This is a genomic window from Pseudomonas sp. FA-1, assembly GCF_056856075.1.
The window spans coordinates 563,928-620,139 of the sequence record NZ_JBWXTH010000002.1; the positions used below are offsets into that span (position 1 = coordinate 563,928).

53 protein-coding genes and 1 pseudogene (3 of these 54 cut by a window edge) are annotated in these 56,212 nt (G+C 64.2%); 24 read left to right on the top strand and 30 right to left on the bottom strand.

The window, feature by feature from the left end; genetic code table 11:
- A protein-coding gene (locus AC1MHZ_RS06615; protein WP_465001449.1) for a LysR substrate-binding domain-containing protein crosses the window boundary here: on the top strand, positions 1 to 44 show its 3' portion. The gene continues 874 nt to the left of window position 1, outside the view; only the last 44 of its 918 coding nucleotides appear in the window; its start codon lies beyond the left edge, outside the window; it ends in the stop codon at positions 42 to 44.
- On the opposite strand, the gene AC1MHZ_RS06620 is transcribed toward AC1MHZ_RS06615, so the two are convergent.
- The 4 genes from AC1MHZ_RS06620 to AC1MHZ_RS06635 form a co-directional block, all read right to left on the bottom strand.
- On the bottom strand, positions 1 to 556 hold the 5' portion of the coding sequence (locus AC1MHZ_RS06620; RefSeq protein WP_084858636.1) for a D-Ala-D-Ala carboxypeptidase family metallohydrolase. Its footprint begins 17 nt before the window's first position; only the first 556 of its 573 coding nucleotides appear in the window; it begins with the start codon at positions 554 to 556; its stop codon lies beyond the left edge, outside the window. The two genes, AC1MHZ_RS06615 and AC1MHZ_RS06620, sit on opposite strands and share 61 nt — an antisense overlap.
- 153 nt (positions 557 to 709) lie before the next feature.
- Positions 710 to 1,348, bottom strand: coding sequence for a carbonate dehydratase (can, locus tag AC1MHZ_RS06625; RefSeq protein WP_084858612.1), 639 nt, complete (start codon positions 1,346 to 1,348; stop codon positions 710 to 712).
- A gap of 52 nt (positions 1,349 to 1,400) precedes the next feature.
- Positions 1,401 to 1,856 carry a ribosomal protein S18-alanine N-acetyltransferase gene (gene rimI, locus AC1MHZ_RS06630; protein WP_084858613.1) on the bottom strand — a complete coding sequence of 152 codons (456 nt, stop codon included), beginning with the start codon at positions 1,854 to 1,856 and terminating at the stop codon, positions 1,401 to 1,403.
- Positions 1,853 to 2,641, bottom strand: coding sequence for an energy transducer TonB (locus tag AC1MHZ_RS06635; RefSeq protein WP_084858614.1), 789 nt, complete (start codon positions 2,639 to 2,641; stop codon positions 1,853 to 1,855). Before AC1MHZ_RS06635 ends, rimI begins: the two co-directional genes overlap by 4 nt.
- 239 nt (positions 2,642 to 2,880) lie before the next feature.
- Here AC1MHZ_RS06635 and mksB point away from each other — a divergent pair, with 239 nt between their 5' ends.
- The 3 genes from mksB to mksF are packed head-to-tail and all read left to right on the top strand — an operon-like array spanning position 2,881 to position 7,695.
- A complete protein-coding gene (gene mksB, locus AC1MHZ_RS06640) occupies positions 2,881 to 4,170 on the top strand; it encodes an Mks condensin complex protein MksB (RefSeq protein WP_084858615.1) in 1,290 nt (429 codons plus the stop codon).
- Positions 4,160 to 4,867 (top strand): Mks condensin complex protein MksE, encoded by a 708-nt coding sequence (gene mksE / locus AC1MHZ_RS06645; RefSeq protein WP_084858616.1) that lies wholly within the window; start codon positions 4,160 to 4,162, stop codon positions 4,865 to 4,867. Before mksB ends, mksE begins: the two co-directional genes overlap by 11 nt.
- Positions 4,864 to 7,695 carry an Mks condensin complex protein MksF gene (mksF, locus tag AC1MHZ_RS06650; protein ID WP_482966154.1) on the top strand — a complete coding sequence of 944 codons (2,832 nt, stop codon included), beginning with the start codon at positions 4,864 to 4,866 and terminating at the stop codon, positions 7,693 to 7,695. The genes mksE and mksF overlap by 4 nt, the downstream gene beginning before the upstream one ends.
- Before the next feature lie 125 nt (positions 7,696 to 7,820).
- Here mksF and AC1MHZ_RS06655 read toward each other — a convergent pair whose 3' ends face one another.
- The 5 genes from AC1MHZ_RS06655 to rplU all read right to left on the bottom strand — a co-directional run bounded on the left by AC1MHZ_RS06655 (position 7,821) and on the right by rplU (position 11,506).
- Positions 7,821 to 8,264: a CreA family protein gene (locus tag AC1MHZ_RS06655; protein WP_172403060.1), complete on the bottom strand. Its 444-nt coding sequence runs from the start codon at positions 8,262 to 8,264 to the stop codon at positions 7,821 to 7,823.
- Positions 8,265 to 8,286: 22 nt separating this feature from the next.
- Positions 8,287 to 9,405, bottom strand: a complete 1,119-nt coding sequence (gene proB / locus AC1MHZ_RS06660) for a glutamate 5-kinase (protein ID WP_084858619.1) — start codon at positions 9,403 to 9,405, stop codon at positions 8,287 to 8,289.
- A 78-nt stretch (positions 9,406 to 9,483) separates the two neighbouring features.
- Positions 9,484 to 10,707 (bottom strand): Obg family GTPase CgtA, encoded by a 1,224-nt coding sequence (gene cgtA / locus AC1MHZ_RS06665; protein ID WP_084858620.1) that lies wholly within the window; start codon positions 10,705 to 10,707, stop codon positions 9,484 to 9,486.
- 188 nt (positions 10,708 to 10,895) lie between these two features.
- Positions 10,896 to 11,153, bottom strand: coding sequence for a 50S ribosomal protein L27 (gene rpmA, locus AC1MHZ_RS06670; RefSeq protein ID WP_070092741.1), 258 nt, complete (start codon positions 11,151 to 11,153; stop codon positions 10,896 to 10,898).
- 38 nt (positions 11,154 to 11,191) lie between these two features.
- Entirely contained in the window at positions 11,192 to 11,506 is a 315-nt protein-coding gene (rplU, locus tag AC1MHZ_RS06675; protein ID WP_011532169.1) for a 50S ribosomal protein L21, read from the bottom strand.
- 244 nt (positions 11,507 to 11,750) lie between these two features.
- On the opposite strand from rplU, the gene AC1MHZ_RS06680 reads away from it, so the two are divergent.
- From AC1MHZ_RS06680 to AC1MHZ_RS06690, 3 genes are all read left to right on the top strand, one after another.
- Positions 11,751 to 12,719, top strand: a complete 969-nt coding sequence (locus tag AC1MHZ_RS06680) for a polyprenyl synthetase family protein (RefSeq protein WP_084858621.1) — start codon at positions 11,751 to 11,753, stop codon at positions 12,717 to 12,719.
- Between the two features lie 165 nt (positions 12,720 to 12,884).
- A complete protein-coding gene (locus tag AC1MHZ_RS06685) occupies positions 12,885 to 13,226 on the top strand; it encodes a zinc ribbon domain-containing protein YjdM (RefSeq protein WP_196143766.1) in 342 nt (113 codons plus the stop codon).
- A 151-nt stretch (positions 13,227 to 13,377) separates the two neighbouring features.
- Positions 13,378 to 13,623, top strand: coding sequence for a PA4570 family protein (locus AC1MHZ_RS06690; protein WP_084858623.1), 246 nt, complete (start codon positions 13,378 to 13,380; stop codon positions 13,621 to 13,623).
- Between the two features lie 52 nt (positions 13,624 to 13,675).
- Here the strand turns inward: AC1MHZ_RS06690 and bamJ are convergent, their stop codons facing one another.
- From bamJ to AC1MHZ_RS06715, 5 genes are all read right to left on the bottom strand, one after another.
- Positions 13,676 to 14,293 (bottom strand): BamJ family beta-barrel-assembly machinery protein, encoded by a 618-nt coding sequence (bamJ, locus tag AC1MHZ_RS06695; protein WP_084858624.1) that lies wholly within the window; start codon positions 14,291 to 14,293, stop codon positions 13,676 to 13,678.
- Positions 14,294 to 14,386: 93 nt separating this feature from the next.
- On the bottom strand, positions 14,387 to 14,692 hold the full coding sequence (locus AC1MHZ_RS06700; RefSeq protein WP_084858625.1) for a DUF6482 family protein: 306 nt from the start codon (positions 14,690 to 14,692) through the stop codon (positions 14,387 to 14,389).
- A 135-nt stretch (positions 14,693 to 14,827) separates the two neighbouring features.
- Positions 14,828 to 15,316, bottom strand: a complete 489-nt coding sequence (locus AC1MHZ_RS06705; protein ID WP_084858626.1) for a TIGR00645 family protein — start codon at positions 15,314 to 15,316, stop codon at positions 14,828 to 14,830.
- A gap of 176 nt (positions 15,317 to 15,492) precedes the next feature.
- The gene (locus tag AC1MHZ_RS06710; RefSeq protein ID WP_084858627.1) at positions 15,493 to 15,831 is read right to left on the bottom strand and encodes a PA4575 family protein; all 339 of its coding nucleotides are present in this window, start codon (positions 15,829 to 15,831) and stop codon (positions 15,493 to 15,495) included.
- Between the two features lie 162 nt (positions 15,832 to 15,993).
- Complete coding sequence (locus AC1MHZ_RS06715) at positions 15,994 to 18,432, bottom strand: Lon protease family protein (protein WP_084858628.1); 2,439 nt, start codon at positions 18,430 to 18,432, stop codon at positions 15,994 to 15,996.
- 254 nt (positions 18,433 to 18,686) lie between these two features.
- Between AC1MHZ_RS06715 and AC1MHZ_RS06720 the strand changes: the two genes are divergently transcribed.
- The 4 genes from AC1MHZ_RS06720 to AC1MHZ_RS06735 all read left to right on the top strand — a co-directional run bounded on the left by AC1MHZ_RS06720 (position 18,687) and on the right by AC1MHZ_RS06735 (position 22,155).
- The gene (locus AC1MHZ_RS06720; protein ID WP_084858629.1) at positions 18,687 to 19,175 is read left to right on the top strand and encodes a DUF3015 domain-containing protein; all 489 of its coding nucleotides are present in this window, start codon (positions 18,687 to 18,689) and stop codon (positions 19,173 to 19,175) included.
- A gap of 79 nt (positions 19,176 to 19,254) precedes the next feature.
- On the top strand, positions 19,255 to 21,108 hold the full coding sequence (locus tag AC1MHZ_RS06725) for an Lnb N-terminal periplasmic domain-containing protein (protein WP_482966155.1): 1,854 nt from the start codon (positions 19,255 to 19,257) through the stop codon (positions 21,106 to 21,108).
- Positions 21,109 to 21,233: 125 nt separating this feature from the next.
- Positions 21,234 to 21,590 (top strand): hypothetical protein, encoded by a 357-nt coding sequence (locus tag AC1MHZ_RS06730; protein WP_084858631.1) that lies wholly within the window; start codon positions 21,234 to 21,236, stop codon positions 21,588 to 21,590.
- Positions 21,591 to 21,657: 67 nt separating this feature from the next.
- On the top strand, positions 21,658 to 22,155 hold the full coding sequence (locus AC1MHZ_RS06735) for a GreA/GreB family elongation factor (protein WP_084858632.1): 498 nt from the start codon (positions 21,658 to 21,660) through the stop codon (positions 22,153 to 22,155).
- A 122-nt stretch (positions 22,156 to 22,277) separates the two neighbouring features.
- Here AC1MHZ_RS06735 and gdhA read toward each other — a convergent pair whose 3' ends face one another.
- From gdhA to AC1MHZ_RS06750, 3 genes are all read right to left on the bottom strand, one after another.
- Positions 22,278 to 23,618, bottom strand: coding sequence for an NADP-specific glutamate dehydrogenase (gdhA, locus tag AC1MHZ_RS06740; protein ID WP_084858637.1), 1,341 nt, complete (start codon positions 23,616 to 23,618; stop codon positions 22,278 to 22,280).
- Between the two features lie 235 nt (positions 23,619 to 23,853).
- On the bottom strand, positions 23,854 to 25,521 hold the full coding sequence (gene ettA / locus AC1MHZ_RS06745; protein ID WP_084858638.1) for an energy-dependent translational throttle protein EttA: 1,668 nt from the start codon (positions 25,519 to 25,521) through the stop codon (positions 23,854 to 23,856).
- A gap of 246 nt (positions 25,522 to 25,767) precedes the next feature.
- Positions 25,768 to 26,157, bottom strand: coding sequence for a hypothetical protein (locus AC1MHZ_RS06750; protein WP_084858633.1), 390 nt, complete (start codon positions 26,155 to 26,157; stop codon positions 25,768 to 25,770).
- A 248-nt stretch (positions 26,158 to 26,405) separates the two neighbouring features.
- On the opposite strand from AC1MHZ_RS06750, the gene AC1MHZ_RS06755 reads away from it, so the two are divergent.
- A complete protein-coding gene (locus AC1MHZ_RS06755; RefSeq protein WP_368830033.1) occupies positions 26,406 to 30,233 on the top strand; it encodes a sensor domain-containing protein in 3,828 nt (1,275 codons plus the stop codon).
- A 308-nt stretch (positions 30,234 to 30,541) separates the two neighbouring features.
- Entirely contained in the window at positions 30,542 to 31,795 is a 1,254-nt protein-coding gene (gene glyA / locus AC1MHZ_RS06760) for a serine hydroxymethyltransferase (RefSeq protein WP_084858448.1), read from the top strand.
- 43 nt (positions 31,796 to 31,838) lie between these two features.
- Here glyA and yjiA read toward each other — a convergent pair whose 3' ends face one another.
- The 3 genes from yjiA to AC1MHZ_RS06775 form a co-directional block, all read right to left on the bottom strand.
- A complete protein-coding gene (yjiA, locus tag AC1MHZ_RS06765) occupies positions 31,839 to 32,804 on the bottom strand; it encodes a GTPase (protein WP_224456955.1) in 966 nt (321 codons plus the stop codon).
- A 172-nt stretch (positions 32,805 to 32,976) separates the two neighbouring features.
- Positions 32,977 to 33,174 carry a YbdD/YjiX family protein gene (locus tag AC1MHZ_RS06770; protein ID WP_008094130.1) on the bottom strand — a complete coding sequence of 66 codons (198 nt, stop codon included), beginning with the start codon at positions 33,172 to 33,174 and terminating at the stop codon, positions 32,977 to 32,979.
- Positions 33,175 to 33,192: 18 nt separating this feature from the next.
- Complete coding sequence (locus tag AC1MHZ_RS06775) at positions 33,193 to 35,259, bottom strand: carbon starvation CstA family protein (protein WP_084858449.1); 2,067 nt, start codon at positions 35,257 to 35,259, stop codon at positions 33,193 to 33,195.
- A 168-nt stretch (positions 35,260 to 35,427) separates the two neighbouring features.
- Between AC1MHZ_RS06775 and AC1MHZ_RS06780 the strand changes: the two genes are divergently transcribed.
- Both AC1MHZ_RS06780 and AC1MHZ_RS06785 read left to right on the top strand, forming a co-directional pair.
- Positions 35,428 to 35,793 carry a PilZ domain-containing protein gene (locus AC1MHZ_RS06780; RefSeq protein ID WP_084858450.1) on the top strand — a complete coding sequence of 122 codons (366 nt, stop codon included), beginning with the start codon at positions 35,428 to 35,430 and terminating at the stop codon, positions 35,791 to 35,793.
- A gap of 261 nt (positions 35,794 to 36,054) precedes the next feature.
- Entirely contained in the window at positions 36,055 to 37,572 is a 1,518-nt protein-coding gene (locus AC1MHZ_RS06785) for a nucleobase:cation symporter-2 family protein (protein WP_084858451.1), read from the top strand.
- 106 nt (positions 37,573 to 37,678) lie between these two features.
- Here the strand turns inward: AC1MHZ_RS06785 and radA are convergent, their stop codons facing one another.
- Complete coding sequence (radA, locus tag AC1MHZ_RS06790) at positions 37,679 to 39,046, bottom strand: DNA repair protein RadA (RefSeq protein WP_084858452.1); 1,368 nt, start codon at positions 39,044 to 39,046, stop codon at positions 37,679 to 37,681.
- A 174-nt stretch (positions 39,047 to 39,220) separates the two neighbouring features.
- On the opposite strand from radA, the gene mscL reads away from it, so the two are divergent.
- Positions 39,221 to 39,631 (top strand): large-conductance mechanosensitive channel protein MscL, encoded by a 411-nt coding sequence (gene mscL / locus AC1MHZ_RS06795; RefSeq protein ID WP_084858453.1) that lies wholly within the window; start codon positions 39,221 to 39,223, stop codon positions 39,629 to 39,631.
- 107 nt (positions 39,632 to 39,738) lie between these two features.
- Here the strand turns inward: mscL and AC1MHZ_RS06800 are convergent, their stop codons facing one another.
- On the bottom strand, positions 39,739 to 40,515 hold the full coding sequence (locus AC1MHZ_RS06800) for a ferredoxin--NADP reductase (protein ID WP_084858454.1): 777 nt from the start codon (positions 40,513 to 40,515) through the stop codon (positions 39,739 to 39,741).
- Between the two features lie 167 nt (positions 40,516 to 40,682).
- Here AC1MHZ_RS06800 and AC1MHZ_RS06805 point away from each other — a divergent pair, with 167 nt between their 5' ends.
- The gene (locus AC1MHZ_RS06805; protein ID WP_368830042.1) at positions 40,683 to 41,807 is read left to right on the top strand and encodes a methyltransferase; all 1,125 of its coding nucleotides are present in this window, start codon (positions 40,683 to 40,685) and stop codon (positions 41,805 to 41,807) included.
- Between the two features lie 121 nt (positions 41,808 to 41,928).
- Here the strand turns inward: AC1MHZ_RS06805 and AC1MHZ_RS06810 are convergent, their stop codons facing one another.
- Genes AC1MHZ_RS06810 through AC1MHZ_RS06820 form a run of 3 tightly spaced genes read right to left on the bottom strand, consistent with a single transcriptional unit; the run spans position 41,929 to position 44,529 of the window.
- Entirely contained in the window at positions 41,929 to 42,069 is a 141-nt protein-coding gene (locus AC1MHZ_RS06810) for a DUF2474 domain-containing protein (RefSeq protein WP_084858455.1), read from the bottom strand.
- Between the two features lie 12 nt (positions 42,070 to 42,081).
- Positions 42,082 to 43,089, bottom strand: a complete 1,008-nt coding sequence (gene cydB / locus AC1MHZ_RS06815) for a cytochrome d ubiquinol oxidase subunit II (RefSeq protein ID WP_084858456.1) — start codon at positions 43,087 to 43,089, stop codon at positions 42,082 to 42,084.
- A gap of 3 nt (positions 43,090 to 43,092) precedes the next feature.
- On the bottom strand, positions 43,093 to 44,529 hold the full coding sequence (locus AC1MHZ_RS06820; protein WP_324818496.1) for a cytochrome ubiquinol oxidase subunit I: 1,437 nt from the start codon (positions 44,527 to 44,529) through the stop codon (positions 43,093 to 43,095).
- Positions 44,530 to 44,872: 343 nt separating this feature from the next.
- Between AC1MHZ_RS06820 and AC1MHZ_RS06825 the strand changes: the two genes are divergently transcribed.
- The 6 genes and pseudogenes from AC1MHZ_RS06825 (at position 44,873) to AC1MHZ_RS06850 (ending at position 51,893) form a co-directional block, all read left to right on the top strand.
- The gene (locus AC1MHZ_RS06825) at positions 44,873 to 46,093 is read left to right on the top strand and encodes an MFS transporter (protein ID WP_324818499.1); all 1,221 of its coding nucleotides are present in this window, start codon (positions 44,873 to 44,875) and stop codon (positions 46,091 to 46,093) included.
- A gap of 215 nt (positions 46,094 to 46,308) precedes the next feature.
- Positions 46,309 to 47,604, top strand: coding sequence for an NCS2 family permease (locus tag AC1MHZ_RS06830; RefSeq protein WP_084858459.1), 1,296 nt, complete (start codon positions 46,309 to 46,311; stop codon positions 47,602 to 47,604).
- Positions 47,601 to 48,686 carry a tRNA (uridine(54)-C5)-methyltransferase TrmA gene (gene trmA / locus AC1MHZ_RS06835; protein ID WP_084858460.1) on the top strand — a complete coding sequence of 362 codons (1,086 nt, stop codon included), beginning with the start codon at positions 47,601 to 47,603 and terminating at the stop codon, positions 48,684 to 48,686. The genes AC1MHZ_RS06830 and trmA overlap by 4 nt, the downstream gene beginning before the upstream one ends.
- A 124-nt stretch (positions 48,687 to 48,810) precedes the next feature.
- Entirely contained in the window at positions 48,811 to 49,701 is an 891-nt protein-coding gene (ypfJ, locus tag AC1MHZ_RS06840) for a KPN_02809 family neutral zinc metallopeptidase (protein ID WP_084858461.1), read from the top strand.
- A 407-nt stretch (positions 49,702 to 50,108) separates the two neighbouring features.
- Positions 50,109 to 50,990, top strand: a pseudogene (locus AC1MHZ_RS06845) (methyl-accepting chemotaxis protein); the annotation flags it as partial.
- A 198-nt stretch (positions 50,991 to 51,188) separates the two neighbouring features.
- On the top strand, positions 51,189 to 51,893 hold the full coding sequence (locus AC1MHZ_RS06850) for a methyl-accepting chemotaxis protein (RefSeq protein ID WP_416768274.1): 705 nt from the start codon (positions 51,189 to 51,191) through the stop codon (positions 51,891 to 51,893).
- Between the two features lie 34 nt (positions 51,894 to 51,927).
- Here the strand turns inward: AC1MHZ_RS06850 and ggt are convergent, their stop codons facing one another.
- From ggt to mdaB, 3 genes are all read right to left on the bottom strand, one after another.
- On the bottom strand, positions 51,928 to 53,595 hold the full coding sequence (ggt, locus tag AC1MHZ_RS06855) for a gamma-glutamyltransferase (RefSeq protein WP_084858463.1): 1,668 nt from the start codon (positions 53,593 to 53,595) through the stop codon (positions 51,928 to 51,930).
- Between the two features lie 108 nt (positions 53,596 to 53,703).
- Complete coding sequence (locus tag AC1MHZ_RS06860) at positions 53,704 to 54,609, bottom strand: LysR family transcriptional regulator (RefSeq protein WP_084858464.1); 906 nt, start codon at positions 54,607 to 54,609, stop codon at positions 53,704 to 53,706.
- A 163-nt stretch (positions 54,610 to 54,772) separates the two neighbouring features.
- Entirely contained in the window at positions 54,773 to 55,363 is a 591-nt protein-coding gene (mdaB, locus tag AC1MHZ_RS06865; protein WP_482966156.1) for an NADPH:quinone oxidoreductase MdaB, read from the bottom strand.
- Between the two features lie 165 nt (positions 55,364 to 55,528).
- Between mdaB and AC1MHZ_RS06870 the strand changes: the two genes are divergently transcribed.
- Complete coding sequence (locus AC1MHZ_RS06870; RefSeq protein ID WP_084858466.1) at positions 55,529 to 55,843, top strand: putative quinol monooxygenase; 315 nt, start codon at positions 55,529 to 55,531, stop codon at positions 55,841 to 55,843.
- A gap of 71 nt (positions 55,844 to 55,914) precedes the next feature.
- Here AC1MHZ_RS06870 and AC1MHZ_RS06875 read toward each other — a convergent pair whose 3' ends face one another.
- Together AC1MHZ_RS06875 and AC1MHZ_RS06880 are read right to left on the bottom strand one after the other, a co-directional pair.
- The gene (locus AC1MHZ_RS06875) at positions 55,915 to 56,184 is read right to left on the bottom strand and encodes a DUF3077 domain-containing protein (RefSeq protein WP_084858467.1); all 270 of its coding nucleotides are present in this window, start codon (positions 56,182 to 56,184) and stop codon (positions 55,915 to 55,917) included.
- A 7-nt stretch (positions 56,185 to 56,191) separates the two neighbouring features.
- Positions 56,192 to 56,212, bottom strand: partial view of a hypothetical protein gene (locus tag AC1MHZ_RS06880; RefSeq protein ID WP_324816656.1) — the 3' portion only. 198 nt of this gene lie beyond the right edge of the window; only the last 21 of its 219 coding nucleotides appear in the window; the start codon falls outside the window, past its right edge; it ends in the stop codon at positions 56,192 to 56,194.

Consider the following 56,212-nt stretch of genomic DNA (forward strand, 5'->3'; position numbering starts at 1 on the left):
AGAACGACGACCCCGAGCGGCCGTCGCCGCCCCAGGTGCGATAGCCGGCCGTATCGAGGTGGATGCGCCCGGAAGGGTAGCGCCCCAGGCCCATGTTCCAGGCCTGGCCATGCTGCTGCCAGAACCGGCACAGCGGGTTGGGGTCGGCCCAGGCAGGCAGCAGCACGTCGACCGCGAAAGCCCGGGTATGGGCGCTGCCCACCGCGCCACCGGCACAGGCATTCAGGCGCGGGTCACGGTAGGCCGACACCACCTCGAACTGGCGCAGGATGCCTTGTTCGTCGAGGGTCTTGAGCAGCATCAGGGTAGCGCGCACCTGGGGCCACTGGGTGGCCGGCGGCACGGCGAAAGGTGAGGCCCTGCACAGGCGCCAGTCGGAGGCCGAACGTAGCAGTTGATGGATCGGTACCACGCCATAGAGACGAGCATCCACCAACATCTGGCGGAAGGCACGGGTCGGGTGGTCGCCTGCCCACTGGGCGAACATCCAGACATCCCGCTCATCGGCGTGGGCGATGCCTGCCAGCAGCCCTGCCACGCAGGCCAGCAGCTTCATGCCTTTCATTCTTCACTCCTGTGTACGCCATTACAGCGAGTAAAGCACGGAGCCCGCTCCCACAGGGGCAGCATTGGCCGCTTGTTCTCTGCGCGACAGCGCAGCCCGAAGGGCTGGGTAATCTCCCACAGGGTCAAAGCGCCATTGAGCAGTCTATTCCAAAGGCCGCAGGCGATACTGCGGCGGCAACTGGGCAAACCCGCTGATGGTGGTGTCCAGGCTCTTCCAGCGGCCATCCTTGATGCCATAGATGCAACCATGGATCGACAGCTCCTGCCCCCGGTGCCAGGCGTTCTGCACGATGCTGGTGTGAGCCACGTTGGCCACCTGCTGGATCACGTTCAGCTCGCACAGGCGGTCGACCTTGGCTTCCTCGGTATCGAGCTTGGCCAGCTCGCCGCGCTTTTCGTAGTACAGGTCGCGGATCGAACGCAGCCAGCCGTCGATCAGGCCCAACTGACGGTCCTGCATCGCTGCGCGCACACCGCCGCAGCCATAGTGACCGGTGACCAGGATGTGCTTGACCTTGAGCACCTCCACGGCGTACTGGATCACCGACAGGCAGTTCAGGTCAGTGTGCAGCACCACGTTGGCCACATTGCGGTGCACGAACAGGTCGCCCGGCAGCATGCCGACGATCTCGTTGGCGGGCACGCGAGCGTCGGAGCAACCGATCCAGAGGAATTCGGGGGTCTGCTGGCGGGCCAGCTTGGCGAAGAAGTCCGGATCGCGCTGCTTGATCGCATCGGCCCAGCGTTCGTTGTTGTCGATCAGTTCCTGCAGGTCATGCATGGTCGTTGCCTCATCAGGGTATGCCTGTGTGACACGGCCAGCGCCTGCAAGGTCACTCCTCGAACAGGGTGCAGGCCATCACCAGGGCGTCTTCGCGTCCGCCGGCAACGGGATAGTAGTCGCGCCGGCGGCCGATTTCGTTGAATCCGTAGCGCTCGTACAGGCGGTAGGCCGCCTGGTTGCTGGCGCGCACTTCCAGGAAGCATTCCCGGCCATTGAGCTGGTAGGCCCGGGCCATCAGGTGCTGCAGCAGGCGCAAGCCCAGGCCACGGCCCTGGTTCTCCGGCTTGACGGTGATGTTGAGCAGGTGGGCCTCGTCGATGATCACGTTGATCACGCCATGGCCGACTTGCTGCTGGCCGTCGAACATCAGCCAGACCTCATAGGACTTGAGCGCATCCTGGAAGATTCCGCGCGTCCACGGATGGCTGAACGCGGCATATTCGATTTTAAGCACGGCATCCAGATCCGCCTCGGTCATCGGGCGGAAACTGATCGAGTCACTCATTCAACGCTCTTCCAGCGCGCCATCAGCCGGCGCATCGCTTGCCAGACGTCCACCTTGCGCTGCGGCTCGTCCATCAACAGTTCAAGGCCCGGCAGGGCCCAGGCGTCGCCCAGGCCTTCGACCTTCAGTTCTTGGTAGTAGGCCTCGCCGTCGGCCTGGCCGGCAAAGCGCACGGCCGGCAGGCCGACCAGCCACAGGCAGGTGCAAGGTGCCTCTTCCAGGCGCGCGGCGATGAAACCCTGGACGAAGTCGCGCGCCGCCTCCGGCCCCTGGTCCATGTTGCCGCGTACCAGCAACGGCCAGCGCACCGGCTCGCCGATGATCTGCGGCGCATCGGGCAGGCCGGCGGCGCGCAGCATGTCCTTGAGCAGCAGGTACGACGGGTCACGGCTCTGGAAGGGCTGGCCGGTGGCCAGCTCGACCAGCACCAGGCAGCGGCCGGCGCGCAGCAATTGCAGGGCAAAACGCGGTGGCGGCAACGGCGCCGGACGGGGCGCTGGCACCTGCTCCTGGGCTTCGACCGACGTGCTGGCGGGCTTGGGCGTGCTGCCCGGCCGGGGGATCTCGATCTTGGGGCGCTCGACTGAGCGGGCTTGTGGGGCAACAGGTGGTGCGTCAGGCGCAGGTGCGCTTGGCCGTACCTCGATGGCGGCGTCTTCGACCGGCGCCAACGGCAGCAGCAGTTCCGGGCGCGACGGTGCAGCGAACGGCAGTTCGGCGCGCGGCAGCCAGTGCACCACTTGCATGGCGGAAAGGTAGGCGCGGCGGCGGGGCTCGGTCAGCAAGGCACGGGGTCCGGGGTGGGATTTTGGGGGTATTCTAACGTGTACGTCTTGGGTTTTGCAGGTTTGTGAGACCGAGCGCTGCGCGGGCGGCGCGCGATCTCACCAACACCCCATGACCCGGGACAACCACCGCCCCCCGGAATCTCCCCTTGCCCCCTCATTACAGACCAAGGGGTGAAATCCTCCCCCCCGGATGCAGTACAATCGCCCCTTTTATTTGGCAACGAGTCGACCCGCCAATGATCGAACCCAAGCGCGTCCTGCGCGCCCTAGCCGAACACTGGGCCTTGATCGAGCCGCTGTGCGAGCGCTTCGACCAAGGCACCCTGAGCCTGGTCGAGCTGCGCCAGCAACTGGCCCGGCAGCAGGTGGAAAGCACGCCGCAGGACATCACCCAGTTGCTCGACGTGTGGATCCGCCTGGACATCCTGGTGCCGGTGGCCAAGAGCCCGAACCGCTTCGAGCTCAACGCCCAGATTCACGATTTCCTCGCCTACCTGCGCCGCGAGCACCGCCTGGGCCTGTGCCTGGAGATCGAAGCCTACCTGCGCCACCTGGAGCGTCTGGCCGGGCATATCCAGGACGCCTTCGACAACCGCGACAGCGACGACCTGGCGCGCCAGCTGCGCCTGCTCGATATGCGCGTGCGCGACGTGCTCAAGAAGCTCGACAACGACGAGCAGGCGCTGGTGGCCGTGGCCGAGCGGGCCAAGACCAGCAACCGCCAGATTCCCCTGCGCCAGCGCTACGCCGAGGTCCTGGCGACCTGGGACGAGTACGTCGAGCCGATGATCCAGCTGGTCAATGCCGACGGCGCCTTCGAGCAAGGCGTTCGCAAGGTCGAGACCGTGCTGCTGCGCCTGCTGGGCGAGCAGGCGCGCCTGGGCCACCTGGTCGACGACGACATGCTGCTGCGCACCCACGCCCGTATCCTCGAGATGCAGACCAGTGCTCAGCTCACCCTGCGCCACGCCCGAGAACTGCTGCTGCCCCTGCGCGAAGAAGCACGCCGGCACAACGCCGTGACCCGCGGCGCCGCCCTGGCCCTGTCGGTGATCCGCAAGAAAGGCATCGATGCCGTGCCGCAAGCGGCCATGCCGATGTTCACCCGCCCGCAGAGCACCTTCCTCGGCAGTGCCAGCCAGGTCGAGGCGTACGTTTATGCCCTGGCCCGCTTCGAGCCCAAGCCGGCGCGCTTCCCCAAGGCACACAAGTCGCAGAAGGGCCCGCTGCCCCGCGCCCCACGCACGGTCAAGGAAATGCTCGAGCGCTGCGAAGACGCCCTGCCCCTGCCAGACCTGATGGTCTGGCTGCTGGAGCAGGAGCCCGAAGGCGCCACCGACGAATTGCTGTACTGGTTCTCGCGCCTGTCGCGGGAGAAGCGCTTCAGCCGCGAGCGCCTCGAACGCCAGGAATACACCACCCGTGAACACCTGGTCAGCCTGCGCTCCTTCGCCCTGACGTCCAGCCGCCAAGCCACGCCAACGACCACGTCCGACTCCAACGCGAGCCCAGCCAATGCATCTTGATCTTTCCGAACTGTCCCAGCTCGCGCCGATCTTCCGCGAGCTGTTCAAGGGCTTCCACATCAGCCGCCGCGACCCTGAACTGTACGCCCAGCTGTCGAACTTCCAGGACCAGTACCGCACCCTGTTCAAGGCCCTGGGCTTCGAGCTGGTGTGCGACACCCGCGGCTTCTACTACTTCGTGCCCGAGCAGGCCGCCGCCCAGGTCAACAAGACCGCACAGCGCCTGTCGCTGTTCACCTTCATCCTGGTCGAGCACCTGGCCGACCAGGGCCGCGACCCGATGGCCGTGCTCGATGGCGGCAGCGTCGGCCGCGACGAGCTGCCGTCCTTGCTGGAAAAGTACCGCGACCTGTTCATCCAGGCCGAAGTGCAGACCGTCGACGAGCTGGAAGAAAAAATCCTGCGCCGCATGACCCAGCTGGGCTTCGCCCACGAGGAAGGCGGCATCTACCGCTTCCTGCCGCCGATGCACCGTTTCCTCGACGTGTGCCTGTCGGTCCAGCAGGACCGGGACCTGGCCGCCACCCTGCACAGCGACCTGCCGCTGCCAACGCCAGTGCTGGTCGAGGAAGAGAGTCCGGAAGAACTCAACCGCACCGACGACCCGCTCGACCTCACCCCGTTCGACGGCGAGGAGAGCGAGGAAGAAGCCCTGGCCCGGGCCATTCGCGAAGAGCAACAGGAGATTGACGCATGAGCCAGGAACGCTACGGTATTCGCCGCTTCGCACTGCTCAACACCGCCGGCTACAGCCTGGGCCTGTTCCCCCTGGAGCACCCACTGTCGGTCTACGGCGCCAACAACCTGGGCAAGTCCGCCTCGATCAATGCCCTGCAGTTCCCGATCCTGGCGCGCATGTCCGACATGAGCTTCGGCAAGTACAGCCTGGAGCAGTCGCGCCGGTTCTACTTCGCCAGCGACACCAGCTACATCCTCTGCGAGCTGAACCTGCCTCACGGCCCGCACGTGATCGGCGTGGTCGGGCGCGGCCCGGGCGGCGGCTTCGGTCACCAGTTCTTCGCCTACCAGGGCCAGCTGGACCTGGCGCACTACCAGAAGAACGACACCTGCCTGCGCCAGAAGGAGCTGTTCACCAACCTCGAACAGCACGGCCTGAAGGCCTATGAGCTCAAGCCCGACGAGCTGCGCCGGCTGCTGGTCGGCGGCCACACCTCGGTGCCGCTGGACCTGACCTTGATCCCACTGCGCTCGACCAGCGAGCAGAGCCTGAAGACCTTCCGTGCGCTGTTCATCAACTTGCTGCACATGCGCGAAATCACCGCGGCCAAGCTCAAGCAGCTGTTCCTCGATGCCTTCGAGCACAGCCTGCGCTCGGGCAGCGTCGACTACATCGCCGCCTGCGAGGAAGCCTTCCGCGACGTACGCCGCATGGAACAGGACTACAACGCCCTGGTCGCCGCCGGCCCCCTGGTCGAGGCCCTGGCCGGCGGCGTGGCCCAGCGTGACATCCTGCGCGGCAAGCTGCACCGTATCTCGCCATTGCTCGACAACCTGCTGGGCACCTGGCAGGAATACGCCATGGCCCGCAAGGAAGAGCTGGTCATCCAATCCGAGCACTACCGCAGCGAGCAGGACCGCCTGCAGAACGACCAGCGCGGCGGTACCCAGGAGCTGATGCGCCTGGAGCGCGAGATCACCGGCATCCAGCGCTGGCTGGGCGAGCTGTCGGTACTCAAGCACCGCTTTGCTCTGGTCACCGACGTGAAGACCCTGGAGCAGCAACTGCTGGCTGCCAAGGATGCCCACGACGAACTGGCCGGCGCCCTGGCCCAGTCGCGCCAGTTCTCCGCCGAGGACCTGGACGAACGCGTTCGCGACCTGGAAAAACGCCTCAAGCAGGTCAAGCAGCAACTCGATCACGCCGACAACAACAGCTACGCCCGCCTGCGCGAGGAGTTCTCGCAACAGGACGTCGATCGCCTGATGCGCCTGTTCAACGGCGCGCTGTTCAGCCTGCCGCTGGGCGACCGGGGCATCGAGCTGGACGATAGCGATGTCTGGGTGAAAACCCTCGAAACAGTGCTCGACGGCTTCAAGGGCGAGCGCTTCGAAGCTCCGGGCGTGTCCATCGACCTTTCCCACATCGACCCGCCGGCGCTCCAGGCCCTGGCTGACCGTGCCGCCCTGCGCGACCAGAAAGAGCGCCTGGAAAAAGAACTCAAGCAACTCAAGACCCAGCAGGCCGTCGCCGCCGACCGCAGCGCCTCCAAAGCGCAGACCGAAGCCCTGTACCAGCAGGTGCTCGATGCCCAGAAGGCCCTGGAAGACTATCGCCGCACCGAGACCCTGAGTGCCGAGGAGCCGGAGAAGCTGGAACAGCTCGCTCAGCTCGAAGCCGCCCAGGACGAACTCAAGCGCTCAAGCGACGCCTTCACCGAGCGCGTCCAGCAGCTTTCGGCCAAGTTGCAGCTGGTGGGTCGGCAGATCGCCGACCTGGAAGCCAAGCAGCGCACCCTGGAAGACGCCCTGCGCCGTCGCCAGCTGCTGCCGGCCGACCTGCCGTTCGGCACCCCGTTCATGGAAGCGATCGACGATTCCATGGACAACCTGCTGCCGCTGCTCAACGACTACCAGGACAGCTGGCAGGCCTTGCAGCGCGTGGACAACCAGATCGAGGCGCTGTACGCCCAGGTGCGCCTCAAGGGCGTGGCCAAGTTCGACAGCGAAGACGACATGGAGCGCCGCCTGCAACTGCTGATCAACGCCTACTCGCACCGCACCGAGGAAGCCCTGACCCTGGCCAAGGCACGCCGCGCGGCGGTCACCGACATCGCCCGGACCTTGCGCAACATCCGCAGCGACTACGACAGCCTCGAGCACCAGCTGGCCCTGTTCAACCGCGAGATCAACAAGCGCCAGGTGTCCAACCTGGAAAGCTTCCGCGTGGTCCTGGCACCGAACAAGGAAGCGCTCAAGCACATCGACCAGATCATCCACAGCGCCGGCCAGTACGAGGAAGGTGAAACCCTGTCGGTGTTCGACCTGACCCAGAGCGCCGAGCAGGACCACAAGAACGAAGAGGCCAAGGAGTACCTGGCACGGCTGGTGGCAGCCAACCACAACCAGTTGGGCCTGAAGGACCTGTTCGAGCTGGCGTTCGAGATCACCAAGATCAATGGCCAGCCGGTGATCCATGCCGACATCGACGGCGCCGCGTCCAACGGCACCACCATGACCATCAAGGCGCTGACCAACATGTATCTGTTGCTGCACCTGATGGACCGCGACCTGGCCGGGCGCATTCGCCTGCCCTACTACCTCGACGAGGCGGCGGACATCGACGAACGCAACCAGGCAGCGCTGCTGGAGACCAGCCAGCAGCTGGGCTTCGTGCCAATCCTGGCGAGCGTGAAGCCGCAGGTGTCGGCGCGGGTGGCGATCGACCTGGAAGGCGGCAGCGGGCCGAACGGTATCTACATCGACGAGGCGGACTGGAAGTACATCAGCCGGCTCGATGAGGTGAAGGCGATCGTGCGCGAAGATCAGGCCGAGGAGCTGGCCTGATGCGGTGAACAGGGGCCGCTTTGCGGCCCTTTCGCGGCACAAGGCCGCTCCTACAGGAATAGGCGTATCCCCTGTAGGAGCGGCCTCGTGCCGCGAAAGGAGGCCAAAGGCCTCCCGCTCGGGTGTTATTTAGCCCACGGCAGGATCGGAATCGCCGTCACCGCGTTCTGCGGGCTGCCTTCGATCAGCCGGTCGCTATACACCAGGTACACCAGCGTGTTGCGCTTCTTGTCGAGGAAGCGCACCACCTGCATGGTCTTGAACACCAGCGAGGTGCGCTCCTTGAACACCTCCTCGCCGTCCTTCAATTCACCCTTGAAGTGGATCGGCCCCACCTGGCGGCAGGCGATCGACGCCTCTGCACGGTCCTCGGCCAAGCCCAACCCACCCTTCACACCGCCAGTCTTGGCTCGCGACAGGTAGCAGGTCACGCCCTCGACCTTGGGGTCGTCGAATGCCTCGACCACGATGCGGTCGTTCGGCCCGAGGAACTTGAACACGGTAGAGACCTGGCCGATTTCCTCGGCCCCGGCCAGCATCGGCAGCGCCAGCGCCGCCACGGCAATCATCCTTTTCAGCACGTTCACGCCCTCAGACCAGCACCAGGTTGTCGCGGTGTACCAGTTCCGGCTCGGCGCTGTAGCCCAGCAGGTTCTCGATGGCATCGGACGGCTGGCCGATGATCTTCTGTGCTTCCAGGGCACTGTAGTTGGCCAGGCCACGGGCTACTTCAAGGCCGTCAGGGCCGACGCACACCACCATCTCGCCGCGACGGAAGCTGCCCTGGACGGTCTTCACGCCCACCGGCAACAGGCTCTTGTTGGCCTGACGCAGGGCCTGCACGGCACCTGCATCGAGCACCAGGGTGCCGCGTGTCTGGAGGTGGCCGGCCAGCCACTGCTTGCGGGCGGCGAGCATGCCGCGCTCCGGCGACAGCAACGTGCCCAGGCGTTCACCGGCCTTGAGGCGATCGAGCACGCGTTCGATGCGGCCACCGATGATGATGGTGTGGGCACCGGAACGGGCCGCCAGGCGTGCGGCACGCAACTTGGTCTGCATGCCGCCGCGACCCAGGGCACCCCCCGTGCCGCCGGCCACCGCATCCAGGGCCGGGTCGTCGGCGCGGGCTTCATAGATCAGCTGCGCTTCGGGGTTGTTGCGCGGGTCGGCATCGAACATGCCGTCGCGGTCGGTGAGGATCACCAGCAGGTCGGCTTCCACCAGGTTGGCCACCAGGGCTGCCAGGGTGTCGTTGTCGCCGAAGCGGATCTCGTCGGTGACCACGGTGTCGTTCTCGTTGATCACCGGCACCACGCCCAGGTCGACCAAGGTACGCAGCGTGCTGCGGGCGTTGAGGTAACGCTTGCGGTCGGAGAGGTCGTCATGGGTCAGGAGGATCTGCGCGGTGTGCTTGCCATGCTCGCCGAAGCTCGACTCCCAGGCCTGCACCAGGCGCATCTGACCAAGGGCGGCGGCGGCCTGCAGCTCGTTCATCGCGCTCGGTCGCGAAGCCCAGCCCAGTTGGCTCATGCCCGCGGCCACGGCCCCGGAGGAGACCAGCACCAACTCCACGCCCGCTTCCCGCAGCGCGACCATCTGCTCGACCCAGACGGCCATGGCGCCGCGATCCAGGCCTTTGCCATCCGCCGTCAGCAGGGCACTGCCAATCTTCACGACCCAGCGCTTGGCGCCCGTCACCTTGCTTCGCATCTTCTCTTCCAACCTATGTCGAATCTGTAGATACCAAAACGCCGCTCATTGGAGCGGCGTTTAGTGTACTGCAACCGATCAGTCGCGCACGTAAATGATTTCCGGGCCGTCTTCGTCGTCCTCGAAATCATCCCAGTCGTCATCGTCGCCAATGTCATGCACGCTCTTGACGCCCGTGCGACGCAGGGTGCGGGCATCGTCCAGCGCCTGCAGCTGGGCACGGGCCTCGTCTTCGATGCGCTGATCGAGTTCGGCCAGCTCGGCGGCGTAGGCCGGGTCATTGGCCAGGCGATCGGCACGGTCTTCGAGGTAGCGCATCAGGTCGTGGCTGAGCTGCTCGGTACCCTGCTTGGCGATGGCCGAGATCACGTACACCGGGCCGTCCCAGTTCAGGCGTTCGACCACTTCCTTGACGCGCTCGTCGCGCTCCTCGTCCATGATCATGTCGGCCTTGTTCAGCACCAGCCAGCGCTCGCGGTCGACCAGTGCCGGGCTGAACTGCGCCAGCTCGTTGATGATGACCTCGGCGGCATCGGCCGGGCTGCTGCCGTCCAGCGGCGCCAGGTCGACCAGGTGCAGCAGTACGCGGGTACGCGCCAGGTGCTTGAGGAAGCGGATACCCAGGCCCGCCCCTTCGGAAGCGCCTTCGATCAGGCCGGGGATGTCGGCGATGACGAAGCTCTTCCAGCGGTCGACGCTGACCACACCCAGGTTCGGCACCAGGGTGGTGAACGGGTAGTCGGCGACCTTCGGCTTGGCAGCCGAAACCGAGCGGATGAAGGTGCTCTTGCCGGCATTCGGCAAGCCCAGCAGGCCGACGTCGGCCAGCACTTTCAGCTCCATCTTCAGGTCGCGCTGCTCACCCGGCTTGCCTGGCGTGGTCTGGCGCGGCGCGCGGTTGGTGCTGGACTTGAAGCGGGTGTTGCCCAAGCCGTGCCAGCCGCCCTGGGCGACCATCAGCTTCTGGCCCGGGGTGACCAGGTCACCGATCACTTCCTGGGTCGAGGCGTCGATCACGGTGGTGCCGACCGGCACGCGCAGGAACAGGTCTTCACCCTTCTTGCCGGTGCAGTCGGTGCTGCCGCCGTTCTGGCCACGCTGGGCTTCGTGGTGGCGGGTGTAGCGGTAGTCGACCAGGGTATTGAGGTTCTCGTCGGCCACCATGTACACCGAGCCACCGTCACCACCGTCGCCACCGTTGGGGCCACCGTTCTCGATGAACTTCTCGCGGCGGAAGCTCATGCAACCATTGCCGCCGTCACCGGCTTTGACCCGGATCGATACTTCGTCAACAAACTTCATAAAAACCGCCTCTCGCCTTCCGACGAGCTGAATAGCTTGAACACCTGAGGCTCTTGCAAAAATGAGCGCGGCGGCCCCGTACGACCGTAGAAACCCACGCCGGCAGCCCATACAAACAGCTTTGCAAGAGGCTCACCACAAACGAAAAAGCCCCGTCGCATGACGGGGCTTCTGGAGCGACGTCGCGATTAGGCTGCGACGATGCTCACGTAACGGCGGTTGAACTCGCCTTTCTTCTCGAACTTGATCACGCCTTCGATCTTGGCGAACAAGGTGTGGTCCTTGCCCATGCCAACACCGTAGCCAGCGTGGAATTCGGTGCCGCGCTGACGGACGATGATGTTGCCCGGCTTGATAACCTGGCCGCCATACATCTTCACGCCAAGGCGTTTCGATTCTGAGTCGCGACCGTTACGAGTACTACCACCAGCCTTCTTGTGAGCCATGGTTCAATTCTCCAAATAAATTCAGGGGACCTAGGCGATTAAGCCTGGATACCGGTGATTTTGATCTCGGTGAACCACTGGCGGTGGCCCATGCGCTTCATGTGGTGCTTACGACGACGGAACTTGATGATGCGAACCTTGTCGTGACGACCTTGCGAAACGACTTCAGCCACAACCTTGGCACCTGCGACGACTGGAGCGCCGATGGTGACGTCGTCGCCGTTGGCGACCAGCAGAACGCGATCGAAAGTCACGGATTCGCCAGTGGCGACTTCCAGTTTCTCGATCTTGAGGAATTCACCTTCAGCGACTTTGTACTGCTTGCCGCCGGTAACGATTACTGCGTAAGACATGGTATTTCTCCGATAATCCTGCTCACCCAGCGCTTTATATGATGAGTATTGGCTGGCATGGCTGCACTGGGCTGGAACGGCCCGGTGCAATTGCGTAAGGCAGGTGCTGCCCAGGAAGTTAGGGTGCGCGATTGTACGCAACCCGATAAATGCTTGCAAGTGGCGGCCCGGGGCCACGGGCCGCGCGCCTTGACACACCGGGACCCGCGACCTAGCATGCCGCGCAACCTCAATGGAGCAGCCGATGCAACCCCAATCCTTCTACCGCGCGGTAGCTGACGATTTCAGTGCCGTCGACGAGATCATCAAGAAGCAGCTGACCTCGCGCGTGCCGCTGGTATCGAAGATCGGCGACTATATCACGTCCGCTGGCGGCAAGCGCCTGCGCCCGCTGCTGGTGCTGCTGTGCGGCAAGGCCCTGGGGCGCGAAGGCGACGACCTGCGCCTGCTGGCGGCGACCATCGAGTTCCTGCACACCGCCACCCTGCTGCACGACGATGTGGTCGACATGTCCGGCATGCGCCGTGGCCGCTCCACCGCCAACGCCCTGTGGGGCAATGCGCCGAGCGTGCTGGTGGGCGACTTCCTGTATTCGCGCTCGTTCGAAATGATGGTCGAGCTCGGCTCGATGCCAGTCATGCAGATCCTCTCCAAGGCCACCCGGGTGATCGCCGAGGGCGAAGTGCTGCAGCTGTCGCGGGTACGCGACGCCAGCACCACCGAAGAGGTGTACATGGACGTGATCCGCGGCAAGACCGCGATGCTGTTCGAGGCCTCGACCCACAGCGCCGCCGCACTGGCCGGTGCCAGCGACGAACAGCGCGAAGCCCTGCGCACCTTCGGCGACCACCTGGGCGTGGCCTTCCAGCTGGTCGACGACCTGCTGGACTACAAGGGCGACTCGCAGACCCTGGGCAAGAACGTCGGCGACGACCTGGCCGAAGGTAAACCGACCCTGCCGCTTATTTACACCATGCGCGAAGGCACCGCCGAACAGGCTGCCCTGGTGCGCCAGGCGATCCAGAAGGGTGGTCTGGAGGACCTGGAGCAGATCCGCGTCGCCGTGGAAGCCTCCGGCGCCCTGGACTACACCGCCCAGTTGGCCCGGGACTACGTCAAGCGCGCCATCGAGTGCCTGGAAGTGCTGCCCGCCAGCGAATACCGTGATGCACTGGTCGAGCTGAGCGAGTTTTCGGTAGCCCGTACCCACTGATTTCGCCTCCCCCATCGCGGGACAAGCCCGCTCCCACAGGTCCGTTACCCACAGAACCTGGTGGGAGCGGGCTTGTCCCGCGATTGCATTTGCACAGCAAGCCACATCTACCCGCCAAAACCTTATACAATGTGGGCTTTATTTCTCCTGTCCTGAGGAACCTCCGTGAGCACTTTGCCACCTTGCCCAAAATGCAACTCCGAATACACCTATGAGGATGGCACCCAACTGATTTGCCCCGAATGCGCCCATGAGTGGTCGCCCAACGCCGAAGCCGAGGCCGCCAGCGACGACGTGGTGAAAAAGGATTCGGTCGGCAATGTCCTGCAGGATGGCGACACCGTTACCGTGATCAAGGACCTCAAGGTCAAGGGCTCGTCCCTGGTGGTAAAGGTCGGCACCAAGGTCAAGAACATCCGCCTGTGCGACGGCGACCATGACATCGACTGCAAGATCGACGGCATCGGCGCCATGAAGCTGAAGTCGGAGTTCGTCCGCAAGGTCTGACGGCCTGCCGCTCGGGGTTGCCGCCCAGGCAGCCCCGACAGACCCTGAAACAAGGTCTCTGCCCCGCCTGGAAGAAAATAGCCAATAGGGCCTTGCTATTCTGATAATAAGAATTATTCTCATTGGAACCCGCTTTCCAAGGAGAACAGCCATGACCTATCTGATCGATGCCTGGCTCGACCGGCCGCACCCCTACCTGAGAATTCTCCACCGGGACACCGGCGAAGTGTGCGCCGTGCTCGAAGAAGACGCGCTCGATGAACTGCGCGACCAGGGCGACCTGGACATCAATGGCTTGAATTCAAGCGAGCCTGGGGTGCTCAAGGAGCTGGTACGCAATCTGTTCCTGTTCTGCTATGCGCGGGCGTTGCGCCCTGGGGGAACGGACTGGAATTGAGGCTGGGTTGAAAGAGAGGGGCGCGTTGCGCCCCTTTCGCGGCACAAGGGCATTACAGAACGTCGAGCAGCTCGACGTCGAACACCAGCACGCTGTGCGGCGGGATGCTACCAACGCCCTGGGCACCGTAGGCCAGTTCGCTCGGTACGTACAAGCGCCACTTGCTGCCGGCGTTCATCAGCTGCAGGGCTTCGGTCCAGCCAGCGATCACGCCACCGACCGGGAATTCAGCCGGCTGGCCACGCTCGTAGGAGCTGTCGAACACGGTGCCGTCGATCAGGGTGCCGTGGTAATGGGTACGCACGTTGTCTTCGCGGCTCGGCTTGGCGCCTTCGCCTGCGGTCAGGACTTCATACTGCAGGCCCGAGGCCAGGGTGATGATGCCTTCACGCTTGGCGTTCTCGACCAGGAAGGCCTTGCCGGCAGCAGCGGCGGCTTCGGCCTTGGCAGCAGCTTCGGCCTGCATCACTTCACGGATGACCTTGAAGCTGGCCGACAGGTCGGCCTCGCTGACGCGGCTGTCGGCGCCGTTGAAGGCGTCGGTCAGGCCGGCCAGGATGGCTTCCAGGCTCACGCCTGGCGGTGGGTTGTCGCGCAGCTGGCCGCCCAGCTGACGGCCGATGCCGTAGCTGACGCGCGATTCGTCGGTGGTCAGGTTGAGTTCGGACATTTCACTCTCCGCTTGAGGGCGAAGGTAATCCGCCCTGCATGAAAAAAGGGCGTGAAGCCTAGCACACAGCGGCGCAGTGATCAGCTATCAGAACTACCAGGCCGAACGCTGGGAAATCGGCACCTTCAGGTCTTCTTCCGGGTGCGTGCCCATTCCGCACATCTCGTCCTGGACGGACCAGTGCACCAAGTTCATGGACAACAGCGGCACGGCACTGAGCAGGCTGCGCGCATCCTCCACCGAATGCACCCGCAGCCGTTCGCCACGGACATCGGCCAGCGGATGGGCATGCCCCTTGACCCGGGCCTCGAGCAAGTAGTCGCCGCCTTCGATGGCGATCAGGTTGAGTTCATCGACATGGCCGGCCCTGGCCTCGACATTGAGCTGATGCAGGTTCATGAGAGCACCTCGCAACGGGAACCACGCATGACTGCTCATTTTTTGTACAGCCCAGGCAAAACCACAAGCCATGAACGCGACCGCCCGTCCGTTTTTGCAACGGACGGGCGGCGGGTACTGCCGACAGCAGTGCTGTCAGTGCTTGGTGACTTTATCCAGATAGCCCATGACGAAGGCCGAGATGACGAACGTCATGTGGATGATCACGTACCACATCAGGTAGTCGGTGGAGATGTTCTGGGCATCCATGAACACCCGCAGCAGATGGATGGAGGAGATCGCCACGATCGACGCCGCAACCTTCATCTTCAGCGAGGAAGAGTCCATTTTGCCCAGCCAGTTGAGCTTCTCCTTGCTGTCGTCGATGTCCAGCTGCGAGACGAAGTTCTCGTAGCCAGAGATCATCACCATGACCAGCAGGCCGCCGACCAGCGACATGTCGATCAGCGAGAGGATCACCAGGATCAGGTCGGCTTCGCTCAAGGAGAAGACGTTGGGCAGGACGTGGACGACTTCCTGGAAGAATTTCAGTGCCAGGGCCAGCAGGCCCAGGGACAGGCCGAAGTAGATCGGAGCGAGCAGCCAGCGCGAGGCATACATCGCGTTTTCGAGGAAACGTTCCATGGGAGGTAGAGACTCGTGAGATGACGAAAAAGCGAGGCGCGAGTATAGCCATCCACGTCCCGACAGCAAAAGCCTGCCAGTGTCGAGGTCGATTTACGGCCCATTCGCCGGCAAGCCGGCTCCCACCTGTCCTGTGCTGTGTTCAGAACAGAGACCGTGCCAACGCCCCCTCGGCTTCAGGTTTCGGGATGGAACTGGAAATCCCCAAGGTTGCGGCAACGCTCGCCATTGATCCTGCGCAGCTGCGCCTGCAAGTGCAGGCACCAGATCTGTGGATCATCGGCGACTTGGTAGCCGTGCAGGGTCAGGCTGTCGACAATGGCATTGAGCACCGACTCGGCCACCATCGGCCCGTGGAATGGCCCTTGGGCCTTGATGGCCGAAGGCTGCTCCCCCGCCATGCCGGCGGCGAACAGCAGGGTCCACATGCCGGTGTCGCCAGCCAGCGGGCGTATGCTGCATTCGATGCGGGTCACCAGGCCCAGGCACTGGCGGGTGAGGCTGAGGTTGCGCATGGCGGCGTCCCCTCCGTGAAGCCTTGTTCAGCCCGGAACCCAGGGCTGTTTCCATCCTGAACGCTGCTGCCGTCCTTAAGTTCCAGCATAGAAGACCCGCGGAAAAAGATGGAAAACCGGCGCTAAACGGTAGCCACTGGCCGTCAGCGCCGGTTAATTGACTCAGGCCGGGCTGGCCTGGGCCACCACCTCCTCCAGGCGCTCCTTCTCGGCTTCCTTGACGTCTTCTTCGCTGATCATCTCGGCGATCACTCGTAGGCGCTCCACCACTCGGGCGTTGACGCTGCCCTCGGGGAACTGGCCCTTCTCGTCCGGCGCACCGGCTTCCTCGCCCACCAGCAGGCTCAAGGCCTCATCGGCCTGGCTGACGGCGTAGACATGGAAGCGGCCGGCCTCGACGGCCTGCAACACACGCTCATCGAGCATCAGCGTAGCGACGTTGGCACGGGGGATGATCACCCCCTGCTCGCCGGTCAGGCCGCGCGCTTCGCAGAGCCGGAAGAAGCCCTCGATCTTCTCGTTGACCCCACCGACCGCCTGCACCTCGCCGAACTGATTGATCGACCCGGTGATGGCGAAGCACTGCTTGAGCGGGGTGCGCGACAGCGCCGAGATCAGGGTGCAGACCTCGCCGAGCGAGGCACTGTCGCCATCGACGTAGCCATAGGACTGCTCCAGGGCGATGCTCGCCGAGATCGCCAGGGGGAACTCCTGGGCATAGCGGCTGCCCAGGTAGCCGGTGAGGATCATCACGCCCTTGGAGTGGATAGGCTGGCCCAGGTTGACCTCGCGCTCGATGTCGACGATGCCGCTGCCGCCCGGGTAGACGGTGGCGGAGATACGTGCCGGCATACCGAATGCCGAATCGCCCACCTCGAGCACGGTCAGGCCGTTGCACTTGCCGATGGCCGCGCCTTCGGTGTCGATCAGGATGATCCCGGCGAGCATGTCGTCGAGCACCCGCTGGGAAACACGCCCGGTGCGGGTGGCCTTGGCCTTGAGGGCGCGCTCGATGTGCCCGGCGTCGGTCATCTCCTCGTTGGCCAACTGACGGATGAAGTCCGCTTCGCTGACCAGCTGGAACAGGTCACCGATACGTGCCGACAGGCGCGACTGGTTTTCTGCCAGGCGGGCGCTGTAGGTGGCCAGGCGCGCCACCGCATCCCCCGTCAACGGCGCCATGCCTTCCTCGTTGGTGCGCGTACGCAGCAACTGGGCGAACTGCTCGAGGTTCTCATCGACCAGCGGCATGTCCTCGTCGAAGTCCACCAGCACCCGGAACATCTCCTGGAAGTCCGGGTCGTGGTCCTGCAGGGCATAGTAGAGCTGGCGCGAACCGATGATCACCAGCTTGACGTTGAGCGGGATCATCTGCGGCGTAAGGGTTACCGTCGCGACCCGGCCCAGCTCGCCCAGGGGCGACTCCATCTTCAGCTTGCGCGATTGCAGGGCCCGCTTGAGGGCGTCCCAGACGAACGGCTCGCCGAGCATCTTTTCCGCTTCCAGGATCAGGAAGCCGCCGTTGGCACGGTGCAGCGCGCCCGGGCGCAGCTGGCGATAGGAGGTGTAGAGCGCGCCTTGGTCGGTGCTGTACTCGATGCGCCCGAACAGGTTGTCGTAGGTCGGGTGAGGTTCGAACACCATCGGCGCACCGCCGCTGGCGTGGTGGCCGACCACCAGGCTCGGCGCATACTGCTCCTCGAGCATCTTGCGCGCCACAGCGTCGGGCTTGCTGTCGTCGACCAGTTGCTCGACCACGGTGCGCAGCAGGTTCAGCTGCATGGACTGCAGGTAGGCGCAGACCGCGGCGTTCTCGGCGTATTTCTCCGACAAGGGCGCCAGCAACGGCTGCAACGCCAGGGTGATGGTTTCCTCGTTGAGTTGGCGCAGCTGGTTGTTCGACTCACGCTTCCATTGCGGCAGGCTGGCCAGCTCCTCGTTGAGGCGCTCCTCGAGTTCGGCGATGTCCTCGTGGAAGCGCTCGCGCACCTCCTCGGGCAACTGGGCGAACTCGGCTTCGTCCAGGGCCTTGCCCTCGCTCATGGGGGTGAAGGCGACATTGCTGGCGTCGCGGTACAGGGCCACGTCCTTTTCCAGCGACGCCCGCTCGATCACGTCCAGGGCACGGTCGTAGCGCTGGTTGAAGGCGCGGTCGATGGCCCCCTTCTTCTGCTGGTAGGACGGGTGTTCGAACACCGCCGGGAAGGTCGACAGCAGGTTGTCGATCAGGCCGTTCATGTCGGCGATGAATTCGCTGGCGCTCCCGGCCGGCAGCTCCAGGGCCCGGGGTTCGCGGGTTTCGTCGAAGTTGTTGACGTAGACCCAGTCGGCGGGGGTCTGCTGGCGCTTGCCCTCGGCCTTGAGGTAGCGCTTGACGAACGAGAAGCGCCCGGTGCCGGGCTCGCCCATTACATACACGTTGTAGCCGGGGCGCGGCATGGCCACGCCGAATTGCAGGGCCTCGACGGCACGCTCCTGGCCCAGGACGCCTCGAAACGGCTCCAGATCGTCGGTGGTGGCAAAGGCAAACTGTTCAGCGGAGAAACGCCGGGTCAGGGCTTCGGGCGCGAGACGCAGGCGCGAGGCGACAGGATCGGGCATTGGGTTTCCTTACTTCGGCGGGGCGGATGACAGGCATTCTGGCGCTGCCTGCGCGCAGCTTGCAAGGCTTGCCGGGACTTTATGTCGCAGGGGCACAGGTACATCCACACATGCAATTTTTCGCAATAAATAACGCAACCTTTGGATCATGCCTAAACTCCAACCTGCGCGGGTGGGCGTATTTGCTTTCCCGACCTGGCAACCGCGTTGCCAGAACCCTGACCATTGGTACGTCTACGAAAGAGAACAAAGCTATGAAACGGATTCTTCTGGGTACTCTGTTCGCCGCTGTCTCGATCAACGCCATGGCCGAAGCGCCAGGTGGCCCGAACTGCGGCTGGGGCAACATGCTCTTCGAGGGCCAGCGCGGCACACCGGCCCACTTCCTGGCCTCCACCACCAACGGCACCTCCGGCAACGCGACGTTCGGCATGACCTCGGGCACCAACGGCTGCTCGACCAAGGCCTCCCTGACCTATGGCGGCAAGTCCTGGTTCGCCATGAACGGCATGATGAACGAACTCTCCGAAGACATGGCCCAGGGCCAGGGCGAAGCCCTGACCACCTACGCCGTGGTCCTCGGCGTGGCACCTGAAGACCGCGCGCACTTCGCCGCCGTCACCCACCAGCACTTCAGCGAGATCTTCAGCAGCGCCGACGTCACCGCCGAAACCGTCCACAGCAACACCCTGGCTGTGCTCAAGAGCGACCCACGCCTGGCCAAATACGCCACCGAGGCCTGAGTCCTGCCCTTCCCGCCCCGGCTTCGGGGCGGGTTCGGTCAATTTCACCTTCGGCATCATCCAGACGTAGTTGCCCGATATGCTCAAACGCCTCGCTTGCCTGGCGCTGGTCGCCAGTGCCCCGCTTCATGCCGCGCCACAGCTCGACCCGGCCCGTGTACGACAACTGGCCTCGACGCCCTACTGGATCGCCCTCGGCCACTACGAAACGGCCAAGCTCGGTGGCTGGCGCAGCTATGTGGACGACGATGCCTTCTTCCTCGCCGAAGACGGCGCCCATCACCCCGAGCAGGAGCTCCAGGCTACGGTGCAAGCGCTGTATGCCCCGGCCAGCCTGGGTGACAAGCATGCCCAGTGCGTGTTCCCGGCGCGCACCCGCTGGCTGCGTGAGCAGCTGCAGCTCACCGATCTACCGCAACCTGACTGCCAGGAGTTCGCGACCTGGTACAAGTCCATCGACCCGCACAGTGCCGTGCTGGTGTTCCCGGCCGCCTACCTGAACAGCCCTTCGTCGATGTTCGGCCATACCCTGCTGCGCATCGACCAGTCGAAAACCCGTAGCGACGACACGGCGCTGCTGAGCTACGCGATCAATTTCGGCGCCTATATCGAAGGCAGTGACAACAGCATCCTCTATGCCTGGAAAGGCCTGATGGGCGGCTACCCCGGCCTGTTCGCACTGATGCCCTACCAAGAGAAGCTCTCCGAATACCGCAGCCTGGAAAACCGGGACCTGTGGGAGTACCAGCTGGACCTCACCCCAGAGGAAACCGGACGCATGGTCGAGCACGTGTGGGAGCTCAAGCAGATCCAGTTCGACTACTTCTTCTTCGACGAGAACTGCTCCTACCGCCTGCTGGAGCTGCTGCAGGTCGCGCGCCCGAGCCTGGACCTGACTTCGCAGTTCCCGCTGACCGCCATCCCCACCGACACGGTCAAGGCGGTCAAGCAATCGGGCCTGGTGGCCAGCGTTCACTACCGGCCTTCCCGCGAACGCGAGCTGCTGGCCCGCGCCGAGCCGCTGGACCATGAGGAAAAACAACAGGTGCTGGCCGTCAGCGCCGACACCGACCTGTTGCAGTCGCCGGCCTTCACCGCCCTGCCCCGTGACCGCCAGGCCCTGGTGCAGGACGCGGCCTACCGGCTGGAACGCTACCGCGCCAACGGTCAGCAACGCGACCCTGCCCAGGCCAGGCGCAGCTTCGAACTGTTACGGGCAATCAACCGCAACCCGCCGCCGCCCCTGCAGATCGAACGCCCGGGCCTACCCGAGGACGGCCATCAGTCGCGCACCTGGCAGCTGGGGGTCGGTACCCGGGAAGACCGCGCCTACGCCGAATATGGCCTGCGCATGGCCTACCACGACCTCAACGACAACGCCTATGGCTTCCCCCTGGGTGCGCAGATCGAGATTCTCCAGCTCAAGCTGCGCCAGTACGAAGGCAACGACTGGCAAGTGCAGCGCCTGGACTTGGCGACGATCCGCTCCCTGACCCCGCGCAACGCGTTGTTGCAGCCCTGGTCTTGGCAGGTGGCAGGCGGGCTGGAACGAGTGCCGGGCAAGCATGACGACGAGGTGCTGGTCAGCCATGTCAATGGCGGGGCCGGCGCCACCTGGCAGTTGGCCGACGGCCTGCTGGGCTTTGCCCTGGGCACGCTGCGGGTCGAGCATCACAACGACTTCGCCCAGTTCGTCGCCCCAGCTGCCGGCTTCAATGGAGGCCTGCTGTGGCGCAACGGGCTGGGCAACCTGACCTTGGAGGCCAAGGGGGACTACTTCGCCAATGGCGAGGTGCGTCGCAGCCTGAGCCTCAATCAGCAATGGGAGATCAGCCAGAACCTGGGGCTGCGCCTGAGCGCCAGTCGCGAGTTCAGCCACTTGGCTACCGCACAGAACGAGGTGATGCTCGAATTGAAGTGGTACCACTACTGACGCGAACAGGGCCGCTTTGCGGCCCAATCGCGGGGCAATCACCGCATCGAGCCTTTGACACCGTTTTGACAGCCCCCCGACAAATCGCCACCTAGACTTTCACCTGTCGGTCGGAGGTTGTGGATATGTGGCGGTACGGGTTCGGTTTGTGGATAACGTTGCTCTTGGTGGGTTGCCAGTCGGCCCATGAACAGATGATCGACCAAGGCTACCCACCGGCCTATGCCGATGGCTTCGGCGACGGTTGCAGCAGCGGCCGCCAAGCTGCAGGGCTTATGGTCGGGGATTTTCGCAAGAACGTGCCGCGCTACCTGCACGAGCGCCAGTACGCCAGCGGCTGGGACGACGGCTTCCGCCAATGCCACGCCATGCAGAGCAACGAAGACCTGCGCCAGTACCGCGAACGCTACTGGGACGAACGTGACCGGGACTGGCAGCAGGAGAAGGATCGCGGCGCCGCACGCGCCTATCGCCGCCAATGAGTCGCAAACGGACAACCGTTGAAACCCACTCCCTGCCACCATGGTCTCCTGCACAAGGAGGCCTTTCATGAGCCGAGCATTCGTCAACGAAGACCAGGCCGCCGCCCAGGCCAGCCAGCCGGTGGAGCGGCGGGTCAGCGACCAGCCCAATTATGTCACCGCCACCGGCCTTGCCCAGTTGCAGCAACGAGTGGCCGAGCTCAATGCGCTGCGCAGCGAGCTGCTGGGCCAGGGCGAACGTACCGACAAGCAGCGCCTGGCCGACACCGAGCGGGACCTGCGTTATTTCACGGCCCGGGTACAGAGTGCCCAGGTGGTGCCACCGGCCACATCCACGGAAAAGGTACAGATCGGCAGCCGGGTGCGCTTCGTCGATGACGAGGGCCAGGAGCAGCAGGTGCAGCTGGTGGGTGAGGACCAGGCCGATGCACTGCGTGGGTTGGTCAATTGGGGATCGCCCCTGGGGCGAGCGCTGCTGGGGGCTGGGCCTGGGGACGAGGTGCTGTGGCGAAGGCCGGCAGGAGATCAGATGATCGAGGTGGTGGCCATTTTGGCTGAAGATTAAGATGGCTGGAGCTGCGTTGCAGCCCTTTCGCGGCACAAGGCCGCTCCTACAGGGGGACGGAATCTTCTGTAGGAGCGGCCTTGTGCCGCGAAAGGGCCGCAAAGCGGCCCCCGGTTCTCGAATCAGACCACGCCCTGGGCCAGCATCGCATCGGCGACCTTCACGAAGCCCGCGATATTGGCGCCCTTGACGTAGTTGATGGTGCCGTCGGCCTCTTCGCCGTAGTGCACGCACGCGTGGTGGATCGATTGCATGATGTTGTGCAGCTTGCTGTCCACTTCACCGGCGGTCCACAGCAGGCGCATGGCGTTCTGCGACATCTCCAGGCCCGAGACGGCTACACCACCGGCGTTGGAGGCCTTGCCCGGGGCATACAAAATCCCGGCTTCCAGGAAGATATCCACAGCCTCGAGGGTGGTCGGCATGTTGGCGCCTTCGGCCACGCAGATGCAGCCGTTGGCCAGCAGGGCGCGGGCGTCTTCGGCGTTCAGCTCGTTCTGGGTGGCGCATGGCAGGGCGATGTCGCACGGCAGGCTCCACGGGGTCTGGCCCTTGCGGAACTCCAGACCGTACAGGCTGGCCAGCTCGCTGATACGGCCACGCTTGACGTTCTTGAGCTCCATCAGTGCATCCCACTGCTCGTCGGTCAGGCCCGCTTCACAGAACAGGGTGCCTTCGGAGTCGGACAGCGAGATCACCTTGCCGCCCAGGTCCATGACCTTGCGTGCGGCGTACTGGGCCACGTTGCCGGAGCCGGAAATCGCCACGCGGCGGCCATCGATACGCAGGTCGCGGCGCTTGAGCATCTCTTCGGCGAAGTACACGCAGCCGTAGCCGGTGGCTTCCGGACGGATCAGGCTGCCGCCATAGGTCATGCCCTTGCCGGTCAGCACCGAGGTGAACTGGTTGGCCAGGCGCTTGTATTGGCCGAACATGTAGCCAATCTCGCGGGCCCCGACACCAATATCACCGGCCGGCACGTCCAGGTCGGCGCCGATGTGGCGGTACAGCTCGCTCATGAAGGCCTGGCAGAAGCGCATGACCTCAGCGTCGCTCTTGCCCTTCGGATCGAAGTCCGAACCACCCTTGCCGCCGCCCATGGGCAGCGAGGTCAGCGAGTTCTTGAACACCTGTTCGAAGGCCAGGAATTTCAGCACACCCAGATTCACCGACGGGTGGAAGCGCAAGCCGCCCTTGTACGGGCCGATGGCGCTGCTCATCTGGATACGGTAGCCGCGATTGACCTGCACCTTGCCTTGGTCGTCGACCCATGAGACGCGGAACAATACGGCGCGCTCCGGTTCGACCATGCGCTCGAGAATGCCGGCCTTCAAGTAACGGGGGTTGGCTTCAAGGAAGGGCCAGAGGCTGCGCAGCACTTCTTCCACGGCCTGGTGGAACTCAGGCTGGGCCGGATCGCGCTGCTTGAGGCGGGCCAGGAAATCGTCGACGGATTCGAACATGGTAGACATCTCACCAAGAGGATTGGGACTTGTTGGTTTTTTTCCGGACTTTACCAAGAACCAATCGCACCGGAACAGGGCGACATGTCGTTTTTCTGAAAATTTTTAGTGCATTTTCTATAACTGTATACAAATCCTGTAGCAGCGGCCTTGTGCCGCTCCTACATGGGGGCGGACACGGCGCGCACGAAAATGGGGCCCCGAAGGGCCCCATTGTTGTGCGACGTGTGCCGGCTTACTGGGCCAGCTTCTTGTGCCGTACCCGGTGTGGCTGGGCAGCGGCATCACCCAGGCGCTTCTTGCGGTCGGCTTCGTACTCGGTGTAGTTGCCTTCGAAGAACACCACGTTCGAGTCGTCCTCGTAGGCCAGGATGTGAGTGGCCACGCGGTCCAGGAACCAACGGTCGTGGGAAATCACGATCGCGGCGCCTGGGAAGTCCAGCAGGGCTTCTTCCAGCGAACGCAGGGTTTCCACGTCAAGGTCGTTGGACGGTTCGTCGAGCAGCAGGACGTTACCGCCCTCCTTCAGGGTCAGGGCCAGGTGCAAGCGACCACGCTCACCACCGGAGAGGTCCTTGACGAACTTCTGCTGGTCGCCGCCCTTGAAGTTGAAGCGACCGACGTAGGTGCGCGACGGGATCTCGTAGTTGCCGATGCGGATCATGTCCGAACCGTCGGAGATCTGCTGGAACACGGTCTTGGCACCGTCCAGGTCCTCGCGGCTCTGGTCGACGCAGGCCAGCTGCACGGTTTCACCGATTTCGATGCTGCCCGAGTCCGGCTGCTCCTTGCCCATCAGCATACGGAACAGGGTCGACTTACCGGCACCGTTGCCGCCGATCACGCCGACGATGGCGCCCTTGGGCATGGAGAACGACAGGTTGTCGATCAGCACGCGATCGCCATAGCCCTTGGTGACGTTCTTGAACTCGATGACCTTGTCACCCAGGCGCGGGCCTGCCGGGATGTAGATCTCGTTGGTCTCGCTGCGCTTCTGGAATTCCTGCGACTGCATTTCCTCGAAGCGCGCCAGACGGGCCTTGGACTTGGACTGGCGGGCCTTGGCGCCTTTGCGCACCCACTCCAGTTCCTCTTTCATGGCCTTCTCGTGGGCGCTCTGCTGCTTGGATTCCTGCTCCAGACGCGCCGACTTGGCCTCCAGCCAGCCCGAGTAGTTGCCTTCGTACGGGATACCGGCGCCGCGGTCCAGTTCCAGGATCCAGCCAGCGACGTTGTCCAGGAAGTAACGGTCGTGGGTAATCGCCACCACGGTGCCGGGGAAGTCGTGCAGGAAACGCTCGAGCCAGGCCACCGAGTCGGCGTCCAGGTGGTTGGTCGGCTCGTCCAGCAGCAGCATGTCGGGCGCCGACAGCAGCAGGCGGCACAAGGCCACGCGACGCTTTTCACCACCGGAGAGGTGCTCGATCTTCGCCTCCCATGGCGGCAGGCGCAGGGCGTCGGCGGCGACGTCCAGCTGGCGCTCCAGGTTATGGCCGTCGGCGGCCTGCAGGATGGCTTCGAGCTTGGCCTGTTCGGCCGCCAGCTTGTCGAAGTCGGCATCAGGCTCGGCGTAGGCGGCGTAGACCTCGTCCAGACGCGCCTGGGCATCCTTGATCACGCTGACCGCTTCCTCGACCACTTCGCGAACGGTCTTGCTCGGGTCCAGTTGCGGCTCCTGGGGCAGATAGCCGACATTGATGTCGGGCATCGGACGGGCTTCGCCGTCGAACTCCTTGTCGACGCCGGCCATGATCCGCAGCAGGGTCGATTTACCCGCACCGTTCAGGCCGAGCACGCCGATCTTGGCGCCTGGGAAGAACGACAGGGAAATGTTCTTGAGAATTTCCCGCTTCGGCGGCACGACCTTGCTCAGCCGATGCATGGTGTAGACGTATTGAGCCAAAACCAAGCCCTCTATCAGATAGGTAAAGACATCGACCCCGGCAATGGCCAGGGGACGCATGTGTTTACGGGGTGACGTTGAACAAAGTGGGCCATTCTACGCCAACTGGTGGCGATTCACAGGTGGCAGGGCCGCTTTGCAGCCCGATCACGGGACAAGCCCGCTCCCACAGGCTCTACGCGGTCTTCGAAGCACCTGTGGGAGCGGGCTTGTCCCGCGATTGGGTCGTTACTGCCGGCGCAGCGCTCAGACGTGCGACTGCTTCGCCTTGCCGCGCGGCAGGCGGCAACGGTCGTTCTGCTCGGCCAGGCGTGCAGCCCAGGCGGCCTTGACGCTGAAGCCGCCGGACCGGGCCGGCGTGCTCGCTACCGGCTTGGCGGCAGGCTTGGCAGCAGGTTTCGCCGCTACGGCCGCCGGTGCGACAGTTGCAGCAGCCGGCTCGGCGACGGCCTTGGCCGACTTGCGCAGCTCAGCCAGCGACGGGCTCTTGCGCACGGCAGCGGCGGCGTCCGGCTTGGCCAGGGAGCGCTGGCAGGACTTGCAGGATACGTCATCGGCCACGACAGTGCTGACCAGGGTCTGACTGCTGCGCCCGCAGGCGGAATCGAGGCCATTGGTGGAATAGTGGGTAACCAAAACCGTACATCTCCAAAAAGCGTTGACTATGAAGCGGCCGGTATTCTCGCACAGCTTACAGGGTCTTGCCGAATGGCCGTCGCCCGCCACGACCATCGGCAGCGGACAGACGAGTGGCACTTTGCCATAATTGCGCGCATGCTAGTCGGCTTCATGCGTCACCTTATATAGTGCGCCCGGCCCTGTGCCCGGGCACGGCCCATGCATAGTCCGCCCTGCCATCGCCAGCCAAATCGCAGGTCCAACGCTTGACCAATCTCACCCAACCACCGTCGCTGTGCCCTGCTCCAGCCGCTCCGGCCAGTGCCTTGCGTGGCTCGCTCAAGGCGGCGCTGGCTTTGCTGGCCCTGGTCCTGCTAGGGCTGTTGTTGTGGCAGTTGTTCGCCCAATACCGCCATACCCAGGCGGACCTGTACCAGCAGAGCCTGAAGGCGAGCGCGGAGCTGGCCGACCACCTGAACCTGAACATGGCGCTCAAGGCCCAGCAGGCGGCGAACCTGGTCCAGCCTTATACCGACGCACTGCCAGCAAAGGCGCTGCCACCTGTGCTCGGCACCCTGCGCGCACGCCTGCCCGGGCTGCGCCACCTGGCCTGGCTGGACAGCGCCGGACGAGTCCTGGGCGACAGCCTCTCCGGTAGCCCCGACCGCCAATTGCTTGACGAGCTGGTGCGGCTCAACCAGGGGGGCGCCTATTTCTTCGGTAACTCGGCCGACAACCGCTTCATCTACCTGCTGCTGCGCCAGCCGGCCGACCCGGATCGCGGCTACTGGCTGCTGCGCCTGTCCAGCGACTACTACCGGCAGCTCACCGAACACCTCACCGGCAAGGGCCGCCTCTGGCTGTTGGAAAACAGCCGCAGCGGCCAGGTGCTCCAGGGGCAAGGCGCGCCTGACCGCGACAAGGACAACCTGCAAAGCGTGATGCTGGCCTTCATCGACAACAGTACTTGGCAGCTGCGCGGCCTGTTCGATGCCGGGCAAGCCCGGGCCGAGCTGCTTCCGGCCTTGATCGGCAAATGTCTGCTGGTTTTGTTCTGTGCCCTGTTGCCGGTCTTGGCCCTGATCAACATGCGTCGCCGGCAGCGGGCCTTGCAGGAAGACCGCCGGCGCTACCACGAGATCTTCGAAGGCACGGGCGTGGCGCTGTGCGTGCTCGACCTCTCCAGCCTGCCTGGCCAACTCGACCGCTACCACCTGCGCAACCGCGCCGCACTCCGGCACAGCCTGGCCCTGGACGCCAGCCTGCGCCGTACGCTGTTGCAGGAACTGAAGATCACCGAAATCAACCAGGTCGCCCGCCAGTTGCTCAATGTGCACTGCCATGAAGGTGCCTGGCAGCGCCTGATCGACGGCAGTGGCGACAGCCGTGAAAGCGTCGGCATGCAATTGATCGACGCGCTGATAGAACAGCGCAGTTTGCTGGAACTCGAAGTGCGCCTGCCCGCCCCCCTGGGCGGCGAACTGCACCTGTGGCTGATGGCGCGCCTGCCATTACAACGGCGCGACTACCAGGCCGTTATCTTGAGCATCAGCGATATCACCAGCCGCAAGCAGGTGGAACTGTCGCTGCTCGAGCGCGAAAGCTTCTGGTCGGACGTGGTCCGCACCGTTCCCGACCAGCTCTATGTGCAGGACGTGCACAGCCAGCGGATCATCTTCAGCAACCGCCACCTGGGCCAGACGCTGGGCTACGACCGGGTGGAGCTGGCGCAGATGGGCGACCGTTTCTGGGAACTGCTGCTGCACCCCGAGGATGCCGACCATTATCGTCAACTGCGCCGGCAACAGCGCGACACCAGCCATGATCAGTCGCTGCACTGCCAGTTGCGTTTCCGTCACCGCGATGGGGGTTGGCGCTGGTACGAGATCCGCGAACAGGTGCTGACCCGTGACACCGACGGCTTGGTCACCCGTATCATCGGTGTGGGCAAGGACGTGACGGTGCAGATCGAAGCCAGCGAGTCGCTGCGCGACAGCGAGCAGCGCTACCGCATGCTGGCCGAGAGCATCAGCGACGTGATCTTCTCCACCGACAGCCAGCTGCAGCTCAATTACGTCAGCCCCTCGGTACAGGCCGTGCTGGGCTACCCGGCCGACTGGATCTTCGAGCACGGCTGGCAGTCGATCATCGCCAACCCGGCCCAGCTCACTGGCATCTACAGCCTGCTGGAGCGGGTCAGCAAGGCCCTGGGCGACTCCGAGCAACTGGCACAGCTGCGCAGCCAGCTGCCCACCCAGATCTTCCTGTTCGACTGCCTGCGCGCCGATGGCCGCAAGATCCCCATCGAACTGCGCCTGGTGCTGGTGTGGGACGACCACGAGCACTTCGAGGGTGTGCTCGGCGTGGGCCGCGACATCAGCCAGCAACGCCGCGCAGAAAAAGACCTGCGCATGGCCGCGACCGTCTTCGAGCATTCCACCTCGGCCATCCTCATCACCGACCCGGCCGGCTACATCGTGCAGGCCAACGAAGCGTTCAGCCGGGTCAGCGGCTACGACGTCAGCGAAGTGCTCGATCAACTGCCGAGTCTGCTCACCGTCGACGAGCAGCAAGAGGCGCACCTGCGCTACGTGGTCAAGCAACTGCACCAGCATGGCAGCTGGGAAGGCGAGGTCTGGCTCAAGCGTCGCGACGGTGAACACTACCCGGCCTGGGTCGGCATCACCGCGGTGCTCGACGACGAGGGCGACCTGGCCAGCTACGTATGCTTCTTCACCGACATCAGCGAGCGCAAGGCCAGCGAGCAGCGCATCCATCGCCTGGCCTACTACGATGCCCTGACCCACCTGCCCAACCGCACCCTGTTCCAGGACCGCCTGTATACGGCGCTGCAACAGGCCGAGCGGCACAAGGCGTGGGTGGTGCTGATGTTCCTGGACCTGGACCGCTTCAAGCCGATCAACGACTCCCTCGGCCATGCCGCAGGCGACCGCATGCTCAAGGACATGGCCCAGCGCCTGCTGGCCTGCGTCGATGACGATGACACCGTGGCGCGCATGGGCGGCGATGAATTCACTCTGCTGCTGCAGCCCAGGGCCAGCCGCGAGATGGCCCTGAATCGCGCCATCCATGTGGCTGAGAACATTCTCGGCAGCCTGGTGCGGCCGTTCGTGCTGGAAAACCGCGAATTCTTCGTCACCGCCAGCATCGGCATCGCCCTGAGCCCGCAGGACGGCAGCGAACTGAGCCAGTTGATGAAGAACGCCGACACCGCCATGTACCACGCCAAGGAACGCGGCAAGAACAACTTCCAGTTCTACCAGGCCGATATGAACGCCAGCGCCCTGGAGCGCCTGGAGCTGGAGAGCGACCTGCGCCATGCGTTGGAGCAGAACGAATTCATTCTCTACTACCAGCCGCAGTTCAGCGGCGATGGCAAGCGGCTGACCGGGGCCGAGGCCCTGCTGCGCTGGCGCCACCCGCGCCGGGGGCTGGTACCGCCGGGCGACTTCATCCCGGTGATCGAGGAGCTGGGCCTGGTGGTCGATGTCGGCGACTGGGTGCTGCGCGAAGCCAGCCGCCAGCTCAAGGCCTGGCACAAGGCCAAGGTGCGGGTGCCCAAGGTCTCGGTGAACATCTCGGCACGGCAGTTCTCAGACGGCCAGCTGGGCACGCGCATCGCCACCATTCTCGAGGAAATCGGCTTGCCGCCGGCCTGCCTCGAGCTGGAACTGACCGAAAGCATCCTGATGCGCGACGTCGACGAGGCCATGCAGATCCTCGACGGTTTGAAGGTCCTGGGCCTGAGCATCGCGGTCGACGACTTCGGCACCGGCTATTCGTCGCTGAACTACCTCAAGCAATTCCCCATCGACGTGTTGAAGATCGACCGCACCTTCGTCGATGGCCTGCCCGAAGGCGAGCAGGATGCGCAGATCGCTCGCGCGATCATCGCCATGGCCCACAGCCTGAACCTGGCGGTGATCGCCGAGGGTGTGGAAACCCACGAGCAGCTGGAATTCCTGCGCGAACACGGCTGCGACGAAGTGCAGGGCTATCTGTTCGGGCGGCCAATGCCAGCCGGCCAGTTCGAGGCGCAGTTCAGCAACGAGACCCTGTTCATGTTCCAGTGACCGTGGTGCCATATGGCCTCCTGTAGGAGCGGCCTTGTGCCGCGAAAGGGGTGCGAAGCGCCCCAGGATCTGCGTCCTGACAGAAATTGCCGGGGCTGCCTTGCAGCCCTTTCGCGGCACAAGGCCGCTCCTACAAGGGCCCAGCGCAGCAGGCAAAAAACCGGACCTGAAAGTCAACTGAAGCCCAGTCGCCACGCGGCCTGTAACATGAGCCCCATCGGTCCGCAACTTGATGCCACTTCATATGCCAGGCGCCGATCAATCGGTTAGAATGCCCCCCCAATTCAGCCCGATCCTTGAGGACCGCCATGTTCAGCCGTGATTTGACCATTGCCAAGTACGACGCCGAGCTCTTCGAAGCCATGCAGCAAGAAGCTCTGCGCCAGGAAGAGCACATCGAGCTGATCGCTTCTGAAAACTACACCAGCCCCGCGGTCATGGAGGCCCAGGGCTCGGTACTGACCAACAAGTACGCCGAAGGCTACCCAGGCAAGCGCTACTACGGTGGTTGCGAGTACGTCGATGTCGTCGAGCAACTGGCCATCGACCGCGCCAAGCAACTGTTCGGCGCCGACTACGCCAACGTCCAGCCGCACGCCGGCTCCCAGGCCAACGCTGCGGTCTACTTGGCCCTGCTGTCGGCTGGCGATACCATCCTGGGCATGAGCCTGGCCCACGGCGGCCACCTGACCCACGGCGCCAGCGTCAGCTCCTCGGGCAAGCTGTACAACGCCATCCAGTACGGCATCGATGCCAACGGCCTGATCGACTACGACGAAGTCGAGCGCCTGGCAGTCGAGCACAAGCCGAAGATGATCGTCGCCGGCTTCTCGGCCTACTCCCAGGTCCTGGACTTCGCCCGCTTCCGCGCCATCGCCGACAAGGTCGGTGCCTACCTGTTCGTCGACATGGCCCACGTGGCCGGCCTGGTCGCCGCTGGCGTCTACCCGAACCCGGTGCCGTTCGCCGACGTGGTCACCACCACCACCCACAAGACCCTGCGCGGCCCACGTGGCGGCCTGATCCTCGCTCGCAAGAACGAAGAGATCGAGAAGAAGCTCAACGCAGCCGTCTTCCCGGGCGCCCAGGGCGGCCCACTGGAGCACGTCATCGCTGCCAAGGCCATCTGCTTCAAGGAAGCCCTGCAGCCTGAGTTCAAGGCCTATCAGCAGCAAGTGGTGAAGAACGCCCAGGCCATGGCCAGCGTGTTCATCGAGCGTGGCTTCGACGTCGTATCCGGCGGCACCCAGAACCACCTGTTCCTGCTGTCGCTGATCAAGCAGGATATCTCCGGCAAAGACGCTGACGCGGCCTTGGGCAAGGCGTTCATCACCGTCAACAAGAACTCGGTGCCGAACGATCCACGCTCCCCGTTCGTCACCTCGGGCCTGCGTTTCGGCACCCCGGCGGTGACCACCCGCGGCTTCAAGGAAGCTGAGTGCCGTGAGCTGGCTGGCTGGATCTGCGACATCCTGGCTGACCTGAACAACGAAGCGGTGATCGATGCCGTTCGCGAGAAGGTCAAGGCGATCTGCAAGAAGCTGCCGGTGTACGGCAACTGATTGACCATTGGGGCCGCTTTGCGGCCCCAATCGTTTTCAAACCTTAACCCAGCGCCTCGAACCCCGCCCGGATCTTCTCTTCCGGCAATTCGTCGGCGATGAACACCATCACGCTCTCCCGTGCTTCCCCTTCCCCCCACTCGGCATCCCAGTCGAAGCCATACAGCTTGAGCACGCCCTGGAACACCAGGCGGCGATCCTCACCGGCGATGTTCAGCACGCCTTTGTAGCGCAGCAACTGTTTGCCATGATTTTCCAGCAACTCGTTCATGAAGTCGCTGAGCCGGTCGATGTCCAGTGGGGTATCGGTGCGCAGCACCAATGTCGAGATGCGGTCCGTGTGCTTGAGCACCGGGCGCAAGGCCGGCTTGAGGTTGGCGCCCAAGTCAGTATTGAGGTTGAAGCCACGCACGTCGAGCAATTCGGCCAGCTCGATACGGCCGTGCTCGACCACACGGATCGCAGCGCGGCCATTGATGCGCGCCAAACGCGCCTGCAAGGCCTCGACCGTTGCGGGCTCGACCAGGTCGGTCTTGCTCAGCAGCAGGCGGTCGGCGAAACCCACCTGGGCCTGGGCGATGGCCTGGGCGAGGTGCACGTCGGCATGGGCGGCGTCCACCAGGGTGATGATGCCGTCGAGGAGGTAGCGTTCACGCAGGTCTTCGTCGATGAAGAAGGTTTGCGCCACAGGCGCAGGATCGGCCAGGCCCGTGCATTCGATCACCAGGCGGTCGAAGGCGATCTCGCCGGCATCCAGGCGCTCGAGCAGCAGGTACAAGGCCTTGGTCAGGTCGGTGTGGATGGTGCAGCACACGCAGCCATTGGCCAGGGTCATGACCTGCACCGGCTCGTCACCCAGCAGCTGGCTGTCGATACCGGCTTCGCTGAACTCGTTTTCGATCACGGCAATCTTCAGGCCGTGTTCGGCCTTGAGCATGTGCTTGAGCAATGTGGTCTTGCCAGCACCGAGAAAGCCTGTGAGTACGGTTACGGGAATAGGCGTCTGCACGCAGTACGTCTCCTGTGCAGTGGATAAAAGAAAAGGCCGCATCCCTGTAGGAGCGGCCTTGTGCCGCGAAAGGGCCGCAAAGCGGCCCCAGGGACAGTGGCGATGATGCTGAAGACAAGGGGCGCTGCGCGCCCCCTTTCGCGGCACAAAGGCCGCTCCTACAACCTCAGGTTCAACAACACTTGGGCCCGGACTTGCCACCGTAACGCGCTTCCTGGCGTTCCCGGAAGAACGCCTCGTAGCTCATCACCGGCTTGTCCGGATGCTTGGTCTGCATGTGCTCGACATAGTTGTCGTAGTCGGGCATGCCGACCATCAGCCGGGCGGCCTGCCCCAAGTACTTACCCAGTCGCCCCAGGTCGTTGAACATCACGGCTTTCCTCTTGTGTCACGCGTCAGGCAGCGCCTGGAACGGGGTTTCCTTGTCGCTGCGTTCCTTGCGCCCCAGGGCGGCGATGCCGACCTTGATGGCGAAGAACAGCACGCTGAACACCACCAACAGGAACAGCACGGTCAGGCCCGCGTTGGTGTACGCGTTGTAGATCACGTGTTGCATCTGGTCGATGTTCTTGGCCGGTGCCAGCACCTGGCCTGCGTCCAGGGCCACGCTGTACTTGTTGGCCAGGGCCAGGAAGCCCACGGCCGGGTTCGGGTCGAACAGCTTGATCAGGCCCGCAGCGGTGGTGCAGATCAGCAGCCAGACAGCCGGCAGCAAGGTGACCCAGACGTACTGCTGGCGCTTCATCTTGATCAGCACCACGGTGCCGAGCATCAGGGCGATACCGGCCAGCATCTGGTTGGAGATACCGAACAGCGGCCACAGGGTATTGATGCCGCCCAGCGGGTCGATTACACCTTGGTACAGCAGGTAGCCCCACAGCGCCACGCAACCGGCGGTGCCGATCAGGTTGGCGCCCCACGAGTCGGTACGCTTGAGCGCCGGGACGAAGCTGCCCAGCAGATCCTGCAGCATGAAGCGACCGGCACGGGTACCGGCGTCCACCGCGGTGAGGATGAACAGCGCTTCGAACAGGATCGCGAAGTGGTACCAGAACGCCATGGTGTTCTCACCCGGCAGCACCTGGTGAAGGATCTGTGCGATCCCCACCGCCAGGGTCGGTGCGCCACCGGCACGGGCCAGCACAGTGTGCTCGCCGATGTCGCGGGCGGTCGCCTCGAGCTGTTCGGGGGTGATCATGAAGCCCCAACTGCTGACGGTCTGGGCCACCGACGCAACATCGGCGCCGACCACCGCGGCCGGGCTGTTCATGGCGAAGTACACGCCCGGCTCGATGACCGAGGCAGCGACCATGGCCATGATGGCGACGAACGACTCCATCAGCATGCCGCCGTAGCCGATGTAGCGGGCGTTGACCTCGTTGTCCAGCAGCTTGGGCGTGGTCCCCGAGGAGATCAGCGCGTGGAAGCCGGACACCGCACCACAGGCGATGGTGATGAACAAGAACGGGAACAAGGTGCCCTTCCACACCGGGCCGGTACCGTCGGTGAACTGGGTCAGGGCCGGCATTTTCAGCTCAGGTGCGATGATCAGGATACCGATGGCCAAGCCCACGATGGTGCCGATCTTGAGGAAGGTCGACAGGTAGTCACGCGGCGCCAGTACCAGCCATACCGGTAGTACAGCGGCGACGAAACCATAGCCCACCAGCATCCAGGTGATCTGCACGCCGGTGAAGGTGAACGCCGGGCCCCAGGTGGGATCTGCCGCCACCTGGCCCCCCAGCCAGATCGACAGCAGCAGCAGGACCACGCCGATGACCGAGATCTCGCCGATGCGGCCCGGGCGGATGTAGCGCATGTAGACGCCCATGAACATCGCGATCGGGATGGTTGCCATCACCGTGAACATGCCCCATGGGCTCTCGGCCAGTGCCTTGACCACGATCAGCGCCAGCACCGCGAGGATGATGATCATGATCAGGAAGCAGCCGAACAGGGCGATGGTGCCCGGAATACGGCCCATCTCCTCGCGGACCATGTCCCCCAGGGACCGGCCGTTGCGACGGGTGGAGAGGAACAGGACCATGAAGTCCTGCACCGCACCGGCCAGGACCACGCCGGCGATGAGCCAGAGCGTGCCGGGCAGGTAGCCCATCTGCGCCGCGAGCACCGGGCCCACCAGGGGGCCGGCGCCGGCAATGGCGGCGAAGTGATGGCCGAACAGAATGTGTTTGTTGGTCGGGACGTAGTCCAGGCCATCGTTGTTGAGTACCGCCGGGGTGGCCCGACGAGGATCGAGCTGCATCACCTTGGTGGCGATGAACAGGCTGTAGTAGCGATAGGCGACCAGGTAGAGGGCCACTGCCGCGACCACGATCCACAAGGCGTTGATCGCCTCGCCGCGACGCAGGGCGACCACGCCCAGCGCACAGGCGCCTATGACTGCCAGCGCCAGCCACGGAATGTGGCGTAGCAGGCTATTATTGTTGTTCATGGTTTGCTTCCAGCTGGTGGATTGGAAAAGACCGCCCATCGAGTCTAGGGCCACTCATCGCGCATTGCCATACTTGCTTTGGTCTAGAGCCTTCGCGGCCTGATTGCGGTACCTGAACGACACACACCATCAACTATAGTCAGGAAGTACCCTCAGGAGGGCCGCCCCATGAGCGAACATGATGAACGCCGCCGTTTCCTGCGCATCGACTTCGATGCGCCCACCGAGCTGCGCCAAGGCCTCAAGCGATGGCCGGTCAAGCTCCTGGACCTGTCGCTCAAGGGCCTGCTGATCGAGCGCCCCTCCCCATGGGACGCCGACCTCACCCAGGATTTCGATGCCATCGTCCACCTCGACACGGACACCCAAGTGCGCATGCAAGTGGAGCTGCGCCACGAAGAACCTACGCGGCTGGGCTTCGTCTGCCTCTACATCGATATCGATTCGATGAGCCATTTGCACCGTCTTGTTGAGCTGAACGTGGCCGACAGCACTGAAATGATGCGTGAACTGCGCGAACTCATCGAATATTGATATCTCTTAGCTTGCTAACGTTCTAACCCCCAAGTGTTTCCTGTCTACCCAGACAGCTTTCTGCGCTGGGTATAGTGGGTTGTACACACCCCTCTAGTACCGCCTTTGCCACCTTGGAACGCATTCTGCATTCACTTGAACCGCGCCCGGCGGTTACCCCGGTTGGTGCTCCGATCAAAATCTTGTATACAATTCCTGTAGTATTTGTTTGTAGGAATTGTCTACAGTAGCGGCACAACAATAAACAAGTGAGCCTGCTCCATGACTACGTCCCCTAGCACGTCTCCCACCAAGCGTCCCGAAGATGAAAATCTCGGGCTTGGTGCCAACTTGGCTTATGGTCTGCAACATGTATTGACCATGTATGGGGGCATCGTCGCCGTACCCCTGATCCTGGGTCAGGCTGCCGGCCTGGCCCCGGCCGAAATCGGCATTCTGATCGCCGCCTCGTTGTTCGCCGGTGGCCTGGCAACCTTGCTGCAGACTCTGGGCCTGCCGTTCTTCGGCTGCCAGCTGCCGCTGGTTCAAGGGGTTTCGTTCGCAGGCGTGGCGACCATGGGCGCGATCCTCAGCAGCCAGGATGGCGGTGGCCTGCCAGGTGTACTCGGTGCGGTCATGGCGGCCTCGCTCATCGGCTTCCTGATCACCCCGGTGTTCTCGCGCATCACCAAGTTCTTCCCGCCGCTGGTGACCGGTATCGTCATCACCACCATCGGCCTGACGCTCATGCCGGTCGCCGCGCGCTGGGTCATGGGCGGCAATAGCGCATCGCCGGAGTTCGGCAGCGTGGCCAACATCGGCCTGGCGGCGCTGACCTTCGCCATCGTTCTGTTGCTGAGCAAACTGGGCAGCGCGACCATCTCGCGCCTGTCGATCCTCCTGGCCATGGTGATCGGGACCCTGATCGCCTGGGCCCTGGGCATGACCGACTTCAGCAAGGTCACCGAAGGCCCGGTCTTCGCCTTCCCCACCCCCTTCCACTTCGGCATGCCGACCTTCCACATCGCCGCGATCCTGTCGATGTGCATCGTGATCATGGTGACCCTGGTGGAAACCTCGGCGGACATCCTCGCCGTAGGTGAGATCATCGACACCAAGGTCGACTCCAAGCGCCTGGGCAACGGCCTGCGCGCCGATATGGCCTCGAGCATCCTGGCACCGATCTTCGGCTCCTTCACCCAGAGTGCCTTCGCCCAGAACGTGGGCCTGGTGGCCGTGACCGGTGTGAAAAGCCGCTACGTGGTGGCCACAGGCGGCGTGATCCTGGTGGTACTGGGCCTGCTGCCGATCATGGGCCGGGTGATTGCCGCGGTACCGACCCCGGTACTGGGTGGTGCGGGCATCGTATTGTTCGGCACCGTGGCGGCCAGTGGCATCCGCACCCTGGCGACGGTCAACTACAAGAACAACGTCAACCTGATCATCGTCGCCGCCTCCCTGGGCTTCGGCATGATCCCGATCGCCGCACCGACCTTCTACCACCACTTCCCGAGCTGGTTCGAAACCATCTTCCACTCGGGCATCAGCTCCGCGGCGATCATGGCGATCCTGCTGAACCTGATCTTCAACCACTTCAAGACCGGCAACTCGGACCAGCAATCGGTATTCGCCGCCGGCTACGAGCGCACCATCCAGTATTCGGACATCTCGTGCCTGCGCGATGGTGATTACTTCAAGGATGGCAAGCTTTTCGATGCCGATGGCAACGAAGTACCGGTGATGGAACTCGACGAGCACGGCAACGAAGCGCCACGGCGCAAGGCGTTAGCCGAGCACTGATCACCCGCTGGGGTGATCGAGGGGAGCCGATGCGCATCGTCGGCTCCCCTTTTTCTTTATAAATGGGGGCGAAAGGGCTGCAAGGCAGCCCCAGCAACGGCGCGTCCTATTCGAACAATACATCCAGCGCCTGCTCCAAGCGCGTCACGGCAATGACCTGCAACCCCGCCGGGGCCTCCTTGGGTGCGTTGCCCTTGGGCACGATGGCCCGTTTGAAGCCATGCTTGGCGGCTTCCTTCAGGCGCTCCTGGCCGCTGGGCACCGGGCGCACCTCGCCCGACAGGCCGATCTCACCGAACACCAGCAGCCCATGGGCCAGCGGGCGATTGCGCAGGCTGGACATTACCGCGGCCAGCAAGGCCAGGTCCGAAGCGGTCTCCAGCACCTTCACCCCACCCACCACATTGAGGAACACGTCCTGGTCATGGGTGGGAATACCACCATGGCGGTGCAGGACCGCCAGCAACATGGCCAGGCGGTTCTGGTCCAAGCCCAGGGTCACACGCCGAGGGTTGGCCAGGTGGCTGTCGTCCACCAACGCCTGCACTTCCACCAGCATCGGCCGGGTGCCCTCCCAGGTGGCCATGACCACGCTACCGGGGACTTCTTCCTGGGTGCGGTTGAGGAAGATCGCCGACGGGTTGGATACCTCCTTCAAGCCTCGGTCGGTCATGCCGAACACGCCCAGCTCGTTGACCGCGCCAAAGCGATTCTTCACCGCTCGCAACAGGCGCAGGCGCCCATCCGATTCCCCTTCGAAGTACAGCACCGTATCGACCATGTGCTCGAGCACGCGCGGGCCGGCCAGGGAGCCTTCCTTGGTCACATGGCCGACCAGGAAGATCGCCGTGCCGCTCTGCTTGGCATAGCGCACCAGCAAGGCCGTGCTCTCGCGCACCTGGGCCACGCCGCCAGGGGCCGACTGCAGTTGTTCGGTGAAGATGGTCTGGATCGAGTCGATGACCATGACCCGCGGTTTTTCCTGTCGCGCGGTGGCGATGATCGACTCGATGCAGGTCTCGGTCATGACCTTGAGCTGGTCCTGAGGCAGGCCCAGGCGGCGCGAGCGCATGGCCACCTGCTGCTGGGACTCCTCACCGGTGACATATAGAGCCGGCATCCGCGTGGCGATGTTGCACAGCGTCTGCAGCAAGATAGTCGACTTGCCGATACCCGGGTCACCACCGATCAGCACCACCGATCCGTCCACCAGCCCGCCGCCGAGCACACGGTCCAGCTCAGCACTGCTGGTGGTAAAGCGCGGGATCTCCTCGACACTGACCTCGGCCAAGGTCTTGATCTGTGCCTGCTGCCCGGCCCAACCGGTGCGCCCGGCAGGTGCCGCGGCACCGCCGCTTTCGATCATGGTCTCGACCAGGGTGTTCCAGGCCCCGCATTCGCCGCATTGGCCGGCCCATTTGGGGAAGGTCGCGCCGCACTCGGTGCAGCCATACAAGCGCTTGGCCTTGGCCATGGGCTCAGTCTCCTGGAAAAATCGCCATGATAGCCGAGCCGGACGTGTCTCGAACGCGTCTTGAGACGACAAAACTATTCGCACTAAACGTAGTCTGTAGCCGCACCGCAACGCATGAAGCGAATTGCTGGCTTAAACTGCGAATACCTCTCCATTTGTTACAAGGAATAAACCATGGGAATGCTCAGTGAATTCAAGGCCTTCGCGGTCAAGGGAAATGTCGTCGACATGGCAGTCGGTATCATCATCGGCGCGGCCTTCGGCAAGATCGTATCGTCCTTCGTGGGTGACGTGATCATGCCTCCGCTGGGCTTGTTGATCGGTGGTGTGGACTTCAGCGACCTGGCGATCACGCTCAAGGCAGCCGAGGGTGATGTGCCTGCGGTGGTGCTGGCCTATGGCAAATTCATCCAGACCGTGATCGACTTCCTGATCGTGGCCTTCGCCATCTTCATGGGTGTGAAGGCGATCAACCGCCTCAAGCGCGAGGAAGCCGTGGCCCCGAGCGCCCCGCCCGTACCGAGCGCCGAGGAAACCCTGCTGACAGAGATTCGCGACTTGCTCAAGGCGCAGAACCGGCAGTAAGCCTGTGGGGGCTGCTTCGCAGCCCTATCGCGGGACAAGCCCGCTCCTACAGGAATCGTGCAACCTTTGTAGGAGCGGGCTTGTCCCGCGATGAATCCAGCACCGCGTTACCAGTAGTTCTCCACCGCCACCTGCCCCGGCCGCTTGCTCAGGCTCAATTGCAGGTCACGCGCCTTCAACACCTTGCGTGTGTCGTCGATCATGTCCGGGTTGCCGCACAGCATGATCCGCGAATGCTCCGGCGACAGCGCCAGCCCCGCCGCCCTTTCCAGCTCGCCGTTTTCGATCAATGTGGTGATCCGCGCGTTCAATGCCCCCGGGTGCTGCTCGCGGGTGACCACCGGGATGAACTGCAGCTTGCCCGCGAACTCCGCCAGGTAGTCGCGCTGCTCGAGCCCTGCGATCAGGTCCAGGTAGGCCAGCTCCTTCGCTTCGCGCACCGAGTACACCAGCTTGATGTTGTCGAACCGCTCCCACGCCTCGAAGTCTTGCAGGATCGACATGAACGGCGCGATGCCGGTACCGGTGGCCAGCAGCCACAGATCGCGGCCACCGACGAAGCGGTCAAGGGTCAGGTAGCCGAAGGCCTGGCGGTCGATCAGCAGGCTGTCGCCCTCGCCCAGACGGCTCAGCTCGCTGGTGAACTCACCACCCGGCACGACGATGGAGAAGAAGTCGAGAAACTCGTCATGGGGGGCGCTGACCATCGAATAGGCCCGCCATACCACGCTGCCATCGGCCTTGGTCACGCCCAGGCGGGCAAACTGCCCGGCGCGAAAGCGAAACCCTGCGTCGCGGGTGACACGCAAGGTGAACAGGCTGGGGGTCAACGGCTGGACGTCGAGCAGGGTCTGGCGGGTGAACTTGTCGGCGCTGGCGGTCATGACGGACTCCATCGGGCAGGTGCGCCCAGTGTCGCGCAAAGCGCCAGGGATGAACACCGACGGTTTGTAGGGCCTCGTCGTACAAGTCGGCGGCAAAGCCCTGTAGAATCACGCCCCTGAAGCTCGTCGTGGTCTGCGCCGAGCAGATCCGCACCGAGCCCTACGCCATGCCCCTGCTGACCAGCCCCTTCGCCGAACTTGACCTGATCCGCCAGCCGGACCAGGCCAACGATCCCCTGCAAGCCTTCGACGCAGCCGACGAGTACCTGCTGGCGCACCTGGCCAGCCAGGCGCCTGCCGCCGATTGCCGGGTGCTGGTGCTCAACGACAGCTTCGGTGCCCTGGCCGCCAGCCTGGTCGGCCACGTAGCAGTGACCAGCAGCGGCGACTCGCACCTGGGCCACCTGGCGCTGCAAAAGAACCTCGTACGCAACGGCAAGCCGTTCGACGCCGTACCCTTCGTGCCGGCCAGCGAGGCCTGGCAGGGGGCATTCGACCGCGTGCTGGTACGCGTACCAAAGACCCTGGCCCTGCTCGAGGAGCAACTGATCCGTCTGCAAGGCCACCTGGCCCCAGGCGCCCAAGTGATCGCCGGCGCCATGATCAAGCACCTGCCCCGTGCCGCAGGCGACCTGATGGAGAAGTACATCGGCCCGGTGCAGGCTTCGCTGGCGCAGAAGAAGGCGCGCCTGCTCACCGCGACCGTCACCGAACGCCCTGCCGCGCGCTCGCCCTACCCCAGCCGCTATCGCCTGGACACGCCGCCCCTGGAGCTGGTCAACCATGCCAACGTGTTCTGCCGCGAAGGGCTGGACATCGGCACCCGTGCCTTCCTGCCCCACCTGCCCCGCGACCTGGGCCAGGCACGCGTGGCCGACCTTGGCTGCGGCAATGGCGTGCTGGCGATCGCCAGCGCCCTGGCCAACCCCGATGCGCACTACACCCTGGTGGACGAGTCGTACATGGCGGTGCAGTCGGCCCAGGAGAACTGGCGCGCCGCGCTCGGGGATCGAGACGTGGAGATCCACCCTGCCGATGGTCTGGCCGGGCAGGAAAAACAGTCGCTGGACGTGGTGCTCTGCAACCCGCCGTTCCACCAGCAGCAGGTGGTAGGGGACTTCCTCGCCTGGCGCATGTTCCAGCAGGCCCGCGAAGCACTGGTGGTGGGTGGGGCGCTTTATATCGTAGGCAACCGCCACCTGGGCTATCACAGCAAGCTGGGGCGGTTGTTCCGGGGTGTGGAGCAGGTGGCGGCGACACCGAAGTTCGTGATCCTCAAGGCCCGCAAGTAATTTTTTTTGGGGCTGCTTTGCAGCCCTTTCGCGGGGCCCGCCCCCCCCCCCCCGGGGGGGGGGGGGGGGGGGGGGGGGGGGGCGGCCCCCCGCGAAAGGGCCGCAAAGCGGCCCCGATGACTCAGTGGGTGCTCAACCCCGCCGCACTCATGAACATCCGCATCAGCCAGGCCACGATGCCCAGTGCTGCCACACTCCCCGCCCAGATCAGCACCAGCCAGCCCAAGCGCTGCCAGAGCGGTTTCTTCTCTTCAACCATCATCACCGGGCCTCCCTAGTGATAGCCGTGCTCATGAGTGACCTTGCCGCGGAACACGTAGTAGCTCCAGAAGGTGTACCCGAGGATGAACGGCAGGATGAACAACGTCCCCACCAGCATGAAGCCCTGGCTCTGCGGTGGTGCCGCAGCGTCCCAGATGGAGATCGATGGCGGGATGATGTTCGGCCACAGGCTGATCCCGAGGCCGCTGTAGCCCAGGAAGATCAATACCAGCGTCAGCAGGAACGGCGTGTAGTGTGCATTGCGTGCCACCGCCCGCAGCAACCCGTAGAAGGTCACCAACACCAGGATCGGCACCGGCATGAACCAGATCAGGTTCGGCATGCTGAACCAACGGTCGGCGATCTGCGGGTAGGCCAGCGGCGTCCACAGGCTGACGATGCCGATGACCGCCAGCAGCACCAGCGCCAGAGGCTTGCCCAGGTCGTGCATCTGCTGTTGCAACGGCCCTTCGGTCTTCATGATCAGCCAGGTGCAGCCCAACAGGGTGTAGGCAACGATCAGGCCCACGCCGCAGAACAGGCTGAAGGGCGTCAGCCAGTCCAGGGTGCCGCCGGCATAGTGCCGGTCCACCACCTTGAAGCCCTCGATGAAGGCGCCCAGGGCCACGCCCTGGAAGAAGGTCGCCACCAGCGAGCCCCAGATGAACGCCTTGTCCCAGATATGACGCTTCTCGGCCGTGGCCTTGAAGCGGAATTCGAAGGCCACACCGCGGAAGATCAGCCCCACCAGCATCAGGATCAACGGCAGGTACAACGCCTCGAGGACCACCGAATAGGCCATCGGGAAGGCGCCGAACAGCCCGGCCCCGCCCAGCACCAGCCAGGTCTCGTTGCCGTCCCACACGGGGGCGACAGTGTTCATCATCACATCACGGTCACGCTCGCCCTTGACGAAGGGGAAGAGCATGCCGATGCCCAAGTCGAAGCCGTCCATCACCACGTACATCATGACGCCGAAGATGATGATCACGGCCCAGATCAACGGAAGGTCGATACCCATGGCTCAGTTCCCCTTGCTCAAGCTGGCAGAGTCGGCCTCATGGCCTTCATCGGCGGCGGACAACGGTCGCGCCGGCGTACGTTTCTGGCCAGGCCCGCCAGGGTTGGGCTCGTCGCCCTCGCCGGTCTTCGGCCCCTTGCGCACCAGGCGCATCATGTAGCCAAGGCCCGTACCGAACAGGGCGAAGTAGACCACCACGAACATCACCAAGGTCAGGCCGAGCTGGCCGTAGCTGTGGTTGGAGACACCATCGGCGGTGCGCATCAGGCCGTAGACCACCCACGGCTGGCGCCCGATCTCGGTGGTGAACCAGCCGGCCAGCAGGGCGATCAAGCCCGAAGGGCCCATCCACAGCACGAAGTGCAGGAACGGCCGCGAACTGTACAAGGTGCCGCGCTTGCGCAGCCACAGACTCCAGAAGCCGGCGGCGATCATCAGCAGGCCCAGGCCGACCATGACCCGGAACGACCAGAACACGATGGTCGAGTTGGGGCGATCCTCTGGCGGGAACTCCTTCATCGCCGGTACCTGCTTGTCGAGGCTGTGGGTGAGGATCAGGCTGCCCAGCGCCGGGATCTCGATCTTGAAGCGGGTGGTCTCGGCGTCCATGTCGGGGAGGCCGAACAGGATCAACGGGGTCGATTCACCGGGCTTGTTCTCCCAGTGCCCTTCGATGGCCGCGATCTTCACCGGCTGGTGCTTGAGGGTGTTCAGGCCATGGAAGTCGCCGATCACCGCCTGGATCGGCGCCACGATCAGGGCCATCCACATCGCCATGGACAGCATCTTGCGCACCGCCGGGTTATCACGTCCGCGCAGCAGGTGCCAGGCCGCCGAAGCACCGACGAAGAAGGCCGTGGACACGAACGCGGCGGTGGCCATGTGCATCAGGCGGAAGGGGAAGGACGGGTTGAAGATCACCGCCAGCCAGTCCACCGGTACCACCCGACCATCGATGATCTCGTGGCCCTGAGGGGTCTGCATCCAGCTGTTCGACGCCAGGATCCAGAAGGTCGAGACCAGGGTGCCGAGCGCCACCATCACCGTGGCGAAGAAATGCAGCCCTCGGCCCACGCGGTTCCAGCCGAACAGCATCACGCCCAGGAAACCGGCTTCGAGGAAGAAGGCGGTGAGGACTTCATACGTCAGCAAGGGGCCGGTGATGGCACCTGCAAAGTCGGAAAAGCGGCTCCAGTTGGTGCCGAACTGGTAGGCCATGACCAGGCCCGAGACCACGCCCATGCCGAAGTTGACGGCGAAGATCTTCGACCAGAAATGGTAGAGGTCACGGTAGACGTTGTTGTGGGTCCTCAGCCAGAGGCCTTCGAGGACTGCCAGGTAGCTCGCCAGGCCAATGGTGATGGCCGGGAACAGGATGTGAAAGGACACGGTAAACGCAAACTGGATTCGGGCGAGCTCCAAGGCCTCTAAACCGAACATAGTGCTTCCTCTTCAGGTAATCCAGCGTCCGGGCTCGTGGCCCTGACGCCCACTGCCCCCACGGTTATCGAGTGCGGCGTTTTGGAATTGTTCTGTTCGATCGCAGGGATTGCGGCCAACGGCCGGATCGTTGCACCTGGAACGATTGACCCAGGTCAACGAATGTTGGGAAGCATAGACCCGAATGGCCAGGCGAGCCGTGTGGTTGATTGCCGCGTGACCAGTTGTCCCACCGCCTTGCAGGGCGCGGTGAAAAAGTGCCGAACCCGGCAAACAGCAACCATTTGTTACAAACAGGTGGTACCCTGCAACCCTTCTATCACGCCGAAGTCAAGGCCTACCGATGTCCGATTCCGCTGTGCAGCTGCTGCGCCACCACCGCCCTTTCCTGGCCTTCTGGCTGGCCCGGGTGTTCACCGCCAGTGGCTTCCAGATGCTCACGGTAGCCATCGGCTGGCACCTCTACCAGCTGACCGGCAACGTGCTGGACCTGGGCCTGGTGGGGCTCGTGGAATTCGCCCCGCGCGTGCTGTTCATGTTGCACACCGGCCACGTCGCCGACCGCTATGACCGGCGCCGCGTGGCCGCCTTGTGCCAGAGCCTGCAAGCGCTGATCGCCCTGGCCCTGGCAGTGGGCAGCGCCACCGATAACGTCAGCCGCGAGCTGATCTTCGCCCTCGCCTTCCTGCTCGGTGCCACACGGTCCTTCGAGATGCCGGCCACCCAGGCGCTGCTGCCCAACGTGGTGCCGACCGGGTTGTTCCCGCGGGCAGTGGCAGCCTCGGCCTCGGCTACCCAGGCGGCGACCATCGTCGCTCCGGCGGTGGGCGGCTTGCTCTATGCCTTCGGCAGTATCTGGGTGTATGGCCCGACCGTGGCGCTGTACGTGATTGCTTGTCTGCTCACCCTGAGCCTCGATGTCCGCCAGCAGGTGGCCCAGCGCGGGCGCGCCAGCCTGGAGTCGTTGCTGGCCGGGATCCGCTTCATCCGCAGCCGCCCGGACATCTTCGGAGCGATATCCCTGGACTTGTTCGCTGTACTGTTGGGCGGTGCCACTGCGTTGCTACCGGTATTCGCCAAGGACATCCTGCTCACCGGCGCCTGGGGCCTGGGCCTGTTGCGCTCTGCACCGGCGGTGGGCGCGCTGCTGATGTCGCTATGGCTGGCGCGTTTCCCGGTGGAGCGCAAGGTCGGCCTGACCATGTTCACCGCCGTCGGCGTGTTCGGCGTGGCGACCATCGCCTTCGGCCTGTCCACTTCGTTCTGGTTCTCGTTGGCGGTGCTGGTGGTGCTGGGTGCGGCGGACATGATCAGCATGGTCATCCGCGGTGCCTTCGTGCAGCTGGAGACGCCGGACGAGATGCGTGGTCGGGTCAGCGCGGTGAACGGCTTGTTCATCGGCGCCTCCAACCAGTTGGGCGAGTTCGAATCGGGGTTGACGGCGCACTGGTTCGGCACGGTGCCGGCGGTGGTGCTGGGGGGAGTGGGTACGCTGGTGGTGACCGGGGCGTGGATGAGGCTGTTCCCGACCTTGGCCCAGCGCGACCGGCTGCACGGCGGCTGACCATACCGACTCAATCGCGGGGCAAGCCCGCGATAGAGCCGCACAGACAACCGCATATCCCGCCCTGTCCCGTAGCCATAGGCCCTCGCCATCCATGCTGGTATGATGCGCGGCTTTTTTCCGCCCCGCAGAAAACCACGGCAACCGGTACGGTCTGTGCTTTGCTGATTGGGGTCGATACATTCACGGCGCCGGGGGCGCCTTGGGGAGCGGGCATGCTGGACAGGCTGTTTCAACTAAGAGCACACAACACCAACGTGCGCACCGAGATTCTCGCGGGCGTCACCACCTTCCTGGCCATGGCCTACATCCTGTTCGTCAACCCGAGCATCCTCGGCGAGACTGGCATGGACAAAGGCGCGATCTTCGTCGCCACCTGCCTGGCCGCGGCCATCGGCTCGGTGACCATGGGCGTGATCGCCAACTACCCGATCGCCCTGGCGCCGGGCATGGGCCTGAACGCCTTCTTCACCTACACCGTGGTGCTGCACATGGGCCACACCTGGCAGGTGGCCCTGGGCGCGGTCTTCCTTTCGGCAGTGCTGTTCTTCCTGTTGTCGATCTTCCGTATCCGCGAATGGATCGTGAACAGCATCCCCCTGCCGCTGCGCTCGGCCATCGCCGCGGGTATCGGCCTGTTCCTGGCACTGATCGCCCTGCATAACGCCGGCATCGTCGTCGACAACCCGGCCACCCTGGTGGGCCTGGGCGACCTCAAGCAACCGGCGCCGATCCTCGCCACCCTGGGCTTCTTCCTGATCGTGGCCCTGGAAGCGATGAAGGTTCGTGGCGCCGTGCTGATCGGTATCCTCGCCGTGACCCTGGCGTCGATCCTGATGGGCGTCACGCCATTCGCCGGGGTGGTGTCGATGCCACCTTCGCTGGCCCCGACCTTCCTGCAACTGGACATCGCCGGCGCCCTGGACGTAGGCCTGATCAGCGTGATCTTCGCCTTCCTGTTCGTCGACCTGTTCGACAATTCCGGCACCCTGATCGGCGTAGCCAAGCGCGCCGGCCTGATGGGCAAGGACGGCCACATGCCGAAGATGGGCCGTGCCCTGATCGCCGACAGCACCGCAGCCATGGCCGGCTCGCTGCTGGGCACGTCCACCACCACCAGCTACATCGAATCCGCCGCAGGCGTGAGCGCCGGCGGCCGCACAGGCCTGACCGCCATCGTGGTGGCGGTCCTGTTCCTGCTGGCGCTGTTCTTCGCCCCATTGGCCGGTAGCGTGCCGGCCTTCGCCACCGCCCCGGCGCTGCTGTTCGTCGCGGTGCTGATGGCCTCGGGCCTGGCGGAAATAAACTGGGACGACGTCACCGAGGCCGCGCCGGTGGTGGTCACCGCGCTGGCCATGCCGCTTACCTATTCGATCGCCAACGGTATCGCCTTCGGCTTCATCACCTGGACCGCCATCAAGCTGATCTCCGGCCGCCGCGGCGACCTGAACCCGGCGCTGGTGATCCTTTCCATCCTGTTCGTCATCAAGCTGGGCTGGTTCAACGCATGAGTGCTGTCTTCGACCCTTCCGCCTACACCCCGCAGCTCGAAGCCAAGGTCGAGCGCCTGCGCGAATTCCTGGCGCCCTTCGGCGCGCCAGAGCCGGCGGTGTTCGACTCCCCCCGCGAGCATTATCGCCTGCGCGCCGAATTCCGCCTGTGGCGTGAGGATGGCCAGCGCCACTACGCGATGTTCGCCCCGGGCGAGAAGCACAAGGCGATCCTGATCGACGACTTCCCCATTGCCAGCCAGCGCATCAACGCGCTGATGCCCCGCCTGAAGGCCGCCTGGCAGGCCAGCGAAGCACTGAGCAACCGCCTCTTCCAGGTAGAGTTCCTCACCACCCTGGCCGGCGATGCCATGGTCACCCTGTGCTACCACCGCCCGCTGGACGACGCCTGGGAAGCGGCCGCACGCCAGCTGGCCGCCGACCTGGGCGTGAGCCTGATCGGCCGCTCCAAGGGCAAGCGCCTGGTGATCGGCCGTGACTATGCAGTGGAGAAGCTCGACGTCGCAGGCCGTGTGTTCAGCTACCGCCAACCCGAGGGCGCATTCACCCAGCCCAACGGTGCGGTGAACCAGAAGATGCTGACCTGGGCGTTCGATGCCATCGGCCAGCGCGACGATGACCTGCTGGAGCTGTACTGCGGCAACGGCAATTTCACCCTGCCCCTGGCCACCCGGGTACGCCAAGTGCTGGCGACCGAAATCAGCAAGACCTCGGTCAATGCCGCGCTGAGCAACCTCGACGAGAACGGCGTGGGCAACGTACGCCTGGTGCGCCTGTCGGCCGAAGAGCTGACCCAGGCGCTGAACGAAGTGCGCCCGTTCCGCCGCCTGGAAGGGATCGACCTGAAAAGCTACGACTTCGGCACGGTGTTCGTCGACCCGCCACGTGCCGGGATGGACCCGGACACCTGCGAGCTGACCCGCAGGTTCGAGCGGATCCTGTACATTTCGTGCAACCCCGAGACGCTGGCGGCGAACATCGCCCAGTTGCACGACACCCATCGCATCGAGCGGTGCGCGTTGTTCGACCAGTTCCCGTATACCCATCACATGGAAAGCGGCGTCCTGCTGGTTCGGCGTTGAACCTGGCCCCTGCGGAGCGGCCTTGTGCCGCGAAAGGGCCGTAAAGCGGCCCCAAGCCGCCTGACAGTTGCCGCGGCACTGGCTACTCTTGCTCCTCACGTTACAAGCCCTCGGAGAACAGTACATGGAATGGCGAAAAGGCCGACGTAGCGACAATGTGGTCGATGCCCGAGGCGGCGGTGGTGGCCCTGGCGGCATGCGCTTCGGTGGTGGCAAGGGCCTGGGGCTCGGCGCCATCCTGCTGATCGTCGGCATCGGCTGGATCACCGGGCAGGACCCGTTGCAGATCCTCGGCCAGCTCGCCGGGCAGATGGAACAACAACAGCAACAGGCGCCAACCAGCGTGGGCAGCAAGGCCCCGCCCGCCAACGACGAACAGGCCGAATTCGTCGCCTCGATCCTCGGCGATACCGAGGATACCTGGAAGGCCTTGTTCGCCCAGGGCGGCAAGCAGTACCGCGACCCCAAGCTGGTGCTGTTCAGCGGCCAGGTGAACTCCGCCTGCGGCTTCGCCTCCTCGGCGGTGGGCCCCTTCTACTGCCCGGCCGACCAACGGGTATACCTGGACATGACCTTCTTCCGCGAAATGGAAACCCGCTTCGCCGCCGCCGGCGACTTCGCCCAGGCCTATGTGATCGCCCACGAGATCGGCCACCACGTGCAGACCCTGCTCGGCGTCTCGGCCAAGGTCGACGCCGCACGGCGCAGCGGCCAGCGCATGGAAGGCGACAACGGCCTGCTGGTGCGCCAGGAGCTGCAAGCCGACTGCCTGGCGGGCGTATGGGCCTACCAGGCGCAGAAGCGCCTGAACTGGCTGGAGCCGGGCGATGTGGAAGAAGCCCTCAACGCCGCCAACGCCATCGGCGACGACCGCCTGCAGCAGCAGGGCCAGGGCCGCGTAGTGCCGGACTCCTTCACCCACGGCACCTCCCAACAGCGCGTGCGCTGGTTCAAGGCCGGGTTCTCCAGTGGCGATGTGAACCGCTGCGATACCTTCGGCGCGCGTAGTCTGTGAATGAGGGCCGCTTTGCGGCCCGTTCGCGGCACAAGGCCGCTCCTACAGTTTCGCGGTGCCTGTAGGAGCGGCCTTGTGCCGCGAACGGGCTGCAAAGCAGCCCCACCTCTCCAAAACGCAAACGTTTTCAGCAGATTACAAATCCGCTGAAAAAGCGTTTCAGCTTCGTCTCCAGCTGCCGATAACCCGCACAGGAATCAGCGGGCCCCGATAACAACAATGCCCAGCGATTGGAGATCAAGCGAGCGAAATCAATTTCTGGAGAGCGTGCCATGAACGGCTGGTTTGCCAATATCAGCGTCAACCTCAAACTCGGCCTGGGCTTCGGCCTGGTCCTGCTTCTGACCGGCCTTCTGGCCCTGACCGGCTGGACCAGCCTGGGCAGCCTGATCGACCGCAGCAACTGGATGAGCGACATCACCAAGCTCAACAGTGACTTGACCAACCTGCGCGTGGCGCGCCTGCAGTACATGCTGACCAACGGCGACGACACCTCGGCGGCCAATGTGCTGGCCAAGCTCGATGCCTTCGGCGCCCAGCAGCAGCACCTGGTCAATACCTTCAAGAGCCCGGAAAACCTCAAGCTGCTGCGTGAACAGGGCCAGACCATCAGCGAGTACCGCGTCTCGCTGGACAAGATGCGCAAGGGCTACAACGCCAGCCTCGCCGCCCGCGACGCCATGGGCAAGGCGGCCGCCCTGGCCAACGAGCCGATCGAGGCGATCAGCCGCGACGTGCTCGCCAGCACCGATGCCGACAGCACCCGTCTGGCCCAGTACCAGGTGGTCAGCAAGGCCAAGCAGACCCTGGCCCAGGTGCGCCTGGACGTGCGTAGCTACATTGCCGACCAGAGCGCCGACGCCGAGCAGGCCGCCTTGCGTCAACTCGATAGCGCCCTGGCGGAAATCGACGGCCTCAAGCGTGAGTTGCCCAACGATGCAACCCGCGTGCAGCAGTTCGAGAACGGCCTGCAAGCCTACCGCGCCGCCGTTTCCCAGTTCCGCGAGGCGCTGGCCCAGATCGCCGTGGCCCGCGCGGAAATGACCGTGCAAGGCGCCGATATCGTCAAGCGCAGCGACCAGCTGTACCAGATCCAGCTCGACCGGCGCGACGAGGAAAGCCTCCAGGCCCGCAGCCTGCAGACCATCGCCACGCTCCTGGCCTTGCTGGTCGGCGTGCTGGCCGCCGTGCTCATCACCCGCCAGATCACCCGCCCGCTGCGCGAAACCCTGGATGCTGTGGAAAAGATCGCCAGCGGCGACCTCACCCAGGACCTGCGTATCACCCGTCGCGACGAGCTGGGTGTGCTGCAGCAGGGCATTGCCCGCATGGGCGCCACCCTGCGTGAATTGATTACCGGTATTCGCGACGGCGTCACCCAGATCGCCAGCGCCGCCGAACAGCTCTCGGCCGTCACCGAGCAGACCAGCGCTGGCGCCAACAGCCAGAAGGTCGAGACCGACCAGGTGGCCACCGCCATGCATGAAATGGCCGCTACCGTGCAGGAAGTGGCACGCAATGCCGAGCAGGCTTCCCACGCCGCGACCGGTGCCGATGACGAAGCCCGTGCCGGTGACCGTGTGGTCGGCGAAGCCATCAGCCAGATCGAACGCCTGGCCGAGGAAGTGCACCGCTCCACCGAGGCCATGACCCTGCTGCAGCAGGAAAGCCAGAAGATCGGCAGCGTCATGGACGTGATCAAGTCGGTGGCCGAGCAGACCAACCTGCTGGCGCTCAACGCCGCCATCGAAGCTGCCCGTGCCGGTGAGGCCGGCCGTGGTTTCGCCGTGGTCGCCGACGAGGTCCGCGGCCTGGCGCAGCGCACCCAGCAGTCCACCGAAGAGATCGAAGGCCTGGTGGCCAGCCTGCAGAACGGTACCCAGCAGGTGGCCGACGTCATGAACGGCAGCCGCAGCCTGACCGACAGCAGCGTCGAGCTGGCACGCAAGGCCGGCGCCTCGCTGGACAACATCACCCGCACGGTGTCGAACATCCAGTCGATGAACCAGCAAATCGCCGCGGCAGCCGAAGAGCAGAGCGCGGTGGCCGAGGAAATCAGCCGCAGCATCCTGAACGTGCGGGATGTGTCGGAGCAGACAGCGACGGCCAGCGACGAGACGGCAGCGTCCAGCGTGGAGCTGGCGCGGTTGGGTGGGCACCTGCAGATGCTGGTGAGCAAGTTCCGCGTCTGAGTGGTTGGGGCTGCTTTGCAGCCCCGCTACCGGATTACTTGACGATCATTCCCACACCCCGCCCACGCGGGTCAGAGGCGGTTTCCAGCTGCTCCCCGGTCACCCGGATCGCCTGGATATCGCCCATCTCCCACCCCTGGTCCTCCAGCACATAGCCCATCTGCTTCAGCTCATCGGCCACCTTGCCGGTCAGCGGCGCATAGCTGTCGTAGTAGATGGTGTCCTTGGGCAGCAACTGGTGGTGCACCCGCTGCGCTGCCACCGCCTTCTCCAGCGGCATGCGGTAGTCGTACAGGTTGTTCATCACCTGGAAGATCGACGTAAAGATGCGCGAACCGCCCGGTGTGCCGAGCACCAGCGCCACTTTGCCGTCACGGGTCACCAGGCTCGGGCTCATGGACGAGAGCATGCGCTTGCCCGGCTCGATAGCATTGGCATCGCCGCCCACTACGCCAAAGGCGTTGGCTGCGCCTGGCTTGGCGCTGAAGTCGTCCATCTCGTCGTTGAGCAGGAAGCCCGCGCCCTTGACCACGACGCCGCTGCCGTAGTCCAGGTTGAGGGTATAGGTGTTGCTCACCGCATTGCCCTGCTTGTCGACGATGGAAAAATGCGTGGTCTGGTGCGGCTCCAGGCCCGGCTTTACATCTTCGGTCCTGGAGATGGCACTCGGGTTCACCTGGGCAGCGCGCTTGGCGAGGTAGTCCTGGGCGACCAGTTTGTCGACCGGCACCTGGGTGAAGGCGGGGTCACCGAGGTAGTCGGCGCGGTCGGCGAACACCCGCTTCTCGATTTCGGACAGCAGGTGGATGTACTTGGCCGAGTTGTGTTCCACCCCCTTGAAGTCTGCCGCGCGCGCTTCCTTGATGCCCAGCAGCTGGGCCAGGGCCACGCCGCCGGAGCTCGGCGGCGGTGCGGTGTAGACCATGTTGCCGCGCCAGCTGATCGCCATCGGCTCGCGCCACACGGCCTTGTAGTCCTTCAGGTCGGCCTTGGTGATCAGGCCCTTGTCGGCCTGCATCTGCGCCACCAGCAGGTCGGCGGTCTTGCCCTGGTAGAACTCGCTCACGCCCTTGTCGGCAATGCGCTCCAGGGTCTGGGCCAGCTCGGGCTGCTTGAACAGCTCGCCCACCTTCATGGTGCCGAAGTAGTCGTTGAAGTTGGTGGCGGTCTTGAACAGGCCCTGGGCATCGTTGCGGTACTGGTACTGTTTTTCGGCCACCTTGAAACCGTTTTTCGCATACCCGATGGCCGGGGTCAGCAGCTCGCTCCAGGGCAGCTTGCCGAACTTCTGGTGCGCTTCCCACAGGCCCATCACCGTGCCAGGTACACCGGCCGCACGCACGCCGACCAGGCTGAGGTTCTCGATCACCTCGCCTTTTTCGTCCAGGTACATGTTGCGGGTGGCGGCCTTCGGCGCCACTTCGCGGTAGTCGAGGAAGTACGGCTTGCCGTCGACGAACAAGGTCATGAAGCCGCCGCCGCCGATGTTTCCGGCTTCAGGGTAGGTCACCGCCAGGGTGAAGGCCGTGGCTACGGCGGCGTCCACTGCGTTGCCGCCCTTCTTGAGGATATCGGCGGCCACTTGTGCGCCATATTGATCGGGCGCGGCCACCGCCCCGCCCTCCAGGGTTACCGCGTATGCGCTGGAGCAGCTCAGGATCGCGGCCCCCAGGACCATAGGCTGGAACATGACAATACGCATGCAAACTTCCTTGGTGTTGTTAGTTTGATCAGTCATTAAGGCTGAAGCATTTCGACTAAGCAAATCACCGAAGAAATTTCCTACATGATGATCAGAGCCCTGTCGCGCTCAGACAACTTGGCTGGTGTATACCGCCAGCTTTTCCTGAATGAAGTCGAGAAAGCACTGGATCCGCAGGGCCAACTTTGTATTGCGGTAGTACACCGCATGGATCGGTTGGCGATAGCCGTTGTTGAACTCGCCCAGCACCACCTGCAGGCGGCCGGTACGGATGTCCTCATGGCTCATGAAGTGCGACAGGCTGACGATGCCCTCGCCGGCCAGCGCCAGCTGGCGCAGGGTCTCGCCACTGGAGGCGATCAGGCTGGGGCGGATCTGCCAATGGTCACCCTGGGCATGGCGCAACGGCCAGCGGTTGAGCGACTCAGGCTGGCTGAAGCCGAGCAGGCAATGGTCCTTCAGCTCTTCGACCGTTTGCGGCGTGCCGTGGCGTGCCAGGTAGTCAGGGCTGGCCAGCACCTGGATCGGGCTACAGCCGAGTGAACGCGCATGCAGGCTGGAGTCGGCCAGGTCGCCGATGCGGATGGCCACGTCGGTGCTCTGTTCCAGCAGGTCGATGATCAGGTCGTCGGTGTTCAGTTCCAGCTCGATGCCAGGGTACTGGCGGCGGAACTCGCCGATCCACGGCAGGATGGCGTGCAGCATGAAGGGCGCTGCGGCATTGATGCGCAGGCGCCCGGAAGGCGTCTGGTTGTGCATGGACAGGTGCTCTTCCATGTCGTCCATCTGCTCGAGGATGCGCCGCGAGCGCTCCAGGAAGAAACGCCCTTCCTCGGTCAGGTCCATGCGCCGGGTGGTGCGGTTGACCAACGTGGTGCCGAGCTTGGTTTCCAGTCGCGACAAGGTGCGGCTGACCGCCGAGGGGGTCTGGCCGATCTGTTCGGCAGCGGCGGAGATCGAGCCACAATCGATGACGGCGACGAATACCTGGAGTTCTTCGGATCGGGTTTTCACACGGTAGGCCTTGAGTGGGAGTAGCCCTGATAGATAGCGGGTGAAACGGATCGGTGCAAGGGGCCGCTGCGCGGCCCAATCGCAGGGCCAGCCCGCTCCCACAGGCTGGCGGTGAACGCAGGACAGTGGGAGCCGGCTTGCCGGCGATGGGGCCTCGACAACATCACCAAGCCTTGCCGAACACCCGGTCCAGGTGCGCTTCGTAGGCCGCCAGCGCCGCCGGTACATCCGGGCGCTTCATCACGTCCACGGCCAGGAAGGTCGGCAGGCCGGTCATACCCAGGAACTGGTTGGCCTTGTGGAACGGGAAGTACACCGCATCCACACCCTTACCCTCGAAGAAGTCGCTCGGGTCGTCGAAAGCCTGCTGTGGGGCATTCCAGGTCAGCGAGAGCATGTACTGCTTGCCCTGGATCAAGCCGCCACTGCCGTATTTCTGCGAGGCGTCGGAACGGGTACGGCCGTCATTGGCGTACAGGCTGCCGTGGCCGGCGGTGAAGACCTCGTCGATGTACTGTTTCACGGTCCAGGGCGCGCCCATCCACCAGCCGGGCATCTGCCAGATCACCACGTCGGCCCAGAGGAATTTCTCGACTTCTTCCTGGGCGTCGTAGCCACCATCGATGAAGGTCTGCTTCACATCGAAACCTGCGCGATCCAGGTGGGCCAGGGCAGCTTCATGCAAGGTCTCGTTCAGGCGACCGTCGGAGTGGGCGAAGCGTTTGCCGCCGTTGAGCAGGAGAATCTTTTTCATGGGTGGGCCTCGTGAGCAGGTCGAATGGATGGCGGCAGATTAGGCAGGCGAGGACCAGAGAAAAAGCGGCTCGATGGCAAAATACATTTGCGCTAAGGACACGAATGAAAAACATATTGTTGCTTTAGAATGCAGTCATCTTCACTGCCTTCGAGGCCCATGCACATGACCGAGCAATACGCCTTCATCCTCAAAGCCAAGACCCGCCCGGAAAAGGCCGAAGCCTTCGAGCAGCTGTTCCGGGCCTATGTCGAGCCCAGCCGCCAGGAGCCGGGCTGCATCGAATACCACATGCTGCGCGACAAAGAAGACCCAAGCCTGTTCGTGTTCTACGAGGTATGGGCCAGCAAGGCCGACCTGGACGTGCATTCGGCCCTGCCACATATGCGTGAGTTCTTCGAGCAGCGCATGGAGTACCTGGAGCGGGATTTCGATATCCAGATGATCGAGATGCTCAGCCCCGCTTCGTCGGGGCGTTGATCCAACGGCTTGGGTACCTGTGAGATCGAGCGCCGCGCGGGCGGCGCTCGATCGCACAGGCAACACTCAGCTCAAGATCCGTTCACCTCAAGCCCTTCCGCTGCATCATCCATCAACGCCTTGGCCATGCCGCTGAGGTAATGGGCCGCCCACATCAGGTTGCTGCCCCCCTGCTCCGCCAGGGCTGACTCAAGCGTCAGGTACCGCACGCAGTCCTGCATGATCGAAGCCTGCTCCAGCGCCACGCTCACCGGTATACCCGGCATTACCCGCATCAGCGCCGGGATCGCCTCGCTCACCCGCAGCATCGCGATGCCTGGGGTCGTGTGTTCTTTGTCCATGGCAACCTCAATGACGTGTTTGCGCCAG

Coding starts and splice junctions, on each gene's coding strand:
- AC1MHZ_RS06715 (WP_084858628.1), bottom strand. CDS start 18,432: ATGCCCGATCCTGTCGCCTCGCGCCTGCGTCTCGCGCCCGAAGCCCTG.
- cgtA (WP_084858620.1), bottom strand. CDS start 10,707: ATGAAGTTTGTTGACGAAGTATCGATCCGGGTCAAAGCCGGTGACGGC.
- trmA (WP_084858460.1), top strand. CDS start 47,601: ATGAGTGCTGTCTTCGACCCTTCCGCCTACACCCCGCAGCTCGAAGCC.
- AC1MHZ_RS06875 (WP_084858467.1), bottom strand. CDS start 56,184: ATGGACAAAGAACACACGACCCCAGGCATCGCGATGCTGCGGGTGAGC.
- mscL (WP_084858453.1), top strand. CDS start 39,221: ATGGGAATGCTCAGTGAATTCAAGGCCTTCGCGGTCAAGGGAAATGTC.
- ypfJ (WP_084858461.1), top strand. CDS start 48,811: ATGGAATGGCGAAAAGGCCGACGTAGCGACAATGTGGTCGATGCCCGA.
- glyA (WP_084858448.1), top strand. CDS start 30,542: ATGTTCAGCCGTGATTTGACCATTGCCAAGTACGACGCCGAGCTCTTC.
- radA (WP_084858452.1), bottom strand. CDS start 39,046: ATGGCCAAGGCCAAGCGCTTGTATGGCTGCACCGAGTGCGGCGCGACC.
- AC1MHZ_RS06710 (WP_084858627.1), bottom strand. CDS start 15,831: ATGCGCAACCTCAGCCTCACCCGCCAGTGCCTGGGCCTGGTGACCCGC.
- AC1MHZ_RS06810 (WP_084858455.1), bottom strand. CDS start 42,069: ATGATGGTTGAAGAGAAGAAACCGCTCTGGCAGCGCTTGGGCTGGCTG.
- rimI (WP_084858613.1), bottom strand. CDS start 1,856: ATGAGTGACTCGATCAGTTTCCGCCCGATGACCGAGGCGGATCTGGAT.
- AC1MHZ_RS06770 (WP_008094130.1), bottom strand. CDS start 33,174: ATGTTCAACGACCTGGGGCGACTGGGTAAGTACTTGGGGCAGGCCGCC.
- rpmA (WP_070092741.1), bottom strand. CDS start 11,153: ATGGCTCACAAGAAGGCTGGTGGTAGTACTCGTAACGGTCGCGACTCA.
- AC1MHZ_RS06830 (WP_084858459.1), top strand. CDS start 46,309: ATGCTGGACAGGCTGTTTCAACTAAGAGCACACAACACCAACGTGCGC.
- ggt (WP_084858463.1), bottom strand. CDS start 53,595: ATGCGTATTGTCATGTTCCAGCCTATGGTCCTGGGGGCCGCGATCCTG.
- rplU (WP_011532169.1), bottom strand. CDS start 11,506: ATGTCTTACGCAGTAATCGTTACCGGCGGCAAGCAGTACAAAGTCGCT.
- AC1MHZ_RS06730 (WP_084858631.1), top strand. CDS start 21,234: ATGTGGCGGTACGGGTTCGGTTTGTGGATAACGTTGCTCTTGGTGGGT.
- AC1MHZ_RS06735 (WP_084858632.1), top strand. CDS start 21,658: ATGAGCCGAGCATTCGTCAACGAAGACCAGGCCGCCGCCCAGGCCAGC.
- AC1MHZ_RS06785 (WP_084858451.1), top strand. CDS start 36,055: ATGACTACGTCCCCTAGCACGTCTCCCACCAAGCGTCCCGAAGATGAA.
- proB (WP_084858619.1), bottom strand. CDS start 9,405: ATGCGAAGCAAGGTGACGGGCGCCAAGCGCTGGGTCGTGAAGATTGGC.
- AC1MHZ_RS06850 (WP_416768274.1), top strand. CDS start 51,189: ATGGCCGCTACCGTGCAGGAAGTGGCACGCAATGCCGAGCAGGCTTCC.
- AC1MHZ_RS06800 (WP_084858454.1), bottom strand. CDS start 40,515: ATGACCGCCAGCGCCGACAAGTTCACCCGCCAGACCCTGCTCGACGTC.
- bamJ (WP_084858624.1), bottom strand. CDS start 14,293: ATGTCCGAACTCAACCTGACCACCGACGAATCGCGCGTCAGCTACGGC.
- mksB (WP_084858615.1), top strand. CDS start 2,881: ATGATCGAACCCAAGCGCGTCCTGCGCGCCCTAGCCGAACACTGGGCC.
- AC1MHZ_RS06780 (WP_084858450.1), top strand. CDS start 35,428: ATGAGCGAACATGATGAACGCCGCCGTTTCCTGCGCATCGACTTCGAT.
- can (WP_084858612.1), bottom strand. CDS start 1,348: ATGCATGACCTGCAGGAACTGATCGACAACAACGAACGCTGGGCCGAT.
- mdaB (WP_482966156.1), bottom strand. CDS start 55,363: ATGAAAAAGATTCTCCTGCTCAACGGCGGCAAACGCTTCGCCCACTCC.
- AC1MHZ_RS06805 (WP_368830042.1), top strand. CDS start 40,683: ATGCCCCTGCTGACCAGCCCCTTCGCCGAACTTGACCTGATCCGCCAG.
- AC1MHZ_RS06825 (WP_324818499.1), top strand. CDS start 44,873: ATGTCCGATTCCGCTGTGCAGCTGCTGCGCCACCACCGCCCTTTCCTG.
- gdhA (WP_084858637.1), bottom strand. CDS start 23,618: ATGTTCGAATCCGTCGACGATTTCCTGGCCCGCCTCAAGCAGCGCGAT.
- AC1MHZ_RS06655 (WP_172403060.1), bottom strand. CDS start 8,264: ATGATTGCCGTGGCGGCGCTGGCGCTGCCGATGCTGGCCGGGGCCGAG.
- cydB (WP_084858456.1), bottom strand. CDS start 43,089: ATGGGTATCGACCTTCCGTTGATCTGGGCCGTGATCATCATCTTCGGC.
- AC1MHZ_RS06680 (WP_084858621.1), top strand. CDS start 11,751: ATGCAACCCCAATCCTTCTACCGCGCGGTAGCTGACGATTTCAGTGCC.
- AC1MHZ_RS06870 (WP_084858466.1), top strand. CDS start 55,529: ATGACCGAGCAATACGCCTTCATCCTCAAAGCCAAGACCCGCCCGGAA.
- AC1MHZ_RS06700 (WP_084858625.1), bottom strand. CDS start 14,692: ATGAACCTGCATCAGCTCAATGTCGAGGCCAGGGCCGGCCATGTCGAT.
- AC1MHZ_RS06720 (WP_084858629.1), top strand. CDS start 18,687: ATGAAACGGATTCTTCTGGGTACTCTGTTCGCCGCTGTCTCGATCAAC.
- AC1MHZ_RS06820 (WP_324818496.1), bottom strand. CDS start 44,529: ATGTTCGGTTTAGAGGCCTTGGAGCTCGCCCGAATCCAGTTTGCGTTT.
- AC1MHZ_RS06705 (WP_084858626.1), bottom strand. CDS start 15,316: ATGGAACGTTTCCTCGAAAACGCGATGTATGCCTCGCGCTGGCTGCTC.
- mksF (WP_482966154.1), top strand. CDS start 4,864: ATGAGCCAGGAACGCTACGGTATTCGCCGCTTCGCACTGCTCAACACC.
- mksE (WP_084858616.1), top strand. CDS start 4,160: ATGCATCTTGATCTTTCCGAACTGTCCCAGCTCGCGCCGATCTTCCGC.
- AC1MHZ_RS06775 (WP_084858449.1), bottom strand. CDS start 35,259: ATGAACAACAATAATAGCCTGCTACGCCACATTCCGTGGCTGGCGCTG.
- AC1MHZ_RS06725 (WP_482966155.1), top strand. CDS start 19,255: ATGCTCAAACGCCTCGCTTGCCTGGCGCTGGTCGCCAGTGCCCCGCTT.
- AC1MHZ_RS06690 (WP_084858623.1), top strand. CDS start 13,378: ATGACCTATCTGATCGATGCCTGGCTCGACCGGCCGCACCCCTACCTG.